At 71.6% G+C, this 56,498-nt stretch carries 56 protein-coding genes and 3 tRNA genes (1 of these 59 running past the window's edge); 24 read left to right on the forward strand and 35 right to left on the reverse strand.

Annotation, left to right across the window (positions count from 1 at the left end; all coding sequences use genetic code 11):
• Positions 1-173: 173 nt before the first annotated feature.
• Entirely contained in the window at positions 174-641 is a 468-nt protein-coding gene (locus tag E0H26_RS18885; protein ID WP_131305360.1) for a GNAT family N-acetyltransferase, read from the reverse strand.
• A 52-nt stretch (positions 642-693) separates the two neighbouring features.
• Positions 694-1,632 carry a thiamine-phosphate kinase gene (locus tag E0H26_RS18890; protein WP_131305362.1) on the reverse strand — a complete coding sequence of 313 codons (939 nt, stop codon included), beginning with the start codon at positions 1,630-1,632 and terminating at the stop codon, positions 694-696.
• Positions 1,633-1,755: 123 nt separating this feature from the next.
• On the opposite strand from E0H26_RS18890, the gene E0H26_RS18895 reads away from it, so the two are divergent.
• Both E0H26_RS18895 and E0H26_RS18900 read left to right on the forward strand, forming a co-directional pair.
• Positions 1,756-1,989, forward strand: a complete 234-nt coding sequence (locus tag E0H26_RS18895) for an Lrp/AsnC ligand binding domain-containing protein (protein ID WP_088646044.1) — start codon at positions 1,756-1,758, stop codon at positions 1,987-1,989.
• Positions 1,990-2,613 (forward strand): DUF3515 family protein, encoded by a 624-nt coding sequence (locus E0H26_RS18900; RefSeq protein ID WP_131305364.1) that lies wholly within the window; start codon positions 1,990-1,992, stop codon positions 2,611-2,613. It abuts the gene before it with no gap.
• A gap of 33 nt (positions 2,614-2,646) precedes the next feature.
• On the opposite strand, the gene E0H26_RS18905 is transcribed toward E0H26_RS18900, so the two are convergent.
• Together E0H26_RS18905 and E0H26_RS18910 are read right to left on the reverse strand one after the other, a co-directional pair.
• On the reverse strand, positions 2,647-3,753 hold the full coding sequence (locus tag E0H26_RS18905; protein ID WP_131305366.1) for a D-alanine--D-alanine ligase family protein: 1,107 nt from the start codon (positions 3,751-3,753) through the stop codon (positions 2,647-2,649).
• A gap of 149 nt (positions 3,754-3,902) precedes the next feature.
• Positions 3,903-4,139, reverse strand: coding sequence for a hypothetical protein (locus E0H26_RS18910; protein ID WP_131305368.1), 237 nt, complete (start codon positions 4,137-4,139; stop codon positions 3,903-3,905).
• 290 nt (positions 4,140-4,429) lie between these two features.
• Here E0H26_RS18910 and E0H26_RS18915 point away from each other — a divergent pair, with 290 nt between their 5' ends.
• From E0H26_RS18915 to E0H26_RS18925, 3 genes are all read left to right on the forward strand, one after another.
• Positions 4,430-5,275 (forward strand): helix-turn-helix domain-containing protein, encoded by an 846-nt coding sequence (locus E0H26_RS18915; protein WP_131305370.1) that lies wholly within the window; start codon positions 4,430-4,432, stop codon positions 5,273-5,275.
• Positions 5,276-5,280: 5 nt separating this feature from the next.
• On the forward strand, positions 5,281-5,481 hold the full coding sequence (locus E0H26_RS18920) for a DUF397 domain-containing protein (RefSeq protein ID WP_131305371.1): 201 nt from the start codon (positions 5,281-5,283) through the stop codon (positions 5,479-5,481).
• Positions 5,482-5,661: 180 nt separating this feature from the next.
• Positions 5,662-6,243 (forward strand): hypothetical protein, encoded by a 582-nt coding sequence (locus E0H26_RS18925; RefSeq protein WP_131305373.1) that lies wholly within the window; start codon positions 5,662-5,664, stop codon positions 6,241-6,243.
• 13 nt (positions 6,244-6,256) lie between these two features.
• On the opposite strand, the gene E0H26_RS18930 is transcribed toward E0H26_RS18925, so the two are convergent.
• The 5 genes from E0H26_RS18930 to E0H26_RS18950 all read right to left on the reverse strand — a co-directional run bounded on the left by E0H26_RS18930 (position 6,257) and on the right by E0H26_RS18950 (position 11,144).
• Positions 6,257-7,309: an ROK family protein gene (locus tag E0H26_RS18930; protein ID WP_131305375.1), complete on the reverse strand. Its 1,053-nt coding sequence runs from the start codon at positions 7,307-7,309 to the stop codon at positions 6,257-6,259.
• Between the two features lie 40 nt (positions 7,310-7,349).
• A complete protein-coding gene (locus E0H26_RS18935) occupies positions 7,350-8,168 on the reverse strand; it encodes a putative protein N(5)-glutamine methyltransferase (RefSeq protein WP_131305377.1) in 819 nt (272 codons plus the stop codon).
• Positions 8,168-9,325 (reverse strand): cystathionine gamma-lyase, encoded by a 1,158-nt coding sequence (locus tag E0H26_RS18940; RefSeq protein WP_131305379.1) that lies wholly within the window; start codon positions 9,323-9,325, stop codon positions 8,168-8,170. Before E0H26_RS18940 ends, E0H26_RS18935 begins: the two co-directional genes overlap by 1 nt.
• 6 nt (positions 9,326-9,331) lie before the next feature.
• The gene (locus E0H26_RS18945; protein ID WP_131305381.1) at positions 9,332-10,330 is read right to left on the reverse strand and encodes an NAD(P)H-dependent glycerol-3-phosphate dehydrogenase; all 999 of its coding nucleotides are present in this window, start codon (positions 10,328-10,330) and stop codon (positions 9,332-9,334) included.
• A gap of 76 nt (positions 10,331-10,406) precedes the next feature.
• Positions 10,407-11,144, reverse strand: a complete 738-nt coding sequence (locus E0H26_RS18950) for a lysophospholipid acyltransferase family protein (protein ID WP_131305383.1) — start codon at positions 11,142-11,144, stop codon at positions 10,407-10,409.
• Positions 11,145-11,267: 123 nt separating this feature from the next.
• On the opposite strand from E0H26_RS18950, the gene cofC reads away from it, so the two are divergent.
• Genes cofC through E0H26_RS18970 form a run of 4 tightly spaced genes read left to right on the forward strand, consistent with a single transcriptional unit; the run spans position 11,268 to position 15,427 of the window.
• Positions 11,268-11,897, forward strand: coding sequence for a 2-phospho-L-lactate guanylyltransferase (cofC, locus tag E0H26_RS18955; protein WP_131305385.1), 630 nt, complete (start codon positions 11,268-11,270; stop codon positions 11,895-11,897).
• Between the two features lie 24 nt (positions 11,898-11,921).
• Entirely contained in the window at positions 11,922-12,119 is a 198-nt protein-coding gene (locus tag E0H26_RS18960; protein ID WP_206025228.1) for a cold-shock protein, read from the forward strand.
• A 53-nt stretch (positions 12,120-12,172) separates the two neighbouring features.
• Positions 12,173-14,470, forward strand: coding sequence for an RNA degradosome polyphosphate kinase (locus tag E0H26_RS18965; protein WP_131305389.1), 2,298 nt, complete (start codon positions 12,173-12,175; stop codon positions 14,468-14,470).
• Positions 14,471-14,494: 24 nt separating this feature from the next.
• The gene (locus E0H26_RS18970; protein ID WP_131305391.1) at positions 14,495-15,427 is read left to right on the forward strand and encodes an NUDIX hydrolase; all 933 of its coding nucleotides are present in this window, start codon (positions 14,495-14,497) and stop codon (positions 15,425-15,427) included.
• 28 nt (positions 15,428-15,455) lie between these two features.
• On the opposite strand, the gene E0H26_RS18975 is transcribed toward E0H26_RS18970, so the two are convergent.
• From E0H26_RS18975 to leuC, 4 genes are all read right to left on the reverse strand, one after another.
• The gene (locus E0H26_RS18975) at positions 15,456-17,405 is read right to left on the reverse strand and encodes an endonuclease/exonuclease/phosphatase family protein (protein WP_240742263.1); all 1,950 of its coding nucleotides are present in this window, start codon (positions 17,403-17,405) and stop codon (positions 15,456-15,458) included.
• A 141-nt stretch (positions 17,406-17,546) separates the two neighbouring features.
• Positions 17,547-18,182, reverse strand: coding sequence for an HU family DNA-binding protein (locus E0H26_RS18980; protein WP_131305393.1), 636 nt, complete (start codon positions 18,180-18,182; stop codon positions 17,547-17,549).
• A gap of 172 nt (positions 18,183-18,354) precedes the next feature.
• Complete coding sequence (leuD, locus tag E0H26_RS18985; RefSeq protein ID WP_131305395.1) at positions 18,355-18,942, reverse strand: 3-isopropylmalate dehydratase small subunit; 588 nt, start codon at positions 18,940-18,942, stop codon at positions 18,355-18,357.
• Positions 18,943-18,956: 14 nt separating this feature from the next.
• Positions 18,957-20,402: a 3-isopropylmalate dehydratase large subunit gene (gene leuC, locus E0H26_RS18990; RefSeq protein WP_131305396.1), complete on the reverse strand. Its 1,446-nt coding sequence runs from the start codon at positions 20,400-20,402 to the stop codon at positions 18,957-18,959.
• A 49-nt stretch (positions 20,403-20,451) separates the two neighbouring features.
• Between leuC and E0H26_RS18995 the strand changes: the two genes are divergently transcribed.
• Positions 20,452-21,138, forward strand: coding sequence for an IclR family transcriptional regulator (locus E0H26_RS18995; protein ID WP_013284529.1), 687 nt, complete (start codon positions 20,452-20,454; stop codon positions 21,136-21,138).
• A gap of 197 nt (positions 21,139-21,335) precedes the next feature.
• Here the strand turns inward: E0H26_RS18995 and E0H26_RS19000 are convergent.
• The 4 genes from E0H26_RS19000 to E0H26_RS19015 all read right to left on the reverse strand — a co-directional run bounded on the left by E0H26_RS19000 (position 21,336) and on the right by E0H26_RS19015 (position 22,786).
• Positions 21,336-21,411: transfer RNA gene (locus tag E0H26_RS19000), tRNA-Glu, on the reverse strand.
• A gap of 195 nt (positions 21,412-21,606) precedes the next feature.
• Positions 21,607-21,679: transfer RNA gene (locus E0H26_RS19005), tRNA-Glu, on the reverse strand.
• 136 nt (positions 21,680-21,815) lie between these two features.
• Positions 21,816-21,887, reverse strand: a tRNA-Gln gene (locus tag E0H26_RS19010).
• Between the two features lie 95 nt (positions 21,888-21,982).
• Positions 21,983-22,786 (reverse strand): fumarylacetoacetate hydrolase family protein, encoded by an 804-nt coding sequence (locus tag E0H26_RS19015; protein WP_131305398.1) that lies wholly within the window; start codon positions 22,784-22,786, stop codon positions 21,983-21,985.
• Between the two features lie 134 nt (positions 22,787-22,920).
• Here E0H26_RS19015 and E0H26_RS19020 point away from each other — a divergent pair, with 134 nt between their 5' ends.
• On the forward strand, positions 22,921-24,207 hold the full coding sequence (locus E0H26_RS19020; RefSeq protein ID WP_131305400.1) for a hypothetical protein: 1,287 nt from the start codon (positions 22,921-22,923) through the stop codon (positions 24,205-24,207).
• Positions 24,208-24,240: 33 nt separating this feature from the next.
• On the forward strand, positions 24,241-25,134 hold the full coding sequence (locus tag E0H26_RS19025) for a 3-methyladenine DNA glycosylase (protein WP_131305402.1): 894 nt from the start codon (positions 24,241-24,243) through the stop codon (positions 25,132-25,134).
• Between the two features lie 45 nt (positions 25,135-25,179).
• Here the strand turns inward: E0H26_RS19025 and E0H26_RS19030 are convergent, their stop codons facing one another.
• The 8 genes from E0H26_RS19030 to E0H26_RS19065 all read right to left on the reverse strand — a co-directional run bounded on the left by E0H26_RS19030 (position 25,180) and on the right by E0H26_RS19065 (position 31,885).
• Positions 25,180-26,325 carry a cellulose binding domain-containing protein gene (locus E0H26_RS19030; protein ID WP_131305404.1) on the reverse strand — a complete coding sequence of 382 codons (1,146 nt, stop codon included), beginning with the start codon at positions 26,323-26,325 and terminating at the stop codon, positions 25,180-25,182.
• Between the two features lie 99 nt (positions 26,326-26,424).
• The gene (gene arfB, locus E0H26_RS19035) at positions 26,425-26,850 is read right to left on the reverse strand and encodes an alternative ribosome rescue aminoacyl-tRNA hydrolase ArfB (protein ID WP_131305406.1); all 426 of its coding nucleotides are present in this window, start codon (positions 26,848-26,850) and stop codon (positions 26,425-26,427) included.
• Between the two features lie 9 nt (positions 26,851-26,859).
• Positions 26,860-27,156, reverse strand: coding sequence for a hypothetical protein (locus E0H26_RS19040; protein WP_131305408.1), 297 nt, complete (start codon positions 27,154-27,156; stop codon positions 26,860-26,862).
• Between the two features lie 111 nt (positions 27,157-27,267).
• A complete protein-coding gene (locus E0H26_RS19045; RefSeq protein WP_131305410.1) occupies positions 27,268-28,128 on the reverse strand; it encodes a S1C family serine protease in 861 nt (286 codons plus the stop codon).
• A gap of 77 nt (positions 28,129-28,205) precedes the next feature.
• On the reverse strand, positions 28,206-29,165 hold the full coding sequence (locus tag E0H26_RS19050) for a VWA domain-containing protein (protein ID WP_131305412.1): 960 nt from the start codon (positions 29,163-29,165) through the stop codon (positions 28,206-28,208).
• Positions 29,162-30,178, reverse strand: a complete 1,017-nt coding sequence (locus tag E0H26_RS19055; RefSeq protein ID WP_131305414.1) for a DUF58 domain-containing protein — start codon at positions 30,176-30,178, stop codon at positions 29,162-29,164. Before E0H26_RS19055 ends, E0H26_RS19050 begins: the two co-directional genes overlap by 4 nt.
• Positions 30,178-31,227 carry an AAA family ATPase gene (locus E0H26_RS19060; RefSeq protein WP_131305416.1) on the reverse strand — a complete coding sequence of 350 codons (1,050 nt, stop codon included), beginning with the start codon at positions 31,225-31,227 and terminating at the stop codon, positions 30,178-30,180. The genes E0H26_RS19055 and E0H26_RS19060 overlap by 1 nt, the downstream gene beginning before the upstream one ends.
• 199 nt (positions 31,228-31,426) lie before the next feature.
• Positions 31,427-31,885 carry a hypothetical protein gene (locus E0H26_RS19065; protein ID WP_240742264.1) on the reverse strand — a complete coding sequence of 153 codons (459 nt, stop codon included), beginning with the start codon at positions 31,883-31,885 and terminating at the stop codon, positions 31,427-31,429.
• A 402-nt stretch (positions 31,886-32,287) separates the two neighbouring features.
• Here E0H26_RS19065 and E0H26_RS19070 point away from each other — a divergent pair, with 402 nt between their 5' ends.
• Entirely contained in the window at positions 32,288-33,280 is a 993-nt protein-coding gene (locus tag E0H26_RS19070; RefSeq protein ID WP_131305420.1) for an endonuclease/exonuclease/phosphatase family protein, read from the forward strand.
• 73 nt (positions 33,281-33,353) lie between these two features.
• On the opposite strand, the gene cimA is transcribed toward E0H26_RS19070, so the two are convergent.
• Positions 33,354-34,931 carry a citramalate synthase gene (cimA, locus tag E0H26_RS19075; RefSeq protein WP_131305422.1) on the reverse strand — a complete coding sequence of 526 codons (1,578 nt, stop codon included), beginning with the start codon at positions 34,929-34,931 and terminating at the stop codon, positions 33,354-33,356.
• Between the two features lie 370 nt (positions 34,932-35,301).
• On the opposite strand from cimA, the gene E0H26_RS19080 reads away from it, so the two are divergent.
• The gene (locus E0H26_RS19080; RefSeq protein ID WP_131305425.1) at positions 35,302-35,760 is read left to right on the forward strand and encodes a PRC-barrel domain-containing protein; all 459 of its coding nucleotides are present in this window, start codon (positions 35,302-35,304) and stop codon (positions 35,758-35,760) included.
• Between the two features lie 72 nt (positions 35,761-35,832).
• Positions 35,833-36,573: a tyrosine-protein phosphatase gene (locus E0H26_RS19085; RefSeq protein ID WP_131305427.1), complete on the forward strand. Its 741-nt coding sequence runs from the start codon at positions 35,833-35,835 to the stop codon at positions 36,571-36,573.
• 76 nt (positions 36,574-36,649) lie between these two features.
• Here the strand turns inward: E0H26_RS19085 and E0H26_RS19090 are convergent, their stop codons facing one another.
• Positions 36,650-37,747, reverse strand: a complete 1,098-nt coding sequence (locus tag E0H26_RS19090) for a branched-chain amino acid aminotransferase (RefSeq protein WP_131305429.1) — start codon at positions 37,745-37,747, stop codon at positions 36,650-36,652.
• A 223-nt stretch (positions 37,748-37,970) separates the two neighbouring features.
• Positions 37,971-39,002, reverse strand: coding sequence for a 3-isopropylmalate dehydrogenase (locus E0H26_RS19095; protein ID WP_131305431.1), 1,032 nt, complete (start codon positions 39,000-39,002; stop codon positions 37,971-37,973).
• 218 nt (positions 39,003-39,220) lie between these two features.
• Here E0H26_RS19095 and E0H26_RS19100 point away from each other — a divergent pair, with 218 nt between their 5' ends.
• Positions 39,221-40,066 carry an FAD:protein FMN transferase gene (locus E0H26_RS19100; RefSeq protein ID WP_131305433.1) on the forward strand — a complete coding sequence of 282 codons (846 nt, stop codon included), beginning with the start codon at positions 39,221-39,223 and terminating at the stop codon, positions 40,064-40,066.
• A gap of 408 nt (positions 40,067-40,474) precedes the next feature.
• Complete coding sequence (locus E0H26_RS19105) at positions 40,475-40,834, forward strand: hypothetical protein (protein WP_131305435.1); 360 nt, start codon at positions 40,475-40,477, stop codon at positions 40,832-40,834.
• A gap of 81 nt (positions 40,835-40,915) precedes the next feature.
• Here E0H26_RS19105 and serA read toward each other — a convergent pair whose 3' ends face one another.
• The 5 genes from serA to E0H26_RS19130 form a co-directional block, all read right to left on the reverse strand.
• Positions 40,916-42,514 (reverse strand): phosphoglycerate dehydrogenase, encoded by a 1,599-nt coding sequence (gene serA, locus E0H26_RS19110; protein ID WP_131305437.1) that lies wholly within the window; start codon positions 42,512-42,514, stop codon positions 40,916-40,918.
• 298 nt (positions 42,515-42,812) lie between these two features.
• Positions 42,813-43,826, reverse strand: a complete 1,014-nt coding sequence (gene ilvC / locus E0H26_RS19115; protein WP_131305439.1) for a ketol-acid reductoisomerase — start codon at positions 43,824-43,826, stop codon at positions 42,813-42,815.
• An 83-nt stretch (positions 43,827-43,909) separates the two neighbouring features.
• The gene (gene ilvN / locus E0H26_RS19120) at positions 43,910-44,425 is read right to left on the reverse strand and encodes an acetolactate synthase small subunit (protein WP_131305441.1); all 516 of its coding nucleotides are present in this window, start codon (positions 44,423-44,425) and stop codon (positions 43,910-43,912) included.
• Entirely contained in the window at positions 44,425-46,290 is a 1,866-nt protein-coding gene (locus tag E0H26_RS19125) for an acetolactate synthase large subunit (RefSeq protein ID WP_131305443.1), read from the reverse strand. Before E0H26_RS19125 ends, ilvN begins: the two co-directional genes overlap by 1 nt.
• 182 nt (positions 46,291-46,472) lie before the next feature.
• Entirely contained in the window at positions 46,473-48,851 is a 2,379-nt protein-coding gene (locus E0H26_RS19130; RefSeq protein WP_420812859.1) for a putative bifunctional diguanylate cyclase/phosphodiesterase, read from the reverse strand.
• A gap of 128 nt (positions 48,852-48,979) precedes the next feature.
• On the opposite strand from E0H26_RS19130, the gene ilvD reads away from it, so the two are divergent.
• Entirely contained in the window at positions 48,980-50,827 is a 1,848-nt protein-coding gene (gene ilvD / locus E0H26_RS19135; protein WP_131305447.1) for a dihydroxy-acid dehydratase, read from the forward strand.
• Positions 50,828-50,943: 116 nt separating this feature from the next.
• Here the strand turns inward: ilvD and E0H26_RS19140 are convergent, their stop codons facing one another.
• Positions 50,944-52,515: a right-handed parallel beta-helix repeat-containing protein gene (locus E0H26_RS19140; protein WP_131305449.1), complete on the reverse strand. Its 1,572-nt coding sequence runs from the start codon at positions 52,513-52,515 to the stop codon at positions 50,944-50,946.
• Between the two features lie 460 nt (positions 52,516-52,975).
• On the opposite strand from E0H26_RS19140, the gene E0H26_RS19145 reads away from it, so the two are divergent.
• From E0H26_RS19145 to E0H26_RS19160, 4 genes are read left to right on the forward strand one after another with little or no spacing between them, the layout of a single operon-like run.
• A complete protein-coding gene (locus tag E0H26_RS19145) occupies positions 52,976-53,239 on the forward strand; it encodes a hypothetical protein (protein WP_131305451.1) in 264 nt (87 codons plus the stop codon).
• A gap of 11 nt (positions 53,240-53,250) precedes the next feature.
• A complete protein-coding gene (locus E0H26_RS19150) occupies positions 53,251-53,511 on the forward strand; it encodes a hypothetical protein (protein ID WP_131305453.1) in 261 nt (86 codons plus the stop codon).
• Entirely contained in the window at positions 53,508-54,164 is a 657-nt protein-coding gene (locus E0H26_RS19155; RefSeq protein WP_131305455.1) for a hypothetical protein, read from the forward strand. The genes E0H26_RS19150 and E0H26_RS19155 overlap by 4 nt, the downstream gene beginning before the upstream one ends.
• Positions 54,151-54,582, forward strand: a complete 432-nt coding sequence (locus E0H26_RS19160; RefSeq protein WP_131305457.1) for a hypothetical protein — start codon at positions 54,151-54,153, stop codon at positions 54,580-54,582. The genes E0H26_RS19155 and E0H26_RS19160 overlap by 14 nt, the downstream gene beginning before the upstream one ends.
• Before the next feature lie 26 nt (positions 54,583-54,608).
• Here the strand turns inward: E0H26_RS19160 and E0H26_RS19165 are convergent, their stop codons facing one another.
• Complete coding sequence (locus E0H26_RS19165) at positions 54,609-55,445, reverse strand: SMP-30/gluconolactonase/LRE family protein (RefSeq protein ID WP_131305459.1); 837 nt, start codon at positions 55,443-55,445, stop codon at positions 54,609-54,611.
• 135 nt (positions 55,446-55,580) lie between these two features.
• Between E0H26_RS19165 and E0H26_RS19170 the strand changes: the two genes are divergently transcribed.
• Together E0H26_RS19170 and E0H26_RS19175 are read left to right on the forward strand one after the other, a co-directional pair.
• On the forward strand, positions 55,581-56,192 hold the full coding sequence (locus E0H26_RS19170) for a hypothetical protein (protein ID WP_131305461.1): 612 nt from the start codon (positions 55,581-55,583) through the stop codon (positions 56,190-56,192).
• Between the two features lie 68 nt (positions 56,193-56,260).
• Positions 56,261-56,498, forward strand: partial view of a hypothetical protein gene (locus E0H26_RS19175; RefSeq protein ID WP_131305463.1) — the 5' end (the start) only. Its footprint extends 479 nt past the window's final position; the window shows 238 of its 717 coding nt (coding positions 1-238); it begins with the start codon at positions 56,261-56,263; its stop codon lies off the right edge, out of view.

Consider the following 56,498-nt stretch of genomic DNA (forward strand, 5'->3'; position numbering starts at 1 on the left):
CTTGACCGCCGCGACCGCCCGACGACGCAGATCCTCTTGTGCCTGCGGGGAAAGCCGCCGTGCATCCCGTACCGTAACACCCATACAAGGACAACGATCACAACCTGTTTGAATTACGGCTCAATAATAGGGGGCCCTTCCTATACCGGAGGCGTTAAGAAGGTGCCCTTCCTTCAGAGGGTGTGGGCGAAGGAGAGGCAGCCGGGCGCGTCGGCGTAGTAGCCGAAGTTGGGGATCGGCTCGTAGCCGGCCGCGGTGTACATGGCGACCGCCTCGGGCTGCCGGTCACCGCACTCCAGGATGATCCGCTTGCGGCCGTGTTCACGGGCCGAGCGTTCGATGGCGGCCAGCACGGTGCGGGCCACCCCGCGTCCGCGCGCCTGCGGTGCGGTGTACATCCGCTTCAACTCGGCCGTGTCGCCCGCGCTGCCGTGGCTGCGCCAGCCACCGCAGCCGACCGGCTGCCCGTCGAGGTGGGCGACCAGGAAGGCGCCGTGCGGCGGCGTGAACTCGCTGGCAGCTACCGGTGTCTCGTCGCCGTTGCCGCCGTACCGGGCGCCCAGGTCGGCCAGCGCGGCGGTGATCAACCGCTGCGCCACCGGCGAGTCGAACGGCACCAGGTGGATCTCGATTCCCTGCACAGGTAAAGGGTACGACCGGGTCGACCCCTTACCGTGAGCGACCCGGTACGACTCAGCGGAAGTGGTCCCAACCGGCCGGGCCGTCGAACGGCTGGCCGTCCACCGTCACCCCGTGCCCCTCGGCGACCCGGCCGATCGTCCGCCAGCCGTCGGGCAGCACCGTCGCCGGTGCGAAGGTCGCGGCCAGCGCGTGGTCGTCGCCACCGGCCAGCAGCCAGGCGTACGGGTCCACGCCGAGCGCCTGGGCCGCGTCGCGCATCTGCGGCGGCACCTCGAAGGCGTCCCGGCTGATGTCGACGGCCACCCCGCTGGCCTTCGCCACGTGTCCGAGGTCGGCGAGCAGCCCGTCCGAGACGTCGATCATGGCGGTGGCGCCGAGCCGGGCGGCCAGCGGGCCGGCCGGGTAGGGCACCTCCGGCCGCCGGTACGCCTCGACCAGCAGCCGGGGAGTGCGGAATCCCCGGGAGAGCACGGTGAATCCGGCCGCCGCGTAGCCGGTGCGACCGGCGAGGGCCACCAGGTCACCCGGTCGGGCGCCGGCTCGGGTGACCGGCGCCCGGCCAGCCAGGTCACCCAGGGCGGTGACCGCGATGGTCAGGGTGGGGCTGGCCGACATGTCCCCACCGACCACGCTGGCCCCGACGCCGGCCGACTCGGCGCCGAGCCCGTCGGCCAACTGCTCGACCCAGCCGGTCTCGACGTCGGCCGGCACGCAGAGCGCCACCAGCAGGGCGGTCGGGTCGGCGCCCATCGCCACCACGTCGGCGAGGTTGGCCGCCGCCGCCCGGCGGCCGATGTCGTACGCCCCGGACCAGTCCCGGCGGAAGTGCCGCCCGTCCACCAGTACGTCGGTCGAGGCCACCACCCGGGCGTCCGGCGCGGCGACCACCGCCGCGTCGTCGCCGGGGCCGAGCAGCACCGTGGATCCGTACGACAGTCGGGCGGTCACCCGGTCGATCAGGCCGAACTCCCCCACACCCGCGACGCTCACGCCCCCGCTCCGCTTCGTTCGCTCACTGCTTCTCCTTGACCACCGATAGGGATCACGCCTGGTCCGTAAGGTACTTTCTCCCTTCGGGCCGCCTGGCAGGCGGCGACGGAGGGAGGTCGAGTCGTGGTACAGGCGTACATCCTCATCCAGACAGAGGTCGGCCGGGCGCGTGACGTGGCCGGTCTCATCGCGGACCTCGCCGGTGTGGTCCGGGTCGACGCGGTGACCGGGCCCTACGACGTGGTCGTGCTCACCGAGGCGAACACCGTAGACGAGCTTGGCAAACTCATCGTCAGCAACGTGCAGATGGTGCCCGGCATCACCCGTACCCTGACGTGTTCGGTGGTGCGGCTGTAGATGGGCAAGATCTCCGAGTCCGCTGCCGTCGAGACCGAGCGAGAGCAGGCCGCGCCGGCACCTGATCGGACCAACCGCAGCGCGGCGCTGGTCGCCACGGCGGTGGCCCTGCCGGTGGCCCTGCTGGCGGGCTTCCTGGCCTTCGTCCAGCTCGCCCCGGACAATTCGACCGCCGCGCCGGATTCCTCACCGACCTCGGTGCAGCCGCAGTCCACCGCGCCGGTCGAGATGGCCGCCCCGGCGCTGGCCCAGCGACCGGCGACCGTCTGCCGCGCCCTGCTGTCGCAGTTGCCCACCTCGATCCGCGACCTGTCGCAGCGGCCGGTGACCGCCGGGCCGGAACAGAACGCCGCGTACGGCGATCCGGCAGTGACGGTGGCCTGCGGCGGCGACGAGCCCGAGGTGCAGCCCACCGCCCACCTCACCCTGGTCAATTCGGTCTGCTGGTACGCCGAGGAGCGGGCCGACGTCACGGAGTTGACCACGGTCGACCGGGAGACGGCGGTGACCCTCCGGGTGCCGCACTTCTACGGCGAGGCGTTGCAGTGGGCGTCCCCGATCTCCAGCACCATCGTGGCCTCGGTCCCCCGGGCCGAGACCGCTCCGTCCGGCTGCACCGCCTGACCCGGGCCGGTCGGGCCCACCGGCCGGGCCGGGTCAGTACTGCCCCGGGCCTCGGGTCAGGGCGGTACGGATGAGCCGGTCGACCAGCTTCGGGTAGTCCAGTCCGGCGGCCGCCCACATCTGGGGGAACATCGACGTCGGGGTGAAACCGGGCATCGTGTTGATCTCGTTGAGATAGACGTCCAGTTCCGGGGTGACGAAGAAGTCGGCCCGGGCCAGCCCGGCGCAGTCCAGCGCGGTGAAGGCCCGCACGGCGTAGTCGCGTACCTGCCGGGTGACCCGGTCGGGCAGGTCGGCCGGAATGTCGTACTCGCAGGCCGACTCCGCGTCGATGTACTTGGCCTCGAAGTCGTAGAACTCGTAGTCGCCGACCAGCCGCACCTCGGCGACCACGGACGCCTCGGGCACGCCACCGGCCTCGCCCTCCAGCACGCCGCACTCGACCTCCCGGCCGACGATGGCGCCCTCGACCAGCACCTTGCTGTCGATCTCCCGGGCGGTGGCGATCGCCGCCTCCAGGTCCGCCCAGTCGTTGACCTTGCTGACGCCGAAGGAGGACCCGGCCCGCGAGGGCTTGACGAAGACCGGCAGGCCGAGCCGCTGCTTGTCCGCCTCGCTCAGCGTCATCCCGCTGCGCAGCACCGCGTACGGGCCGACCGGAATGCCCTCGGCGGCGCAGAGCTTCTTGGTGAACTCCTTGTCCATCGCGGCGGCGGAGGCGAACACCTTCGCCCCCACGTACGGGATGCCGGCCATCTCCAGCATCCCCTGGATGGTGCCGTCCTCGCCGTAGGCGCCGTGCAGCACCGGGAACACCACGTCCACATCGGCCAGTGCGCGGGGCCCCTCGGCCGGGTCGAGGACCAGCAGACCCTTGCCGGTCGGGTCGGCCCGCAACACGATGTCCATGCCGGACTCGGCGGTGATCTCCGGCAGCTGGCGCGAATTGATCGCCAGTTGGTCCGGGTCGCCGCTGGTGAGTACCCACTGCCCGGCGCGGGTGATACCGACCGGCACCACCTCGAACTCGTCCGGGTCGAGGGCGCCGAGCACGCTGCCGGCGCTCACACAGGAGATGCCGTGTTCCGGGCTACGGCCGCCGAAGACGATCGCCACGCGGGTCTTGCCTGGGGTGGTCACTGCGGTCACCTTTCCGGGACGCACTGCTGGCGCTCTCCCAGATGACCTTACTGTGCGTGGCGGGAGCAGGTAGCCGATACCCTGCGAGAACGCGCCTCAGCCGCATTCGGTCAACAAGCCCTATACGGTGTGTAATCAGGCGTGCTGAGCTAGCCCGCCAGCTCCCGTTCCCCGAATGCGTGTCGGCGCCCGATCGCGATCACCTTGACCCGCTGCCGCCCGGCCCGCACCATGCCCAACGCCATGAAGGCGCCGGCGATCCGCTCGGCCGCCTCCCGGCTGCTCGCGCCCACCACCTGACGACGCCGTTCGGGCGCGATGCGTTCGTTGCGACCGCCACCCTCGCACGGGCGGACGTCGGTCAGCACGACCAGGAAACGGGTCATCGCCGCGCGCCACCGGTCACCGGCCGGGCCCGCCGCGAGGTTTCCCGACAGTCTCTGCGCACGTCGTTTCCCTTCCGGTGCCCGACAAATGGCGTGGCACGCGGCGGCCGGGTACGGGGGAATAACCCGACCGCCGCGCGCCCCATCCCCTCCGGTCGCTCACCACCACCGTCGCCACGACAACCGGCGGTGAGGACGCGCTAACAGATTGACAGCTTCACGGGCATGAATGCAACTCTCACCGACGTTTTCTCATGTACAGAGTCCCAAATACGTGCGACCATCGATGCATGGCTCCGAAGACCGCCCGCGCCCGACGGCTGGGCATCGCCCTGCGCCACCACCGTGAGGCCGCCGGCCTCACCCTCGAAGTCGCGGCCGACGAGATCAACAGCACCCGCAGCACGCTGTCCCGCTACGAGAACGCGCAGACGCTGGTCAATCCGGCCACCGTCCGCGCGCTGCTCACCCTCTACGGGGTCGGCACGGACGAGGTCGCGGCGGCCGTCGCACTGGCCAAGGACGCCCGCAAGCCCGGCTGGTGGGTGTCCTACTCGTACCTGCTCGACCGGCGCACCATCGACTTCATCGCCCTTGAGGCCGAGGCCACCGGCATCGCCAACTTCGAGCCGTCGGTGGTGCCGGGACTGTTGCAGACCGCCGACTACGTCCGGGGCGTGATGCGCGGTGGCCCGCACACCCTCAGCGACAACGACGTCGAGGAGCGCGTCCACCTGCGACTGGACCGGCAGCAACGGCTCACCGGCGACGATCCACCGATCTTCGACGCGATCCTCGACGAGGCCGCGTTGCTGCGCCCGGTCGGCGACGAGTCGGCGATGCAGGGGCAGCTACGGCACCTGCTCAAGATGAGCGAACTGCCCAACATCACCGTCCAGTTGATCCCGTTGGTGGCCGGTTACCACCGGGGCACCCGGGGCTCACTGCACATTCTCGAGTTCGCCGACCCGGAGGACCCGATCATCGCCTCGGTGGAGACGGTCGCCGGGCAGATGGTCCTCGACCGGCCCGGCGACCTGCGTACCTGCACCAAGATCATGGAACACCTGCGGACCGTCGCGCTCAGCCCGGCGGCCAGCCGCGACGAACTCGTCAAGATCCTGAAGGGACGGTAGTTGACATGACACCGACGATCAACGGCACCCGGGCCGGGGCCGGATGGCGCAAGAGCAGCCACAGCGGCGACGAGGGTGCCTGCGTGGAGATGGCGGTCGTGCCCGGCACGGTGGCCGTACGCGACTCCAAGGACCCGGACGGCCCGCTGCTGCTCTTCGCGCCGACCGCCTGGACCGCCTTCGCCGCGGCACCCCCGACCCGCTGAACCACCCAGGTCCCCCACGCCCCTGGAGCCGCACCACCGCGAGGTAGCCCACCCAGAACCGCTGACCGGGCCGGTAAGGGCACCGCCGGCCCGGTCAGCCCTCGCTCGCCGGCGCCGACCGGCTTTCCCCCCGGTGCTACCTTCACGGCCGACGTTGCCGCCCAGCAGCCGGGAGTCCGTGTGCAGAGAAGGTACGGCGTCCTGATCGCCGTCGTCGTGTCGACGGCCGGTCTCGCCCTCGTCGGCTCCCTCGCCGGCTACTACCTGGCCGCTCGGGACGGATCACCGTCCACTCAGGCGCGGACGGACCGCAGCCCGGAGACCGGGGCGGACACCAGTCCCGTCAGTGGCGGGGACGACGCCCAGCAGACCCCGTCGAGCACCGAGCGGCAGACCTACCGACTCGACCGGCAGATCTACCAGCAGTCGTCGTTCAACCTCACGCTGACCAGCGCCGAGACCGCCGACGGCGCGGTACGGCTCACCTTCAGGTACCGCAACGACTCGCCGCTGCCGTGGCCGTTGGCCTGCCCGACCCGCGAGGACGACCTGGCCCTCTCCGCGCTGACCCTGGCCGACGGCCGCACCGTGCGCCCGACGGACACCTGGTGTGCCGCGGAACGGCCCGGCGAGACCGTCAGCGTCGCCCCGGGACAGTCGATCGACACGTGGGGCGTCTTCCCGGCGTCCCCGGCCCCCACCGAGCCCTTCTCGGTGAGCTGGTACGACTTCCCCGTCCTGGAGGATGTCCAGCTGCGCTGACCGCCGGCCGCCGTCAGTCGCCGACCAGCGGCGGCGGGGTCGGCAGCGCGCGTACCCGCTCCAGCGCGGCGAGCGCGACGCCCCGCGCGCCGGCCATGTCGCGGTCCGGGACCAGCGCGAAGGTGGCCAGGGCGGCCTGCTCCGCGCGGAGCGCGCTGTGCTCGCGTACCGCCGCCAGGAACCAGTCGCGGAACTCCGGGGCCGTCTCCACCACCCCACCGCCGATGAAGTACGCGTGCGGGTCGGTGAAGTTCGCCGCGATGGTGAACAGTGCGCCGAGCGCCCTCGCCTGCTGGGCGAAGATCTCCCGGGCCAGTTCGTCGCCCCGCTCGCCGTAGCCCCGCACCAGCTTCGCCGCCCGCGCCGATGGCTCACCGGCCAGCGGGTGCTCCGGAAACCGGGTGAGCCAGTACGGCAGCAGGTTGCGTTCGATCGCGGTCAGCGAGGCGACGCTCTCCACGTCACCGGCGAAGCCACAGGCGCAGGTCGGCACCGGCTGCCCCGGCGCCAGCACGTTCGCCAGCGGGATGTGTACGTGTCCCAGCTCGCCGGCCATGCCCGCCGCACCGGCGATCACCCGGCCGTTCTCGACCACGCCGCCACCCAGCCCGGTGCCGACGATCGCGGACACCGACGAGCGCCGCATCGCGTCGGCGCCGAAGTGGACGTGGTGGGCGTAGAGCGCGGCGGCGTTGCCGTCGTTGTGGTAGACCACCGGCAGCCCGAGCCGGTGTTCCAGGGCGCCCCGGATGTCGTGACCGCGCCAGGCCGGTTGCGAGAAGTTCGTCGACCCCTTCGACGAGATCACCCCGGTGGCGCTGGCCGGCCCCGGGGTGTCCAGCCCGACCGCGCGGACCTGGTCACGGGGCACCCCGGTCAGGGCCAGCACGCCGTCGAAGGAGCGGGCCATCGCCTCGACGGCGGCCTGCGGCCCGGCGCGCACCTCGCTGGGGGTCTCCACGAGCTGATCGACCAGGAATCGTCCGTCGATCGTGAGCACGGTGGCGTTGTTGCTCGTACCGCCGTTGTCGATCCCCACGACCACCGGCACCGTTGTGCTACCCACCCGTCAACCGCCTCCCACCATCCCTGAACTTGACGTGAGGCTAGTTCTCGTTCCCCCGGCCCGCCATGCCGACCGGCCGCTGGGCGGTCATCGCCGTGGCCCCCAGGGACCCGTCGCGGACCGTCGTCGGCACCAGCCCGGCCTCCGTCAACGCCGCGCCAAGCAGGTCGACCTGCGTCTCGCCGACCTCCACCACCAGGTGTCCGCCCGGGGCGAGCCAGCTCGTCGCGTCCACGGCGAGCCGGCGCAACACCGCCAACCCGTCCGGCCCACCGTCGAGCGCCACCGGCGCCTCGTACCGGCGCGACTCGGGCGGCAGCAGGCCCAACGCCGCCGTCGGCACGTACGGCGCGTTCGCCACCACCAGGTCCAGACCGCCGCGCCAGGCCGCCGGCAGCGCGTCGAACAGGTCACCGGCGAAGACCGGCACACCCAGCGCGGCGAGGTTGCCGCGGGCACAGGCCACCGCGGTCGGGTCCAGGTCCACCGCGGCCAGCAGCCGCGGCGCGCGGAGTCGACGCGCCAGGGCGCGGGTGAGCGCACCGGAGCCGCAACACAGCTCGACCACCGTCGCCGCCGGCCCGGTCACCGCCGCAGCCGCCGCCACCAGCAGAGCGGTCCGCGTCCGGGGCACGAACACCCCGGGTACGACGCTGATCCGCTCGCCGCAGAACTCCGCCCAGCCGAGCAGGTACTCCAGTGGCTCCCCGGCGACCCGCCGGTCTACCAGACCGGCCAGCGAATCCGGGCCATCGGCCGCCTCGACGAGCAGTCTGCCCTCGTCCTCGGCCCAGACACAGCCGGCCCGTCGCAACCGGTCGACCGTGGCGGCCCGAAGCGCCGGGGAGACGGCCACCATCAAGCCGTGGCGTCCAGCGCGGCCGTGACGTCGGCAACCAGGTCGACGGTGTCCTCCACGCCGCAGGAGAGCCGGACGAAGCCGGCAGCGGTGTCGTCGCCCCACTGCGCCCGCCGGTCGGCGGTGGTGTGCAACCCACCGAAGGAGGTGGCCGCCGCGACCAGCCGGGCCGCGTCGAGGAACCGGGCCACCCGCTCGGCGCTGCCGAGGTCGAAGGAGAGCACGCCCGGCATCCGGCGCAGTTGCCGCGACGCCACCGGGTAGGCCGGGTCGTCCGGCAGGCCCGGCCAGCGCACCCCGGACACGTCTGCTCGTGCCGCGAGCAGCCGGGCGAGCGCCTCGGCGTTCGCCGTCTGCCGGGCCAGGCGCAGGTCGAGGGTGGCCAGCGAGCGGTGGGCCAGCCAGGCGTCGAACGCCCCGGGCACCGCCCCGGTGGCGGTGCGCCAGGCGGTCAGCCGGTCCAGCAGTTCCGGTGACCGGGTGGCGAGATAGCCCAGCAGCAGGTCGGAGTGGCCGGTCAACGCCTTGGTGCCGGAGGCGACCACCAGGTCCGCGCCGAGATCCAAGGGACGCTGCCCGAGCGGGGTGGCGGTGGTGTTGTCCACCGCCAGCAGGGCGCCGGCCGCGTGCACCCGCTCCGCGAGCGCCCGCAGGTCGACCACGTCCAGCCCTGGGTTGGCCGGCGTCTCGACCAGCACCAGGCGCACCCCGTCGAAGGACGGGTACGGCCCGGCGGTCGGCGCGAACAGCACCCGTACGCCGTTGCCGGCGAGCGTGTCGGTGGCGAACGCGCGTACCGGGAAGTAGCCGTCGGCGGGCAGCAGCACGGTGTCGCCGGCCCGCAGCACCGCCAGCAACAGCCCGGTGATGGCCGCCTGCCCGCTCGCGAAGACCCGGCAGTCGCCGCCCTCCAGCTCGCCGATCGCCGCCTCCAACAGCCGGCGGGTCGGGTTGTCCGGGCGCCCGTACCCGTTCGGCGCCGTCGCCGGCCCCTGCCACGGATCCAGGTGGTACGGCGCGGCGAAGACCGGCCCGGGCAGGAACGGCGCGCCCGGTACGGGTGCCGGCAGGCCGGCGTGCACGCACCGGGTGCCGTCACCACCCGTCGGGTGCAGCTGGTCGTACTGCTCCGGGGAGCGGAACCGGTACTCGTCCATCCCCGCTCACTCCGGCTTCGTCGTACGGCTCATCAGGGCGCGTACCGCGAACCGTGGGTCGACGCCCTCGTGGCAGACCAGCTCGACCTGCTCGGTGATCGGCATCTCCACCCCGTGCGCGCGGGCCAGGTCACGGATGGCCAACGCGCTCTTGACGCCCTCGGCGGTCTGCCGGGTCGCCACCCGCGCCTCCTCCAGCGTGGCGCCCCGACCCAGGTGCTCGCCGAAGGTGCGGTTGCGCGCCGACGGCGACGAGCAGGAGGCGACCAGGTCACCCATGCCGGCGAGGCCGGCGAAGGTGAGCGGGTCCGCGCCGAGGGCCACCCCGAGTCGGGCGGTCTCGGCGAGCCCCCGGGTGACCAGCATCGCCCGGGTGTTGTGGCCGAAGCCCATCGCGGTGGCGATCCCGTACGCCAGGGCGATCACGTTCTTCACCGCGCCGCCCAGCTCACAGCCGATCACGTCGTCATTGGTGTACGGCCGGAAGTACGGCGTGGTGATCGACCGCTGCACCAGCGTGGCCCGGTCGGAGTCGGTGCAGGCGACCACCGTGGCGGCCGGCTGCTCGGCGGCGATCTCCGGCGCCAGGTTGGGCCCGGAGACGATCACCACCCGATCCGCCGCCACCTGGGCGGTCTCCACGATCACCTCGCTCATCCGCTTGGTGGTGCCGAGTTCGATGCCCTTCATCAGCGAGACCAACGTGGCATCAGGGTGCAGGTGCCCGGTCCACTCGGCGAGGTTGCCGCGCAGCGTCTGCGACGGCACCGCGAGCACCACCATCTCGGCACCCTTGATCGCCTCGGCGGCGTCACCGGTGCCGGTCACCCGCTCCGGCAGCACCACGTCGGGCAGGTACTCCGGGTTGCGCCGCTCGGTGCGGATGAGGTCGGCGATCGGCTGGCGCCGAGCCCAGATGGTCACGTCCCGCCCGGCGTCGGCCAGGATCTTCGCGAACGCCGTACCCCAGGAGCCGGCGCCCAGCACCGCCACGTGCCCACTCACGCCGTCGCCTCCCCGGGCGCGGCGGCGCCGTGAGCCGCCACCGCACCGCATCGCTGATTCGCTCGCCGCCGTCCGCTCATGCCGTCGCCTCCGGGCGCGGCCGTTCGGCGTTGGTACGACCGCCGCGCTGCCACAGCGGTGGCGGTGTGCCGCCCCGGATCTCGGCGAGCATGTCCCGCAGCCGCAGCATGATCACTTCGGTCATCTCCTCGAGCACCTGCCGGCTCGGGGCGGCGCCGGCCCACCGGCTCAGGTCGATCGGCGGCCCCGCCACCACGGTCACCGGGATCCGGGGCCGGGGGTTGAGCCGGGCCCGGCGCGGGTCGAAGATGCGTTCCGGTCCCCACATCGCCAGCGGCACCACCGGGGCGCCGGTCGCCAACGCCAGACGGGCGGCCCCGGTCTTGCCCTTCATCGGCCACAGGTCGGGTTCACGGCTGGTGGTGCCCTCCGGGTAGATCACCACGGCGCCGCCCTCGTCGAGGGCCTTGACCAGGGCGTCCAGCGACTTGACCGCGTCGACCGACCCCCGCTCGACGGGGATCTGCTTGCACCGGTGCAGGATCCAGCCGACCACCGGCACCTTGAACACGCTCGCCTTGCCGAGAAACTGCGGCCACCGCCCGGCGTCGTAGATGAAATGTGCCGAGACCAGCGGGTCGGCGTGTGAGATGTGGTTCGCCACGATGATCAGCGGGCCGTCGTGACCAAGGTGTTCCAGGCCCCGCCAGGTACGCCGAGTCCAGACCGTCATCACCGGCTTGACCAGCACCACGGCCAACCATTGCCAGAACCCCAGCCTGCGCTGACCCACCGTGCCTCCTCGTGCCCGCCCCGTCCACCGGAGAAACCGGTGACGCCCGCAGCCGAAATCATGCCTGCTCGCCCCTGGTACGGCCAGTGAGGGTACCGGTGCCGGGCTGGCAGGATGGCAGATGTGAGTCAGCCATGGACCGTGGTGGTGCCGGTCAAGCGCCTGACCGCCGCGAAGTCCCGGCTGCGCGGCGGGGTGCCGGGCGTACCGCATGAGGAGCTGGCGTTGGCGCTGGCCGCCGACACCCTGGACGCGGTGCGCGCCTGTCCCGGGGTGGCCGAGGTCCGGGTGGTCACCGACGACCCCCGGGTTCGCGCGATGGCCCGGTTGGCCGGCGCCCGGGTGCTGCCCGACCCGCCGCAGGCCGGGCTGAACGCCGCGTTCCGGCAGGGTGCGGCCGGTGCCGGCGGATGGGTGGCGGGACTCACCGCCGACCTGCCCGCCCTGCGGGTGGCCGAGCTGGCCGCCGCGCTGGACGCGGTCCGGGCCGGCCCGGCGGGCGTACGCCGATTCGTCAGCGACGCCCCGGGTACCGGCACGGTGCTGCTGGCGGCGCCGCCCGGCGTACCGCTGGACCCTCGGTTCGGGCCCGACTCGGCCGTGGCGCACGCGGCGAGCGGCGCGCGACCGTTGGCCGGTGACTGGCCCAGCCTGCGTCGGGATGTCGACACCGCCGACGACCTGGTGGCGGCCGCCCGGCTGGGGCTCGGCCCGCGCACCGCGGCGCTGGCCGCCGGCTGTCTGACCGGGTGAGCCACCCGGTGTACGGTGCTGGGCATGCAGGGCACGGTGGCGACCTTCGACGCGGCGACCCGCAGCGGACTGCTGCTGCTCGACGACGGCACCGAGCTGCCCTTTCCCGCCCGGGCCTTCGACGCTTCCGGGCTGCGGCTGCTCCGCCTCGGTCAGCGGGTCCGGGTGGAAACCGACGCCGCGGGTGGCGTCGTCCGGGTGACACTGCCGACGATGTCCTGACGTCCCAGCTCAAGTTCATTTTGCGTTAACCCGAATCGGGTGATTATGAGCGGGTGAGCACCCCTCGCGAACACCCGGACAGTCCCGCTGGTACCGACGACCCGACCAGCCGCAACGGAGGCCGCCCACGGGGGGCCGACGGACGGTTCCGTACCACCCGACCCACGCCCGACGACGTGGCCGGCACCGACCCGGCCGCCTCCTCCGCCGGCCTGGAGGAGGTGCTGGACCCGGTCGCCGGGCCGGGCCTGCCGGACCGCCCCGGGCCGGTCTCCGCGACCGACCGCCCGTTGCCGGAGGACCGCTTTCTCAACCGGGAGCTGTCCTGGCTCGATTTCAACGCCCGGGTGCTCGCGCTGGCCGAGGACCAGCGCACGCCACTGCTGGAACGGGCCAAGTTCCTGGCCATCTTCGCCAGCAACCTGGACGAGTTCTACATGGTGCGGGTCGCCGGGCTCAAGCGGCGCCTCTCCGCCGGCCTGCCGGTACGCGGCGGCGACGGGTTGCCGCTGCGCACCCAACTGGAGCTGGTCGCCGGTAAGGCCGCCACCCTGGTCGCCCGGCACGCCGCCTGCTTCGTCGACGACGTGCTGCCCGGGCTGGCCGCCGAGGGCATCCGGCTGCTGCGCTGGTCCGACCTCGGCGACGCCGAGCGGGAGCGGCTGCGCGCCTACTTCCGTGAACAGATCTTCCCGGTGCTCACCCCGCTCGCTGTCGACCCGGCCCACCCCTTCCCGTACATTTCGGGCCGATCGCTCAACCTGGCCGTGTCGGTACGCGACCCGGACGGCGGGCCGGAGCTGTTCGCCCGGGTCAAGGTGCCCAACAACGTGCCCCGCTTCGTCCGCGTCGACCGGGACCAGCCGGGGGTACGGATGCTGCCGGTGGAGGACCTCATCTCGGTCCACCTCGGCCAACTCTTCTCCGGCATGCAGGTGGTGGAGTGCCACCTGTTCCGGGTCACCCGCAACGCCGAGGTGGAGGTCGACGAGGACCGCGACGAGGACCTGCTCCAGGCCCTCGAACGGGAGTTGGCCCGGCGCCGGTTCGGGCCGCCGGTCCGGCTGGAGGTCGCCGCCTCCATCTCCGACCACATGTTGGAACTGCTGATCCGCGAGTTGGACATGGACACCCAGGACGTGCTGCGGGTCCGGGGTCTGCTCGACCTCTCCGCGCTCTGGCAGCTCTACGGCGAGGCGGACCGCCCCGACCTGAAGGACCCGCCGTTCGTCCCGGCCACCCACCCCCGGCTCACCGAGGGCGAGGTGCCGCGCAGCGTCTTCGCCACCCTGCGCGACGGGGACGTGCTGGTACATCACCCGTACCACTCGTTCGCCACCAGCGTGCAACGCTTCGTCGAGCAGGCCGCCGCCGACCCGAACGTGCTGGCCATCAAGCAGACCCTCTACCGCACCAGCGGCGACTCCCCGATCGTGGACGCCCTGGTCGACGCGGCCGCCGCCGGCAAGCAGGTGGTGGTGCTGGTCGAGTTGAAGGCGCGCTTCGACGAGGTGGCCAACATCGGCTGGGCCCGCACCCTGGAGCGGGCCGGCTGCCACGTGGTCTACGGCCTGGTCGGGCTCAAGACCCACTGCAAGACCGCCCTGGTGGTACGCCAGGAGGGCAACCAGATCCGCCGCTACTGCCACATCGGCACCGGCAACTACCACCCGAAGACCGCGCGGCTCTACGAGGACTTCGGCATGCTCACCGCCGACCCGGAGATCGGTGCCGACCTGACCGACCTGTTCAACGTGCTCACCGGCTACAGCCGGCAGACCGCGTACCGGCGGCTGCTGGTGGCGCCGCAGGGCATCCGCAGCGGCCTGATCGAGCGGATCGAACGCGAGATCACCCACGTCCGGCTCGGCATGCCCGGGCTGGTGCAGTTCAAGGTGAACGCGCTGGTGGACGAGGAGATCACCGATGCGCTGTACCGGGCCTCCCAGGCCGGCGTGCACGTCGACCTGATCATCCGAGGGATGTGCACGCTGCGGCCGGGGGCACCCGGGTTCTCGGAGAACATCCGGGTCCGCTCGATCCTCGGCCGCTTCCTGGAACACTCCCGAGTGTTCCGGTTCGGCAACAATGGCGACGCCGAGTTCTGGATCGGCTCGGCCGACCTGATGCACCGCAACCTCGATCGCCGGGTCGAGGCGCTGGTCCAGGTCAGCGACCCGGTGGCCCGAGCCGAGCTGGACCACGTGCTGCAAGCGGCGATGAGCCCCGACGTCGACGCCTTCGAGCTGGGCGCCGACGGCAGTTGGACCCGACGCAGCGGCACCCCCGGGGCACCGCTGGTCCATCTCCAGGATCTGTTGCTGCGTCGCGTCGGCAGCACCGCCGGGTGACGCGCGCGGGCATAGGCTGAGCAGATGGTCGAGGAGGAGGACCTGGCGGTCGCTGGCCGCCGGCCAGCCCCGTACCCGGACGTCGACGTCGCGGTGATCCGGGCGGCCGGTGGCGTGGTGTGGCGGCCGGCACCCGACGGCGGCGTCCAGGTCTGCCTGGTGCACCGCCCTCGGTACGGGGACTGGACGTTGCCGAAGGGCAAACTGGAACCGGGCGAGCATCCACTGCTCGCCGCCGCCCGGGAGGTCGCCGAGGAGGCCGACGCCCAGGCCGTGCCGCAGGTGCGCCTGCCCAGCGTGCAGTACCGCAGCGAGGGCCTGCTCAAGACCGTCGACTACTGGTCCATGCGGGCGGTGGGCACCGGCGGGTTCCAGCCCGGCACCGAGGTCGACGAGGTGCGTTGGCTGGGGGTGGACGACGCGATCCCGATGGTCAGCTACCCGCACGACGCGGAGGTGCTCGCCGCGTTCGCCGCGCTGCCCCCGGTCACCGCGGCGATGCTGCTGGTCCGGCACGGCCACGCCGGTAAGCGGCTGAGCTGGTCCGGCCCGGACGCGGGCCGGCCGCTGGACGCCCGTGGCTGGTCGGAGGCGCACGCGTTGGCGCCGCTGATCGCGCTGGTCCGTCCCACCCGACTGCTCTCCGCCTCGCCCCGGCGCTGTGTGCAGACCCTCGATCCGGCCGCCGCGTTGCTCGATCTGCCGATCGAGGTCAGTGGTGACCTGGACGAGCCGCTCGCCGGCCAACAGCCCGACGAGTGCGTGCTGGCCGCTGCGGGGGCGCTGAGCGCGCTGGCAACGGCCGGCGAGCCGGTGGCGGTGTGCAGTCAGGGCAAGGTGATCCCCGGCGCGCTGGAACGGCTCACCGGGCAGGGCGGCGACTACGCCACCGGCAAGGGCGTCGGCTGGCTGCTCGCCTTCACCGGCGACCGGCTGCTCGCCGCCGACCGGCTCTGAGGTCCCCGCCCGCGCGGGTCGGGTGCGGTCACTGGGGCGCGGCGGGCGGCAACCTGAGGGTCACGGCGACCGGCAGGTGGTCGCTGGCCGTGCTCGGGACCGCGACCGGATCGGTGGCCACCAGGTCCGGCGAAACGAAGATGTGGTCGATCTGCTCGCGCGGATCGTCGGCCGGGCTGGTGGGCAGCGGACGTACGGCCGCGAACGCGTCGAGCAGCCCGGCCCCGGTGAGGGCCGCGAACGCCGGATCGCCCGGCTCGGTGTTGAAGTCACCGGCGACCACCAGCGGCCCGCCGTCGGCGTATCCGGTGGCGAACTCGGCGACGGCACGGGCCTGCACCACCGGATCCGTACCGGGTGGGGGTTGCAGGTGGGTGCTCACCACGGCCAGCCGCACGCCCTCGCTGAAGTCGACGGTGACGCCGAGGGCTTGGGCCCCGGTGGGCGCACCCACGGCGGGTAGCGCACGGGTCTGCACCTGCCGGACCGGCCAGCGGCTGAGCACCGCGTCGCCCCAGAGCGCCCCGGCGGCCGGCGCGAAGACGTACGGCATCTCCAGTCGGGTCGCCAACAGGTGCAGCGTGTCGTGGCCGCCGTTGAGCAACCAGCCCCGGTCGACCTCGCTGAGCACCACCACGTCGGCCGGCCCGATCGCGCGGTCGAGGGCGGCCAGGTCGAGCCGCCCGTCCAGGCCGAAGCCCATCCGGATGTTGTACGCCACCAGCCGTACCTGCTCAGGTGGCCCGTCCCGATTGGTCGCCACCAGCCACGGCCCGTGCACCCAGGCGGCGCCGAAGGCGACCAGGGCGGCCAAGGCCGCCGCCAACCACGCCGGCCGACCGTCAGCGGTGGACCCGGCGGTGGTTGATCCGGCGGCGGCCGGGGAGGGCACCGTGCCGGCCGCTGCGGGCCGCAGACGTCCACCGAGCGCGACGAGGCCCACCAGGACCGCGACCCCGGCGGGCAACGAGCCGTTGGGATAGCCGATGTCGTAGGCGGCGTAGTAGAGCACCGCCGCGACGGCGAAGACCAGCATGCCGCCGACCGCCGCGTACCCGCGCCGGGCGGCAGTCGACGGGCCCTGCTCGACGGTGGTCAGGGCGAGGCAGCCGCCCAGACCCGCCGCGCCGAGCAGCATCGCGGGACTGAGCGCCGTTGGCGGCCCGTACCCGAACAGCAGCGCCCCCGCCGACAGCAGCACCGGGGGCAGCGGACGCCATCGGCCAGCCGGCGGGGTCAGCGTGCAGAACACGAACAGCGCCACCGCGCCACCGAGGGGCGCCAGCGCGAACAGCGGCGGTAGGGCGGTGCCGGCCGCGCCGTACCAGAACGACATCGCGGTGCTCGCGACCGCCGGTGACAGGGCGACCATGCCACCCAGCAGCAGTGCCGGCCCGGCGAGCAACCAGCTTCGGGCGGGTGGCGCGACGGGCTGCTCACTGACGGCCGGGGAGGCGTCCGCCGGTCGGGCGGACGCGACCGCCGCGCCGAGCAACAACGCCACCAGCGCGACGCTGAGCAGCCACGACTCCCACCGCCCCCACCACACCAGGTCGTGCGTGCCGAGCAGCGCGTGGCCGAGCGTCCCGGCGGTCAGCCCGAACGCCAGGCCGGGCACCGGATGCGTGACCTGGGCCGCGGTCGCGGCCAGCCACACCAGCCCGGCCAGCAGGCCCGCGCTGGCCAACCAGAGCTGCGTACGGCCGCCGGGCGCGGCGGTGAGGGCCAGTCGGGTGGCGCCCAGCACCAGCACCGCCGCGAGGCCGACAGGGCGGGCACCGACCCGTACGACGAGGGCCGGTGCGGCGAGAGCGAGCACGAACCAGCCGAGCGCGAACGCCCCGAGCAACTCGGCCGGCGTCGACGCGGCCTGCCCGAAGATGGTGATGACCGACGGCAGGAAGACCCGGAGCACGTCGGTCAGCACGACGAGACCCAGCGCCAGGGTGGCGGTACCGAGATGACGGTGACGCAGCACGGTTCTCATTTCGCCGAGGGGTGTGCGGCGATTCTGGTGCCGTGCGGCGCTTCGGTCAACGTCGTGGCGGCGGCCCGCGTACCGCCCGGACACGGCGAGGGCGCCCACCACCATGGCGGGCGCCCTCGTCGTACGACCGGCTCAGCGCCGGGTCGCTGCCTTCCTGGCCGGCGCCTTCTTCGCCGGTGCCTTCTTGGCGGCCGCCGTCTTCTTGGCCGTGGTGGCCTTGGTCGCGGCGGTCTTCTTCGCCGGGGCGGCCTTCTTCGTGGTGGTCTTCTTGGCCGCCGCGGTCTTGGCCGTGGTGGTCTTCTTGGCCGCCGCCGTCTTCGTGGCGGTGGTCTTCTTGGCCGCCGCGGTCTTCGTGGCGGTCGCCTTCGCGGCGGTCGTCTTCTTCGCGGTGGTCGCCTTCGCGCCAGTCGCCTTCGTACCGGTCGCCTTCGCGCCAGTGGTCTTGGCGGTGGCCGCGGCGACCTTCTTCGCCGCCGCCGTGGCCTTCGGCACCTTGCCGCTGGCCACCATCTCCTTGAACCCGGCGCCCGGGCGGAACGTCGGCACGGAGGTCTTCTTGACCTTCACCGCCTCCCCCGTACGCGGGTTGCGGGCTGTTCGAGCGCCCCGAACACGCTTTTCGAACGCTCCGAATCCGGTGATCGCCACCTTCTCGCCCTTGGTAACCGCCGCCTGGACCTCAGCGAGGACCGCGTCGAGCGCGGCCGTCGCCGTCTTCCGGTCCCCCAGGCGAACGGCGAGCGCCTCGATGAGCTCGGCCTTGTTCACGACTTCCTCCTGATTGTGCAACTGACTCGACGCGAGCCATTCTGCGCGCACGGTATGCCCTGTGCTGCCGGGACACAAACATTCGGTGGAAAAAAGCCCTTGTGTCGTAACGGATTCGCCCCCACCGGTGGCACCGGTGGGGGCGAAATCGGCGGCGCGATGCGGCGAACGGCTACGCGACCCGGGGCAGGAAGGGGGGTCGGGTGGCCTCGAAGGCGCCGATCTGCGCCTCGTGCCGAAGGGTGAGTCCAATGTCGTCCAAGCCCTCCAGCAGCCGCCAGCGGCTGAAATCGTCGAGCGGGAACGACCAGGTGGAGGTGCCGGCCTGGACCTGGCGGGCGGTCAGGTCGACGGTGATCGGGGTGGCCGGGTCGGACTCGACCAGACCCCAGATCTCCTCGACCGCTGTCAATTCCAGCTCCACCGGAAGCAACCCTTCCTTGAGGGCGTTGCCCCGGAAGATGTCACCGAAGCGAGGAGAGATCACGACTCGGAAGCCGTAGTCACGCAACGCCCACACGGCATGCTCGCGAGACGACCCGGTGCCGAACTCCGGCCCGGCCACGAGAATCGACGCCCCGGAATATGATTGATCGTTGAGTACGAATCCAGGGTCCTCACGCCACGCGCTGAACAACCCGTCGGCGAAACCGGTACGGGTCACCCGCTTCAGGTAGACGGCCGGAATGATCTGGTCCGTGTCCACGTCGGACCGACGCAGCGGCACGGCGGTGCCGGTGTGCACGGTGAACTTGTCCATCTGTCGCAGCCCTTCTACAGATCGGCGGGGGCGGCCAGCCGGCCGGTCACGGCGGTCGCGGCGGCGACCGGCGGGCTCACCAGGTGGGTACGTCCACCCCGGCCCTGGCGACCCTCGAAGTTCCGGTTGGAGGTCGAGGCGGAGCGCTGCCCCGGCGAGAGCGTGTCCGGGTTCATGCCCAGACACATCGAGCAGCCGGCGAAGCGCCACTCCGCACCGGCGTCGGTGAAGACCTTGTCCAGCCCTTCGGCCTCGGCCGCCTCCCGAACGGCGGCGGAACCGGGCACCACCAGCATGCGTACGCCGTCGGCGACCCGATGGCCGCGCAGCACGTCGGCGGCGGCCCGCAGGTCCTCCAGCCGGCCGTTGGTGCAGGAACCGACGAAGACCACGTCGACCGCGAGGTCCCGCAGCGGCGTGCCCGCCCGCAGGTCCATGTACTCCAACGCGCGGCGCGCGGCGGCCCGCTCCGGTTCGGTGCCGAAGGAGTCCGGGTCCGGCACGCTGGCGGCCAGCGGGGCGCCCTGCCCGGGGTTGGTGCCCCAGGTGACGAACGGCGTGATCTCGGCGGCGTCCAGGGTCACCTCGGCGTCGAAGGTCGCGCCCTCGTCGGTGGGCAGCGTCCGCCAGTAGGCGACCGCCGCGTCCCAGTCGGCGCCGGCCGGCGCGTTGGGCCGCCCCTTCAGGTACGCGAAGGTGGTCTCGTCCGGCGCGATCATGCCGGCCTTGGCGCCCCACTCGATCGACATGTTGGCGATGGTCATCCGGCCTTCCATGGACAGCGCCCGGATCGCCTCGCCGCGATACTCGACGATGTGCCCGCGCCCGCCACCGGTGCCGACCTTGGCGATCAGCGCGAGCACCAGGTCCTTCGCGGTGACGCCGGGGCCAAGCTCGCCGTCGACGGTGACCGCCATGGTCTTCGGCCGGGCCTGCGGCAGCGTCTGGGTGGCCAGCACGTGCTCGACCTCGCTGGTGCCGATACCGAAGGCCAGGGCACCGAACGCGCCGTGGGTGGCGGTGTGCGAGTCGCCGCAGACGATGGTCATGCCGGGCTGGGTGAGCCCGAGTTGCGGGCCGATGACGTGCACGATGCCCTGGTTCTCGTCGCCCAGCGGGTGCAGCTTCACGCCGAACTCGGCACAGTTGCGGCGCAGCGTCTCGATCTGCGTACGCGAGGTGGGGTCGGCGATGGTGAGCAGGTCACCACGGCGCAGCCGGAACGAGGGATCCGCGTACCCGGTCGGGGTGTTGTGATCCTCGGTCGCGAGCGTGAGGTCGGTACGGCGCACCGGGCGGCCGGCCAGGCGCAGCCCGTCGAAGGCCTGCGGGCTGGTCACCTCGTGCAGCAGGTGCAGGTCGATGAAGAGCAGATCGGGCTCTCCCTCGGCGGACCGGACGACGTGTGCGTCCCAGACCTTCTCGGCCAGGGTCCTCGGCTCAGGAGTGACTCCCACCATCTGGACATCCTAAATTCTGGGAGGTAAATTTCGGCTTGTGGGACACAGTATGAGCGGTGTCGGCGTTCTCGACAAGGCGGTGGTCATCCTGGCCGCCTGCGTCGACGGCGCCAGCCTGGCCGAACTCGTTGAACGCACCAAGCTGCCCCGGGCCACCGCGCACCGGCTGGCACAGGCGCTGGAGATCCACCGGATGCTGGTCCGGGACACGCAGGGCCGCTGGCGCCCCGGCCCCCGGCTGGGCGAGCTGGCCAACGCCGCGCCGGACGTACTGCTGACCGCGGCCGAGCCACTGCTGGCCGCGCTACGCGACGCCACCGGCGAAAGCGCCCAGCTCTACCTGCGCCGGGCCGACGAACGGATCTGCGTGGCCGCCGCCGAACGGGCCAGCGGCCTGCGGGACACCGTCCCGGTCGGCTCGGTGCTGCCAATGACCGCCGGCTCGGCGGCGCAGATCCTGCTCGCCTGGGAACCGCCCGAGGCGGTGATGCCACTGCTGCCCCGGTCCAAGTTCACCGGCCGCACCCTCGCCGAGGTACGCCGACGCGGCTGGGCGCAGAGCGTCGCCGAACGCGAAGCCGGTGTGGCCAGCGTCTCCGCCCCCATCCGCGACCGCACCGGCCGCGTCATCGCCGCCATCAGCATCTCCGGCCCCATCGAACGCCTCGGCCGCCGCCCCGGCGAACGCCACGCCATGGCCGTAGTAAGAGCCGGCCAACGCCTCTCCGGCCTCTAACCCACCCCCACCCCCACCCCCCACCCCCCTCTCCCCCTCCGACCCGGCTCGGCCCGGTTGATCAAGAGGTTTTGGTCTCCACCAGGCCAGACCCCGACGCAAACCTCTTGATCAACTCGCGCACAGGCGGGTGGGGTGGGCGGTTGCGGGGTGGGATGGGAGAAGCCCGTCTCGCGAGGGCGAGACGGGCTTCGGTGTGGTAGCCCCGACCGGATTCGAACCGGCGCTACCGCCTTGAGAGGGCGGCGTCCTGGGCCGCTAGACGACGGGGCCAGAACTTTCCTGGTTCACCGCCCCTGCGGGCGGTGCGGCAGTAGTCTAGCGGCGTCTTTCGCGACTGCGATATCTGGGGTCGGCCGGTACCGTTCGTCCAGGCCGGAGCGGTTTCACCCGATCGGGTGTCGCACCGGCCAGCCGTAAACGAAACGGCTCGTCCCGCCGAGCGGAACGAGCCGTGCACTGAAACTGTAGCCCCGACCGGATTCGAACCGGCGCTACCGCCTTGAGAGGGCGGCGTCCTGGGCCGCTAGACGACGGGGCCAGAACAACAATGCGACACCACCTCTACGGTGGTGCCGCCGAACTCTACCAGACCTCTTGACCGAGCCCCTTGCGGAGCATCGGTGCTGAACTCCACCAGAATCCAGCGACCTCGGTTCTTTCGAACCTCGGCTGCGCTGGGGTACCAGGACTCGAACCTAGACTAACTGAACCAGAATCAGTCGGGCTGCCAATTACCCCATACCCCATCGGCCCCTTGCGGCGCCGGGATCAAACTCTACCCTCCCGGCACCGACAGGCCAAATCGACTTCCCCAAACCGGCCCTGAGCTGCCGAAACAGGGTCAGGACGCGGACATCACCGGATTGCTCAGGTCGCCGATCCCCTCGATCCGGACGGTCACCGTATCCCCGTCCGTGAGCGGGCTAACCCCCTCCGGGGTACCGGTCAGCACGACGTCGCCCGGCAACAGCGTCATCACGTGCGAGATGTACGACACCAGGGCGGGCACGTCGAAGACCATGTCCCGGGTCCGGCCCAGTTGGCGGACCTCCATCTCCTCCGGGTCGCGCCCCACCTCGCACCGGACTTCCAGGTCCCTGACGTCGAGGCCGGTGGTGATCCAGGGCCCGATCGGGCAGAACGAGTCGAACCCCTTGGCCCGGGTCCACTGGCTGTCGGAGCGCTGGAGGTCCCGGGCGGTGACGTCGTTGGCGCAGGTGTACCCGAAGATGGCCCGCTGCGCCGCGGCCCGGTCGGCCCGGCGTGCGCCGGGGGCACCGATCACCACCGCCAGCTCCGCCTCGTGCTCGACCTGCTTGCTGAGCTCGGGCAGCCGGATCGCGTCCCGGGGGCCGATGACGGAGGTGGAGGGCTTGAGGAACAGCAGCGGCTCGCTCGGCACCTCGTTCCCGTGCTCGGCGGCGTGCTCGGCGTAGTTGCGGCCGACGCAGACCACCTTGCTGGGCAGGATCGGCGAGAGCAGCCGGACGTCGGACAGCGCCCAACGGACGCCACTGAACGTTATCTGGCCGAACGGGTGACCCGAGATCTCGGCGATGGTGAGCCCTTGCGGGCCCGCCTCCGGCTCTCCCTCGACGACTCCGAACGACATTCCCTTGGCATGAGCGAAACGAGCGATACGCACCAGGCCAATCTAGTCCCGCCCGCCGAGCAGGTGCGGCACTTTACCCCGGACGATCATCCTCGGCGCCGGATTCACCGCTTCGTACCCGCGCGATGTCACCGCCCACCTAGCGTCGGCTGCGGAGGTTCGTTCGTATGCCTGCATCGACACGACACCACAGGGCCCTCGCGGCGCTCGTGCACTGCGTCGGGTTTCTCACCGCCGCCCTGCCGGCGCTGCCGGCGCTCGCCACCGCGGACGCCGCAGCGGCCGGTCGGCCGTACCCGGCGGCCGCGACGGCCGAGCCCACGATGCCCGCAGCGCCACCGGCGGTGCCCACCCCGACGAGGGTCGCCTCGCCGGCCCCCGCGCCCAAGGTCAGCGTGGCGGTCGCACCGTCGAGCACCGCCCAGCCGGGCTACCGCATCGAGGTCCGCAACGCGGGCAACGCCCCGGTGGACACGACGGTGCGCCAGGAACTGCCCCAGGGTGTCTCGGCGACCGCGATCAGTGCCGGCGGCCGGGAGGTACGCCCCGGCGGGTCGACGGCGACGGAGGTGACCTGGCGGCTGAAGTTGCCACCGCGCAGCACCACCAAACTGGACACCACGCTGACCGTCGGCGCGGCGCAGCAGCCGGTGACCGCTCCGGCGTGCGCCTTCGCCGTCGATGGCCGCCAGCCGTACGACTGCGCGACCGCCACCTGGACGGCCCCGGATGCCGCCGCGGCGCAGCCGGAGCCCTCGGGGTGGCGTTCCCAGGCGCCCGCCCTGCTGGCCGGTGCGGCCGTGCTGCTGGTGCTCGGTCTGGTGGCGTTCGTCACCTGGCGGCGGCGACGGCCGCCGGTCGCGGCGGCGCTGGCCTCGGACGGGCCGGGGCGGGTCTACCCCCGACCGGCCGCACCTCGGCCACCTGCGCGCCGCCGTACCCCGCCGGTCTGGTTGGTCGTGCCGGTGGCCGCGACAGTGCTGGCGGCCACGGTCGGCACCGCCGCCTGGACCGCGACCCGGCGGGTCGCCGCGATCGACACCGACAGCCAGCCGACCAACGGAGCCTGGAAGGGCACCGGGGTCAGCGGTGGACTGGGCGTACCGCTGCGGGAGGACGCGTTCGAGTTCACCGTCTATCGGATGGTCTGCGATCCGGGCCGGGGCGCCCGGCAGTGCCAGGCCACCGTCGGGGTCCGGAACCTGACCCCGGAACACCAGAACTGGCACGGCAAGCTGCAACGGGCGTACCTGGCCGACGGCAACTGGGTGACCACCGACGAGCAGGCCACCCGGCGGGCGAACCAGGGCCGGGACGTCTTCGCCGAGCCGATGGCCGCGGGCAGCCGCCTGGTGCTGCCGTTGGTCTTCACCGTCAACGGCGGCGAGGCACCGCAGCGGCTGGAGTTGCGCAGCGGGGTCTTCTCCGCCGGGGTGCGGGTGGACGTGCCCTGACCAGCGGGCAGGCGACGGTCGTACCCTTGGACGGTGACCAGCCTGCCGGCTACCGCCTGGCTGCCCCGGGTGCGGGCGCACGAGGAGCGTGCCGACTCCCTCACCGCCGGGCACCGCAGCCGCAAGGCGGCGAAGCAACGCCATGCGATCGACGATTTTCTCTACGACTACTACGGCACCAGGCCGGCGGTGTTACGACGCTGGCACCCCGGGGTGGGGGTCCGGCTGGAGCCGGGACCGCACGGCCCGGCGCCCCATGGCCGGTGGCGTTGGTACGCCAGCGATCCCGACGGCACGGTCGGCTTCGACGCGGCGGCGTTCCTGGTCGACCGCGCCGACTCGGTACGCTTCATCCGGCGGCTGCTGTCCTCGATCTCGACGCGACCGGCCTTCACCGGCTGCTTCGGTCTGCACGAGTGGGCGATGGTGTACCGCCAACGTGAGCACCGGCATCCCCTCCCGCTGCGGCTTGGCCAGCAGGGCACCGACGCGGTCGTCGAGGCACACCAGATCCGCTGCTCGCACTTTGACGCGTTCCGGTTCTTCACTCCCGACGCCGTCGACCTCAACCGCCTGCGCCCCACCCGGGCCAGCCAGGTCGACCTCGACCAGCCGGGCTGCCTGCACGCCGCGATGGACTGCCACAAGTGGGCGACCAAGCTCGGCCCGGCGGTCCCCGGTGAACTGGCTCTCGACTGTTTCGAGCTGGCCCGGGACATCCGGCTGCTCGACATGCAGGCGTCGCCGTACGACCTCTCCGCGTACGGGGAACCGGCGGTGGCCATCGAGACGCCCGAGGGCAAGGCCGAGTACGTGGCGCGGCAACGCGAGTTCTCGCAGCGCTCCGGTCACCTTCGGGCTCGGCTGATCGACGTCTGCACGGCGCTGCTCGACGCCGCTGAGCCACCCGCGATGGCGCGGGTGTGACCGAGGTCCGGGGCCGCCCACCCTGGCGCGGCCCCGGTCCGGGGGTCACGCCCGGGAGCAGCGTGCTGTCGGGGCGGTGTTGGTGGCGCCGGCGGAGGCCAGGAACCCGAAGGTGGTCTGCGCACCGGGCGACAGCGCACCGTTCCAACTGGCGTTACGGGCAGTGACCGTTGGACCGCTTTGTGCTACCTCGGCGCTCCATGCCTGAGTGACCCGCTGACCGTCGGCGAAGTCGAGGCGGACCACCCAGCCGGCGAGCGACGTGCCACCGTCGTTACGTACGGTCACTTCCGCCTGGAACCCGCCCTGCCACTGACCGGCCAGCCGATAAACCGCGACACACTCGCCGGGCGCCGGCGTGGGCGTCGGGGTTGGGGTGGGCGTCGGGGTTGGGGTGGGCGTCGGGGTGGGCGTGGGAACGCCGGTCAGGGCCGCCACCAGGGGCGGATACCACCGGTCGGACATCTTGCGGTCGCCGGCGGCGTTGGGGTGCACCCCGTCGTAGGTGTCGGTGGTGGTGCTGAAGCCGGTCCACTGGTCCACCACGACGATCGGCGACTGCGCGGTGGTCTTGCCGGCCGCCCAGCCGTCGATGGCGCCGTTGAGCGCGACGACCCGCTGAGCGCAGTCCGGGCAGCTGCTCGGCGCCATCGGGATGATCTTCGCCACCAGGATGCGCATGGCGGGGTTGCTGGCCCGCATCTGGTCCACCAGCCGGCCGTACGCGGCGAGGATCGTGGCCGGCGCGATGTTGCTCCACACGTCGTTGGTGCCGAAGTGCATGAGCACGATGTCCGGCCGGGTCGCCGACAGCCAGCCCGGCAGCAGGTTCTGGTTGGCCACATTGGTGACCAGGTAGCCGCCGTGGCCCTCGTTGTCCCCGTCGTACGGCTGCCCGCAACCCTGCGGGCCGAGCGTCCCGACGAAATCGACGGCGGTGTGGCCGGTGGACTGGAGGCGGTTCCAGAGCAGGGCACGCCAACAACCCGGCGACCCGGTGATGGAGTCACCGAGCGGCATGATCCGTACCGGATCGGCCAGCGGTGCCGAGACGGCGGCCAGCGCCGGGCGGACCGACGTGGCGGGATTGGTGGGATCGGCGAGCGAGGTTGCCGGCACCGACCAGGCGGCGAGGGCGAGGAGGACGGCCGCGACCGGTGCGGCAGCGTTGCGGAATGGCCTACGGAGCATGGTGGAGGGACTCCTGTCACGTGTCGAGATGCGGTGTGACGGCCCTGACGCTCCCGCCGGAATTCAACCAAGGAGAACGAGAATCATCAATGGTTCGGGCTACTCGCCGTCCGCTCGACGATCGCGCTTGCGTTGGGACCGACGCTTCTTGTCGGCCAACCGGCGCTCTTTGGCCGCCCGGGACGGCCGGGTCGGCCGGCGCGGCGGCGGTGGCGGGGCGACCGCCTCGCGGAGCAGCGCGACCAGCCGCTCCCGGGCTGCCTCCCGGTTGGCCAACTGTGCCCGGTGCTCGCTGGCGGCGATGGTCAGCACACCGTCGACCAGCCGCCCGGCGAGCCGGTCCAGCGCCCGCGCCCGCAACGACTCCGGCAGGCTGGGCGAGCCGGCCAGGTCGAAGCTCAGCTCCACCCGGGAGTCGGCGGTGTTGACGCCCTGCCCGCCCGGCCCGGATGACCGGGAGAAGCGTTCCCGCAGCTCGGCGGCGGGAACGACCCACCTATCGGTCACCCGCAGTCCGTCGTCCACGCCCTGAGGCTAGCGCTCCGGGCGCTCGTCGGGAGTACTGCTCGGGTTCGGCGCCGAGGGCTCCGACCCGTCACTCCCACCGGCGGCGGCGTACGCGACCGCTCCGATCAACAACAACACGATCACCCCGATCTTGGTGGTGACCACCTTGATCATCAACCAGGCGGCGCGACGAGCGCCCGGCACGGTCTTCTTGGCGGCCTGGTAGTCGTTCCAGCCCCGCCGCGCACGGGCGTACGACGACCCGACGCCACTTCCGATGATGAGCCCCACCAGCAGGAGGGCCGCGATGAGAGGACGCTCCACCCACGCCAGTATCCATACTCAGCGTAATATTTCCATTCTCCGATCATCCAGCGCCAGTAATCCGACAGTTCGCCCGTTCTCTACGTAATCGGACAGTCACTCTCCGCTACATCAGCCGCCCTTGCCGATGATCGTGTCGGCGGTCTGCTGCACCTGCTCGATGGGAATGGCGAACCCGATGCCGATCGAACCGTTGCCGTCGATGGTGGCGATCGCGGTGTTCACCCCGACCACCTCGCCCCGGGCGTTGACCAGTGGTCCGCCCGAGTTACCCGGGTTGATCGAGGCGTCGGTCTGCACCGCACGGTGCTGGTTCCCACCGAGACGCACCTGACGGTCGAGCGCGCTGACGATGCCGGCGGTGACCGTGCCGGACAGCCCCAGCGGCGACCCGACGGCCAGCACCGGTTCACCGACCCGGGTCGACCCCGGCTTGGCCAGCGGCAGCGACGTCAGCCCGGCGGCGGCCGGCACCCTCAACACCGCGAGATCACTACCGGGTTCCCGGCCGACCACCTCCGCGGCGAACCGCCGGCCGTCCGGCAGTTCCACCGTCACCGGGCCACCACGCCCCTTGGCCAGGATGTGGTCGTTGGTGATGATGTGCTGCTCGGAGTCGACGGCGAAGCCGGAACCGCTGGCCGCCGCTCCGCCGGCCCCACCCACCAGCACCGAGACCACGCCGGGCACGGTCTTCTCGGCCGCGGTGACCAGTTCCGCCGGCACCGGCGCGGCCGACGCGGCGGCCGGACCGGGAGCACCGCGACTGGCCACCCAGCCGCCGGCCACCGCGCCCGAGCCGGTCGACAGCGCCATCACCGCCAACCCGGCCAGCAGTCGGCGGCGCCAACTCCACCCCGCCCCGTCGCGCGCCCCCACGGCTGCGCCCGCCCCGCCCCGCCCATCCGGGTCGAGATCCGGCGAGACGAACCAGGGCCCACGGGGCTCACCCAGTCCGGTCTGCACTGCCATCCGTACGCTCCTCCCATGTGCGGCCGCTGCTGCTGCGGGTCGGACCAGGCCTGGGCTGAGCCAGGCCGGTAGCGGGGTCAGGGCAGGCGGGAGAACCAGCGCATCGAGCCGAACGCCGCGCCCATCGCGAACACCAACCCGAGCCCGATGAACCGGGCCGAGACGTCCTGCCGTACGTTGCGCCAGCCCACCGAACTGCCGATGTCGTCGTAGACGGCGCGCAGCTCGTCGCTCGTACCGGCCTGGTGGAAGCCGCCCCCGGTCTCCTCGGCCACCGCCTGCAACGTCTCCCCGTCCACCGGCACCTGGATCGGCCGCCCGCCCCGGTCCACGAAGCCGTTCGGCGTACCGAACGAGATCGTGTGCACCGGCACCTCGAAGGCGACCGCGTCCGCGGCGGCCTCCATCGGGTCCATGCCCGAGGTGTTCGCCCCGTCGGAGAGCACGATGATCCGGGCCGGCGGCGGTTGCGTGCTGGCCTGCGCGTCCAACGCCTTCACCGCACCCAGTGAGGTACTGATCGCCTCGCCGATCGCCGTGCCCTGCACCCCGGTGACCCCCTCCGCGAGGCGCTGGATCCCGTCGTGCAGCGCCTCCCGGTCGGTGCTCGGTGGCACCAGCACCGCCGCGCTACCGGCGAAGGCCACCAGCCCGACGTTGAACTCCCCGGGCAGGCCGTCGACGAACTGCCGGGCGGCGTGCTTGGCCGCACTGAGCCGATCCGGGTCGACGTCGGTGGCGAGCATCGAGGTGGACACGTCCACGGCGACCATCACGGTGGCCCGTTCCCGTGGCACCCGGACCTCCGCCGTGGGCCGGGCGAAACCGACCACGAGCAGCGCCAGCATGGCCAGGAAGAGGCCGGCCGGCAGGTGCCGGCGCCAGGTCGGACGCTTGGGCGCCACCCGGTCGAGCAGCCGCAGATTGGTGAACCGGACGGCGTACCGGCTGCGCCGTCGCTGCGCCACCAGGTAGGCCACGGCCAGCGCGGCCACCCCGAGCAACAGCCAGAGCCGGACGGGCGACTGCCAGATCATGCGGCACCTCCCCGCTGCGCGGCGGCCGGCGCCAGGGCCAGCCGACGCTGGGCGTGCACGTGCCGCACGATGTCGGTCGCCCAGTCCCGGTCGGTACGCAACGCCAGGTGGGTGGCGCCGGCTCGGCGCAGCGCCTGCCGAAGCTGGTCACGCTGGGCGGCGGCAGCCGCCGCGTACCGCTCGCGCAGGCCCGGGTCGCCGGTCCAGACCTCGCGGTGCTCGCCGGTCTCGGGATCGGCGAGCGTGATCAGCCCGACGTCCGGCAGCTCCAGTTCACGCGGATCGACGACCTCCACCGCGAGCAGCTGATGCCGGGCGGCCAGCCGCCGCAGCGGACGTTCCCAGGCAGCCGGTGACCGTGAATCGTCGGGCAGTCCGTCCAGGAAGTCCGAGACGACCATCACCAGACCTCGCCGGTTCGCCATCCGATGTACCGCCCCCAACGCCTCGGACAGGTCCACCTCGGCGGGCTTCGGCCCGACGCCCGGGTCGTGGCCACCCAGTCGGGGCGCCGCCAGCAACCCGCGCAGCAACCCGATCAGATGGCTCCGCCCGCCCCGGGCCGGCACCCGGTGCAGCCCGTACGGCGTGAGCACCTGCGCGCCGAGGCGGTTGCCCGGCCCGGCGGTGAGGAAGCCGATGGTGGCCACCGCCGCCACGGCCAGCTCGCGCTTGTCCAGCGCGGCGGTGCCGTACTCCATGCTGGGGCTGGCGTCGACCAGCAGCCAGGTGGTCAGCTCCCGGTCGGCGTCCACCTCACGAATGTGCGGAACGGTGGTACGTGCGGTCACCGACCAGTCCATCCGGCGTACCTCGTCCTCGCCGGGCCGGTATTCGCGGCTGCCGGCGGGTTCACTGCCCGGACCGGGCAGCAGACCGCGACGCTCGCCGTGCAGCAGTCCGTCCAGGCGCCGGGTGACGGTGAGTTCGAGCCGGCGCAGCCGCTGGTCGGGAGTGAGGTCGGTGAGCACCGGGTCCGCCGGTCCGGGCACCGGGACGCGACCGCGTCCCATCACGCGGCCGCCAGATCGGCGGCGTACTCCGGTTGACCGGTGGCCACCATCGGCGGCGGCACCACCTCGACCAGTCGGCGTACCACCGCCTCCGCGCTCACCCCGTCGGCGACCGCGTCGAAGGAGAGCACCAGCCGGTGTGCCAGCACACTCACGGCCAACTCCCGGACGTCGTCCGGCAGTACGTACTCCCGACCACGGAGCAGGGCCTGGGCCCGTGCGGCGGCGACCATCCCGAGCGTGGCACGCGGGCTGGCACCGTACGCGAGCAGTGGCGCGACCTCCGGCAGGCCGAACAGTGCCGGATCGCGGGTGGCCAGGATGAGTCGGACCACGTACTCGGCGATGGCGTGGTGGACGAAGACCTGCGTGGCGCGGAGCTGGAGTTGCCGCAACCGGTCCGGCCGCAGCACCTGGTGGGCCCGGGGACGGTCGGCGCTCATCCGGTAGAGGATGGCCAGTTCGTCGGCGCCGTCCGGATAGTCGACGACGATCTTCATCAGGAAGCGGTCCCGCTGCGCCTCGGGCAGCTGGTAGACCCCTTCCGACTCGATGGGGTTCTGGGTGGCCAGCACGAGAAAGGGTTCCGGCACCGGATAGCTGCGCCCGCCGATCGAGACCTGCCGCTCGGCCATCGCCTCCAGCAGCGCCGACTGCACCTTCGCGGGCGCCCGGTTGATCTCGTCGGCCAACACCAGGTTGGCCATGATCGGACCGAGTTCGACGTCGAAGCTCTCCTTGGACGCCCGGTAGATGCGGGTACCGACGATGTCGGAGGGCACCAGGTCGGGGGTGAACTGGATCCGCGAGAAGGTGCCGCCCACCACCGTCGCGAGGGTCTGCGCGGCCAGCGTCTTGGCCACCCCGGGAACGCCTTCCAGCAGGCAGTGACCGTCCGCGAGCAGCGCGGTGAGCAGTCGTTCGACGAGCCGATCCTGCCCGACGATCACCCGTCTGACCTCGTTGAGCGTCTGGTCCAACTCCGCCGCCGTCGCGTCCGGATCGGCCGGGCTGGGCAGGCTGGCCATGGTGTCCGAGATGTCCGTCACGGTGCTTGCTTCCCGAGGCGGCCATCGGACAAACGTCGGAATTTCCGGCCCTCCGGCACCCAGACGGTACGGCGAGACCCGTTACGACCCGGACCGTACGCGAATACGCAGAGCCCGCCGGGCGGCGCCGGCGGGGGCATAACCGGGCAGGCGACCGTCGCCGGCCCTCAGTCGTGCAGGGCCGGCGACGGTGGCGGGGTCAGCGGTGCACGACGAGATGGAATGGCCGATCGGCAGGACTGCCGGTGGAGTTGCGGGTCTGGATGAAGACCCCGTTCGAGGTCAACAGCCGAGGTGCCACCGAGATCTCGCCACCCGGCGGGATGCAGCACGAGTCCGGTCGACCGATCGTCGCGACCACGATGGCGCTGGTCACGTTGGAACCGAACTGCACCTCGTACTGCCCGACCCCGTACTTGATGACCAGGCCGTCACCCCGCGACTTGGTGCCGTTGGCGTTCACCACCGTGGCGTAGAAGCCCACCGCCTGGGTGCCGAGCGAATCACCCTTGGCCAGTGCGGCCCGGGCACTCTTCAACGAGGCGGCGGTGACCGCCGGCTGCTGGCCGCTGGCTGCGGTCTCGGCGACCCCGCCCGTGGGCTTGGCCGCAGCGATTCCACCGCCGGCGAGCGCCAGCGCTAGGGCTGCGATCGACACCGCAGCTGCCTTACGTCGGAAAAAACCGGTCATAACAGATCTCCCTTGTGACCGTGGGAATGCGGCCGACCCCGCCCTGCGGGGGTCGGATGCTGCTTATTCAAGGCGGGCGACAATGGGCGGCAGAACTCGATTGGGATCGCACCGCCAGGCGGCCACCATCGGTGGCTCACATAGGCCCTGAGCTGGGATTTCCGACTCCATATACGCCACCCGGCCAGCAGAAACGTAACACCGGAAAACGCCACAGGTCAACAGCAGAATTGACCTGTCGAGCAGGACAATAATTGTGAAAAGTGAAGCGCGAACCATTCACGAAAACAACAGCCGAAGTTCGGTGGTCGCGTTTCCGCCGACCTGCCGAGCCGCTGCACACGCCAGCCGACCGCTAGCCTCCAGGCTGTGCAGATCACCGTTGCCGGACGCTGTCGGGCCTCCCTCGTAGGCACCGCGGTCGGCTGGCTCGCCGTGGCACCAGGTGCTGCCTGGGCGCTCGCCCGGCTGGTGGGCCTGGACCGCGGGCCGCTGGTGCAGGCGCTCGCGTTCACGCCGTACGCGGCGGTCGCAAGCCTGGTGCCGCTGCTGCTCGCGCTCGCCCTGCGGCGCCGGTGGCCGGCGGTGGTGGCGGCGGTGACCACCGCGACGCTGCTCGCGGTGGTGGCGCCCCGCGCGCTGCCCACGGCACAACCGGCGGTCGCCGGGCCGACGGTACGGTTGCTCACCGCCAACCTGCTGGCCGGCGCCGCCGACGCGGCGACGGTGGTCGAGGTGGTCCGCACCGAGGGTGTCGACGTGCTCGTCGTGCAGGAGTTCACCCCGACGGCCGAGGCCGAACTCGACCGGCTCGGTCTCGACCAGCTGATGCCGTACCGGCAGCTCAACCCGGTGGTCGGCACGCCCGGTTCGGGGCTGTACGCCCGGCATCCGATCAGTGCCGGCGGCATCCGGTCGCTGCGCGGCGCCTGGGGCTTCACCCAGGCGTACGCGACGGTGCGGGTGCCGGGCGCACCCGAGGTACGCGTCGAGTCGGCGCACCCGGCGGCACCGTACGCGGTGAACCAGGTGGGCTACTGGCGCGACGACCTGGCGGCCCAGCCACCGGCCACCCCCGACGGGCCCCTGAGCATCCTCGCCGGTGACTTCAACGCCACCCTCGACCACGGGCCACTGCGCGCCCTACTGCGCACCGGCTACGTCGACGCCGCGGCGGCGGTCGGCGCGGGGCTCGCCGGCACCTGGGGACCGTACGACGGTGACCTCATCCCGCCGGTCGTGATCGACCATGTGCTGGTCGACCGCCGCATCGCGGTACGCGACCTGACCGTACGCCCGCTGCCCGGCAGCGACCACCGGATGCTCCTGGCCGAACTGCGGCTCCCCGCAACCGACAGCTAGGCCCCGCTCCCCCGTGATTGGCCGTTAACAAGGGGCCCTTCCGCTACCGCAGGCGTTAACAAGGTGCCCTTCCTTACCGCCGGCCGAGGCCGTAGGTGAGGGCGTCGACCAGGGCGTGCCAGCTCGCCTCGACCACGTTGGGGTGCACGCCGACGGTGGTCCAGCCGTCACCACGACCGTTGGCGGTCTCGACCAGCACCCGGGTCACCGCGCCGGTGCCGTGGCTGCCCTCCAGGATGCGCACCTTGTAGTCGGCCAGCTCGAAGTCGCGCAGCTCCGGGTAGTGCCGGCCGAGGCCGACCCGCAGCGCCTCGTCGAGCGCGTTGACCGGGCCGTTGCCCTCCGCCGTGGCGATCACCCGCTCGCCGCCTACCCAGATCTTCACCGTCGCCTCGGAGATCACCGCCCCGTCCTCCCGGTGCTCGACCAGTACCCGGTACGACTCCAGGGTGAACGGCCGCACCGGCGCCGCGTCCGGCAGCTCGGAGCGGACCAGCAGCTCGAACGAGGCGTCGGCGGCCTCGAACGACCAGCCGCCGGCCTCCAGTTCCTTGACCCGGTTGGTGACCCGGGACAGCGTCTCCGGATGGCCGGCCAGATCCAGCCCCAGCTCGCGGCTCTTGAGCTCGATGCTGGCCCGGCCGGCCATCTCGGTGACCAGGATCCGCATGTCGTTGCCCACCACCTCGGGTTCGACGTGGTTGTAGAGCAGCGGATCCACCTTGATCGCGCTCGCGTGCAGCCCCGCCTTGTGGGCGAAGGCGGCGGCCCCGGCGTACGCCTGGTGGGTGTCGGGGGCGATGTTGGCGATCTCGGCGATGGCGTGGGAGACCCGCACCATCTGCTCCAGGCAGCCCTCCGGTAGGACCGGCAGCCCGAGCTTGAGCTGGAGGTTCGCGACGACCGCGAAGATGTCGGCGTTGCCCGGCCGCTCGCCGTACCCGTTGGCGGTGCCCTGCACGTGACGGACGCCGGCCTCCACGGCGGCGATGGTGTTGGCCACCGCGCAGGCGGTGTCGTTCTGCGCGTGCATGCCGAGCAGGTCCGCCGCGACGCCGATCCGGTCGGTGAGGTCGGCGATGGCGGCGGTCACCTGCGACGGCAGCATGCCGCCGTTGGTGTCGCAGAGCACGAACCGTTCGGCGCCGCCGGCCAGGGCGGTCTCCACCACCGACGCGGTGTACGCCGGGTCGTGGCGGTAGCCGTCGTAGAAGTGCTCGCCGTCGACGAAGACCCGACGCCCCTCGGCGACCAGGTGGGTCACCGTGTCGTGGATCATCGCCAGGTTCTCCTTGGCGGTGGTGCGCAGCGCCCGCTCGACGTGTCGCAGGTCGGCCTTGGCGACCAGGGCGATCGCCGGGGTCTGCGCGTCCAGCAGCCCCCGCACCTGCGGGTCGTCGGCGGCCACCGCGCCCGCCCGGCGGGTCGCGCCGAAGGCGACCAGCACCGCGTGCCGCAGGTCGAGTTCGGTACGCGCCCGGCGGAAGAACTCCGTGTCCTTGGGCACCGCGCCCGGCCACCCACCCTCGATGAACCCGACGCCGAACTCGTCGAGCAGCCGGGCCACGGCGAGCTTGTCGACCACCGAGTAGCTGAGCCCTTCGCGCTGGGCGCCGTCGCGCAGCGTGGTGTCGTAGACCTGGAACGTCATGGTGATCCCTTCATCAGGCACCGGCCGGCGCAACAAAAAGACCCCCCGCGGCTGCGGGAGGTCTGCGCGCTCGGCGGAGGGGAGGCCGGCGCGCTAGTTGCCAATAATGCGGGCGGTGCTGGTCACGCTCAGCACTCTGCCACTCGACAGCGGTGTCTGGGAGGCGGAATCCACATATCGGGACGGTGGCGTCGCTGGCCCGGCCTGCGGTGACGCGCCCCAGTTCGTGATCCCAGCAGCCTGGCAACCCACGAGGGTCGGGCGTGGTGGTGCCTCGTGGGTGTAGGGCGCAGCGCACGGGGTAGGAGTTTTCGGGACAACGAACCACGTACCTCCGAGACGACTATCCAGTCGAGGCAGGAGAGATCCCATGGACAGGCTCGACCAGAACGCCACCCATGCCACGCCGGATCCGGCGCTGCGCGCCGTCGATCAGGACGTTGTCGTCGGCGGCAGCCCCGCCGGTGCCTTCAACCCGTGGAGCTACCGCGACGACGCCGGGGTCGCCGGCACCAACCTGATCGGCTACAAGGTCGAGGCCAGTGACGGCTCGATCGGCAAGATCGACGGCGACAGCAGCGAGGTCAACGCCAGTTACCTGGTCGTCGACACCGGCCCGTGGATCTTCGGCAAGAAGGTCATGCTGCCGGCCGGCACCGTCAATCACGTCGACCACGACGAGCAGAAGGTCTACGTCGACCGCAGCAAGGACCAGATCAAGGCGGCACCGGAGTACGACGAGACGGCCAGCGACCCGGCGTACCGGGACAAGCTCGGCGGGTACTACAACGACACCTACGCCGCGACCCCGCCCGGCGGTCTCCGGTAAAGGCACCCTGACACACGGCCTCGGTGTGAACGGCCGGTGGGAGTCCGTCCCGCCGGCCGTTACCGTGTCCGAATGGACGCGATCGAGGACAAGCGCAGGATTCCCTTCACCGCGATGTTCAACTTCCGGGACGTCGGCGGCTACCGCGGCCTGGACGGGCGAACCGTCCGCTCCAGCCGGCTGTACCGCTCCGACTCGCTGCACCGGATGGACGCCGCGGACCAGGACGCGTTCCGGGCGCTCGGCGTACGCACCGTCATCGATCTGCGCCGTCCGCAGGAGGTCGAACGGTACGGCCGCGTCCCCGAGTTCCCCGGCCTCGCCTACCGGCACATCCACCCGGAACACGCGGCGTGGGAGGAGCAGCCGTACCAGCAGGGCCGCGATCTGGCCCGCTACCTCGCCGACCGGTACGCCGACCTGGCCCGCACCGGCACCGCCGGGCTCGCCGAGGCGATCGGCCTGATCGCCGACAGCGCCAACGCGCCGGTGGTGGTGCACTGCGTCGCGGGCAAGGACCGCACCGGCATCGTCTGCGGCCTCACCCTCGCGGTGCTCGGCGTGGACGATGCCGAGATCGCCGCGGACTACGCGTTGAGCACCGAGGCGTCGCAACGGTTCGCCGCCTGGGTCGCCACCGCCCATCCCGAGGTGCCGGAGCTGCCCGCCCCGTACCTGTCCTCACCGGCCGAGACGATGCGGCTGTTCCTGGCCGAGATCCGCGAGGGGCACGGCTCGGTCGACGACTACCTGCGGCACGCCGGGGTCACCGACGACCAACTCGCCGCCCTGCGCACCCACCTGCTCGACTAGGTTCTATCTCGCGGATCTTGGTGCGAAACGACCCCCATGAAGGCCGTTTCGTACCAAGATCCGCGGCTACGACATCTCAGAGCACGCGGTGGACCCAGTTGTGGGGGTCGGCGGCCTTGCCGCGTTGCAGGTCGGCCAACTGCTGGCGCAACGCCATCGTGACCGTGCCGGGTGCGCCGCCGCCGATGGTGAACTCGCCCTCGGGGAACCGCACCCGACCGATGGGGGTGATCACCGCGGCGGTGCCGCAGGCGAAGACCTCCCGCAGCCGGCCGCTGGCGGCGTCCGCCTGCCAGTCGGCGAAACTCACCGGCCGCTCCTGCACCGCGTGCCCGGCCGCCGCGGCCAGGGTGAGCACCGACTCCCGGGTGATGCCGGGCAGGATCGTGCCGGTCAGCGGCGGGGTCGCCACCGAGCCGTCGTCGTAGACGAAGAAGACGTTCATGCCGCCCAACTCGTCGACGTACCGGCGCTCCACGGCGTCGAGGAAGACCACCTGCTCGCAGCCGTGCTCGGCGGCCTCGGCCTGCGCGGCCAGCGAGGCCGCGTAGTTACCGCCGCACTTCGCCGCGCCGGTGCCCCCGGGCGCGGCCCGGGTGTAGTCGGGCGAGACCCAGACCGTCACCGGCTTGACCCCACCGGCGAAGTACGCGCCCACCGGCGAGGCGATCACCACGTAGAGGTACTCGTTGGCCGGCCGGACGCCGAGGAAGACCTCGCTGGCGAACATGAACGGCCGCAGGTAGAGGCTGCCCTCCGCACCCTCCGGAATCCACTCACGGTCGATCTCGATCAGCCGCTGCAACGAGTCGACGAAGGTCTGCTCGGGCAGCGCCGGCATGGCCATCCGGGCCGCCGAGGTGTTGAACCGGGCCGCGTTGGCGTACGGCCGGAACATCGTCACCCCGCCGTCGGCCGTGCGGTACGCCTTCATCCCCTCGAAGATCTCCTGCGCGTAGTGCAGCACCGCGCTGGCCGGGTCCATCGGGATCGGCCCACGGGCCTCGACCCGGGCGTCGTACCAGCCCTTGCCGTCGGCGTAGCGGATGGTGACCATGTGGTCGGTGAACACCCGGCCGAACCCGGGGTTGGCCAGCAGCGCGGCCCGGTCGGCGGCGGATACCGGCGCGGGATTCGGACGGGTCTCGAAGTCGAGCTTGTCACCACCGCTCATCGCGCTGACCTCCCTGAGGGATGACGGCATGCGCCGACCGCACGCCGGAAACAGTTTTGTGCCAGAAAACTTACCCCGAACGCCCGTTCAGCGGGTAGGTCGACCGGTGGGTGGCGCTGGACGACGCCGGGGTCGGGGCCGGCTGGTCAACGTGGGTCGCCGCGACCGGGACCCGTGGGCTCCCGGTACGCCGTCTTGCCCCCGATGGCCTGCGGCGATCGACTCAGGCGGCTACCTGGGCCGCGATCCGGTCGCCCACCTCGGCGGTGCGTACGGCTCCGCCCGGCGTACGGCTGGCCAGTTCCGCGCCGACCGCGGCGGTGATCCGGGCCGCCGCGTCGGCGTGCCCGAGCTGGTCGAGCAGCAGCGCGCCGGAGAGCACGGCGGCGACCGGGTCGGCCACCCCACGCCCGGCGATGTCCGGTGCGGAGCCGTGCACCGGCTCGAACATCGACGGGTACGTCCCGTCGGGGTTGATGCTGCCGCTGGCGGCCAGGCCGATTCCGCCGGTCACCGCGGCGGCGATGTCGGTGAGGATGTCACCGAAGAGGTTGTCGGTGACCACCACGTCGTAGCGCTGGGGCTGGGTGACCAGGAACATCGCGGCGGCGTCGACGTGCTGGTACTCGGTGGTCACGTCCGGGTGTTCGGCGGCGACCGCCGCGAAGGTGCGGGCCCACAGCGAGCCGGCGTGGGTGAGCACATTGGTCTTGTGCACCAGGGTCACCTTGCGCCGCTCCCGACGCCGGGCCCGGGCGAAGGCGTCACGGACCACCCGTTCCACGCCGTGCCGGGTGTTCAGGCTCTCCTCGGTGGCGACCTCGGCCGGGGTGTCGCGGTGCAGCGTGCCACCGGCGCCGGCGTACAGCCCCTCGGTGCCCTCGCGGACGACCACCAGGTCCACCTCGCCGGGCTTCACCGTGGCCAGCGGACTGGTCACCGCGGGCCAGAGCCGCGACGGGCGCAGGTTGACGTACTGGTCGAAGGAGAAACGCAGCTTGAGCAGCAGGCCCCGCTCCAGCACACCGGGCGGGACGGTGGGATCGCCGACCGCGCCGAGCAGGATGGCGTCGTGCCCGGCCAGCTCGGTCAAAACCGAGTCGGGCAGCACCTCGCCGGTGCGGTGGTAACGTGCCGCGCCGAGGTCGTACTCGGTCGCCTCGACCCCGGGCAGCACCGCATCGATGACCTTGCGGGCCTCCGCGACCACCTCGGGTCCGATCCCGTCCCCGGCCACCACCGCGATCCGTGCCACGTCCGTCAGCTCCTTCGCTCGTATCGGCTCGACGGTACGCCGCCGTCTCGCCCCCCGGTACGAGTGTTCCACTTTTCGGGAATTGGAACGCACAGCAGCTTCTCAGCCTCCGCTCATGCTGCCGTCATCTGCACTGCTTAACGTGAGCGCCGACGGGCCGGCCAGGCCCGGACGACCAGCACCAGGGCGCGGCTGGACGTCGAGGAAGGGCGGACGCGATGTGGGCCGACGAGCAGCCACGTACCCGCTGGGTCGACCCGGCGACCTTCCGCTACCGCCGGCCAGACCTGCGGTTGGGCACCCGCGATCCGCGTCCTGACCGGGCCGGCCTGGTGGCCGGCGACCGGCTCGCCGTGCGGCACACCGTACGCACCTCGACCGCCGAGTACACCCTGCTGCTGAACGCGCCGCCCTGGCTCGGCCGACGCGGCGCCGGCGAGGCCCTGCGGGACGCGGTGGCCGAACTCCGGGCGATCGACCTCACCTACGGTCCGAACCGCCCGGAGAGCCTGGTGTCCCGGCTACGCCGGGGCGAGATCAGCCCGGAGTTCTATCCGCCACTGGCGGATCTGGTGGACCGGTGCAGCGCGATGCGGGCCGCCACCGACGGCTGGTTCGACGCCTGGGCGGTGCCCGGCGGGTTCGATCCCGGTGGCCTGCTCGGCGGGTGGGCGGTCGAGCGGGCGGCGGCCCGGCTGCGCGCCGCCGGCATCCACGACTACGCCGTGCTCACCGGCGCCGACCTGGTGGTACGCGGTCACGCCGGGCACGGTGGCCCGTGGCGGGTCGCCGTGCACCACCCGACCGACCGGCGCCGGCCGCCCCTGGTGCTGGAGATGACGGCGGGCGCGATCGGCACGTCGGGGGTCACCGGGCGGCGGGGACACGTGGTGGACCCGAAAACCGGTGAACCGGCCGAGCAGATGGTCGCCGCCACTGTGGTGGGACCGGACCTCGCCATCGCCGACGCCTACGCCACCGCGCTGTACGCCGCGGGCCCGACCGGGCTGAGCTGGTTCCGTTCCGGATCGGACTACCGCGCCCTCATCGCCACCGACCGCTGAACCCGCCCACGCACCCGAGGCGAGCCTGTTCGGTCGCGGGCGGCGCTCCACCGTCGGGATCGCCGCGACGCGACGACCGGCCGCCGTCAGAGTGGAATCTCCATCGTGGAGGGACAGCGATCGGCCTCCACAGTCGCGGCAACGACCGTGGAGGCCGGTCGACGACGAGTGCGCATGGCTCGCGCAATCGAGGGGTGCGGGCCGGTCGGTCGGACGTCGACCTCGTCACCCGAAGACGGGCCGGCGTCACAGGCTCGGCCAGAAACCGCATACGTACGCTATCGAATCGACGCGATTCGCGGCAAGGGTTCCACAGAGGACCATCCGTCCCGGTCCGGCCGACTCACCGGCTGCCCTGTGGTAGGGCCATTTTCGACAAGGTGAACCGCAGATGGCACGCTGTCGGCCGTGAGTTTCGATCTGAGCGTGTGGGCCCTGGCGGACGGGGCGACGCCTGAGGACGTGCGAGCGGCGGTGCTGCGGTGCCGGGAGGGCCAGCACGGCAAGCGCCAACCGGATCCACGGGTGGTGGCCTTCTACCGGGCGATCACCGCCAGCTATCCCGACCGGCCGGCGGTCCCCGGGACGCCCTGGGCAGTGACGCCGCTGCACGCGGCAGCCGACCACGTCGAGCTGAACCTGGATCCTGGCTGCGCCGACCAGGTGCTGCTCGACATCGAACGGCTGGCCGGAGAGCACCGGCTGATGCTCTTCGACGCCCAGGACGGCTCGGTCTACCCGCCGCCGGCAGCTCGGCTGCCCGGCTGACCCACCGGCCTCGGCACAACTGAAACGGGACGACGAGGGGCCCGGCCAAAGGCCGGGCCCCGTCGCCGTGTGCCTGGACTACTACTCGTCGCGCAGGTCCGCCGCGCTGGCCGCGGTCGCGCCGATCGAGTCGGCCGCCGAGGTGAGCAGGTCGGCGCCGAGCGCCTGGTCGACGGTGAGGGTCATCAGCGTCTCGCCGCCGGCCTCCCGGCGGGCCACCTGCATCGCCGCGATGTTGATGCCGGCCTCGCCGAGCAGCGTACCGACGGTGCCGACCACGCCCGGCCGGTCGACGTAGCGGAGGAAGAGCAGGATGCCCTCCGCCCCGATCTCCACGTCGAAGCCGTCCACCTCGGTCAGCTTGAGGATGTCCCGGGTGCCGGCCTGGGTCACGGTGCCGGAGACGCTGACGGTACGACCGTCGGGCAGCGCCCCCCGTACGGTGACCAGGACCGGGTGCTCCACGGTCTCGGTCTGGGTGGTCAGCGACACCTCGACACCACGCTGGGCGGCCAGGTGCGGCGCGTTGACGTAGGTCACCTGCTCCTCCACCACCGAGCTGAACAGGCCCTTGGTGGCGGCGAGCTTGAGCACCGAGACGTCGTGGTCGACGATCTCGCCGCGTACCTCGACGGTGACGCTGGCCGCGACGCCGCCGGCGACGGCGGTGAAGGCCCGGCCGAGCTTCTCGGCCAGCGGCAGCAACGGCCGCACGTCCTCGGCGACCACGCCGCCGGCCTGCACGTTGACCGCGTCCGGCACGAACTCGCCCTGCAACGCCAGCTTGACGCTCTTGGCCACGGCCAGGCCGGCCTTGTCCTGCGCCTCGGCGGTGGAGGCGCCCAGGTGCGGGGTGGCCACCACGTTGTCGAAGGCGAACAGCGGCGAGGAGGTGCACGGCTCCTTGGCGTAGACGTCCACCCCGGCGCCGCCGACCCGGCCCTCGGCCAGCGCGTCGGCCAGCGCCTGCTCGTCGATCAGCCCGCCCCGGGCGGCGTTGACGATCCGTACGCCCGGCTTGACGATGGACAGTTCCTTCTCACCGATCAGGCCCACGGTCTCCGGGGTCTTCGGCAGGTGGATGGAGATGAAGTCGCTCTCCCGCAGCAACTCCTCCAGGCCGACCAGCCGCACCCCGAGCTGCGCGGCGCGGGCCGGCTGGATGTACGGGTCGTACGCGATCAACCGGGTGCCGAAGGCGGCGATGCGGGACGCGAACAGGACACCGATGCGACCGAGGCCGACCACGCCGACGGTCTTGCCCTGGATCTCCACACCGGTGTACTTCGACCGCTTCCACTCCCCCGCCTTGAGCGCGGCGCTGGCGCTGGCGGTGTTGCGGGCGACCGCGAGCAACAGCGCCACGGCCTGCTCGGCCGCGGAGACGATGTTGGAGGTCGGAGCGTTGACGACCATGACGCCCCGCGCGGTGGCGGCCGGCACCTCGACGTTGTCCAGACCCACACCCGCCCGGGCCACGACCTTGAGCCGGGGTGCGGCGGCGATCGCCTCGGCGTCGATCTGGGTGGCGCTGCGGACGATGACGGCGTTGGCCTCGGCGAGTGCGGAGAGCAGAGCCGGGCGGTCGGTGCCGTCGACGTGCCGGACGTCGAAGTCGTGGGCGAGCACCTCGATGGCGGCAGGGGCGAGTTCTTCGGCGATCAGTACGACAGGAGTCATTGGTCCTCGTAGATGTCGTCAGAGCAGTCGGCCGGTGCGGTGGACGCTGCGCTGCGCCCGGCGCGTGCATGGGCCATGGCCGTCAGGTGCCGCCTGGAGCACCTACCCGCGATCGTAGGGGCCTGGCCGCCCGACGTGCCCCGGAGTACGGGGTGAGTGCCCTCACAAACCGGACGTGACGTGCGTGTTAACGATCGGTTAGCCAGCCCCGGACAGCACGGCACCCGCACCCGACGTCGGGGAGAACGTCGGGTGCGGGTGCCGTTGGTGAAACTGCTCTCAGGCCGCCGAGGAAACCTCAGGCGGTCTCGGTGATCGGGCGGTCCACCCAGCTCATCATGCCGCGCAGCTTGGCGCCGGTCTCCTCGATCGGGTGCGCCGCGCCCTCGGCCTGCCACTTGCTGAAGTTGGGACGGCCGGCCTCGTCCTCGGCCACCCACTCGCGGGCGAACTCACCGTTCTGGATCTCGCCGAGGATCTTGCGCATCTCCTCCTTGACCCGGCCGTCGATGACGCGCGGGCCGCGCGACAGGTCGCCGTACTCGGCCGTGTCGGAGACGCTGTAGCGCATCCGGGCGATGCCGCCCTCGTACATCAGGTCCACGATCAGCTTCAGCTCGTGCAGGCACTCGAAGTACGCCACCTCGGGGGCGTAGCCGGCCTCGGTGAGCACCTCGAAACCGGTCTGCACCAGTGCCGCCGCGCCGCCGCAGAGCACCGCCTGCTCACCGAAGAGGTCGGTCTCGGTCTCCTCGGTGAAGGTGGTCTTGATCGCGCCGGCCCGGGTGCCGCCGATGCCCTTGGCGTACGACAGGGCCAGCGCGAGGGCGGTGCCGCTGGCGTCCTGCTCGACGGCGACCAGGCAGGGCACGCCCTTGCCGTCGACGTACTGCCGGCGGACCAGGTGACCGGGGCCCTTCGGGGCGACCATCGCCACGTCCACGTCGGCTGGCGGCTTGATCAGGCCGTAGCGGATGTTGAAGCCGTGGCCGAAGAACAGCGCCTTGCCCGCGCTGAGGTTCGGTGCGATCGACTCGGCGTAGATGTGCCGCTGCGCGGTGTCCGGGGCGAGGATCATGATCACGTCGGCCTCGGCCGCCGCGTCGGCCGGGGTGAGCACCCGCAGCCCCTGCTCCTCGGCCTTCGGCCGGCTCTTCGAACCCTCCGGCAGACCGATCACCACGTCGACGCCCGAGTCGCGCAGCGACAGCGCGTGGGCGTGGCCCTGGCTGCCGTACCCGATCACGGCGACCTTCTTCGCCTGGATCACGCCCAGGTCGGCGTCGTCGTCGTAGTACACCTCAACGCTCATGACTTCCCTTTCGTACGGCGGCCGTTGCGGTCCGTCGTGGCTGTGGTCTCACCCGGCCCGCAGGCCGGCCGGGGCGGTGTGGGTCAGGCGGCCCGCAGGGCCGGACCGGCGGTGATCGCACGCGGACCGCGTCCGATCGCCACCAGGCCCGACTGGACCATTTCCTTGATGCCGAAGGGCTCAAGGTCGCGCAGCAGCGCGTCGAGCTTGTCGGGGGTGCCGGTGGCCTCGACGGTGAGGGTGTCCGGGGCCACGTCCACCACCCGGGCGCGGAACAGGCTGACCGTCTCCAGGACCTGGCCCCGGGCGTTGCGGTCGGCACGGACCTTCACCAGCAGCAACTCCCGGGCGACCGAGGTCGACGGGTCCAGTTCGACGATCTTTAGCACGTTGACCAACTTGTTGAGCTGCTTGGTGACCTGCTCCAGCGGGGAGGACTCGGCGTTGACCACGATCGTGATCCGGGAGACGTCCGGATTCTCGGTCTCGCCGACGGCGAGACTGTCGATGTTGAAGCCGCGCCGGGAGAACAGCCCGGAGACCCGGGCCAGCACACCCGGCTTGTTCTCCACCAACACCGAAAGCGTATGCATCGTCATTAAATATCGTCCTCGTCGAAGACCGGGCGGACGCCGCGGGCGAACATGATCTCGTCGTTGCTGGTGCCGGCGGCGACCATCGGCCAGACCATCGCGTCCTTGCCGACCACGAAGTCGATGACCACCGGCGCGTCGTTGATGGACATCGCCGCCTCGATCGTCTTGTCCACGTCCTCGGCGTTCTCGCAGCGCAGCCCGACGCAGCCGAGCGCCTCGGCCAGCTTGACGAAGTCCGGAATGCGGTGCTTGTGGGTACCGAGATCGGTGTTGGAGTAGCGCTCGCCGTAGAACAGGGTCTGCCACTGGCGGACCATCCCGAGGTTGCCGTTGTTGATCACGGCGATCTTGACCGGGATCCCTTCCAGCGCGCAGGTGGCCAGCTCCTGGTTGGTCATCTGGAAGCAGCCGTCGCCGTCGATCGCCCAGACCACCGTGTCGGGCTTGCCGACCTTGGCGCCCATCGCCGCCGGCACCGCGTAGCCCATGGTGCCGAGACCGCCGGAGTTGAGCCAGGTCTGCGGCTTCTCGTACGAGATGAACTGGGAGGCCCACATCTGGTGCTGGCCGACACCGGCGACGTAGATCGCGTCCGGCCCGGCGATCTCGCCCAGCCGCTTGATCACGTACTGCGGGGAGAGGGTGCCGTCGGAGGGCTCCTCGTAGCCCAGCGGATAGCGCTCGCGCAGGTCGTCGAGCTGCGTCCACCAGTCGGCGAGGTCGGCGACCCGCCCGGCCGCCCGCTCGGCGGTGACCGCCGCGAGCAACTCGTCGATGACGTGCCGGGCGTCACCGACGATCGGCACGTCCGCGTGCCGGTTCTTGCCGATCTCGGCCGGGTCGATGTCGGCGTGCACCACCGTGGCGTCCGGCGCGAACGAGTCCAGCTTGCCGGTGACCCGGTCGTCGAAGCGAGCGCCGAGCGCCACGATCAGGTCGGCCTTCTGCAACCCGTACACCGCGGCGACCGTGCCGTGCATGCCGGGCATGCCCAGGTGCTGCTGGTGCGAGTCGGGGAAGGCGCCCAGGGCCATCAGCGTGGTCACCACCGGGATGCCGGTCAGCTCGGCCAGCCGGCGCAGCCCCTCGGTGGCACCGGCCTTGAGCACGCCACCGCCGACGTAGAGCACCGGCCGGCGGGCGTTGGTCATCAGCCGGGCCGCCTCGCGGATCTGCTTGCCGTGCGGGTGCATCGTCGGCCGGTAGCCGGGCAGGTCCAGGGTGGGCGGCCAGGCGAAGGTGGTCGGCGCCTGGAGAACGTCCTTGGGAATGTCCACCAGGACCGGGCCGGGTCGACCGGTCGAGGCCAGGTGGAACGCCTCGGCCAGCACGCGGGGAATCTCGCTGGCGTTCTGCACCAGGAAGTTGTGCTTGGTGATCGGCAGCGTGATGCCCTGGATGTCCGCCTCCTGGAAGGCGTCGGTGCCGATCGCGGGACGGGCCACCTGGCCGGTGATCGCCACCAGCGGCACCGAGTCCATGTACGCGTCGGCGATCGGCGTCACCAGGTTGGTCGCGCCCGGGCCGGAGGTGGCGATGCAGACCCCGACCCGGCCGGTGGCCTGGGCGTAGCCGGTGGCCGCGTGCCCGGCGCCCTGCTCGTGGCGAACCAGGATGTGCCGGACGGTCGAGTCGTACAGCGGGTCGTACGCCGGCAGGATCGCCCCGCCGGGAATGCCGAAGACGACGTCGACGCCGAGCGCCTCCAGGGAGCGCACCAGCGAGCCGGCTCCGGAGACCTGAGCGGGGCGTACCGCCAGGGCCGGCGTGGCGGCGGCGCGGGCGTGGTCGGCGTCGCCCGTGGTCTCGGCGGCGTTACGGGCTCGCCGGACGGAGTGGGCGAGCGTCTCGGGCGTGGGTCTCGTCATGGCGGTTGGCCTTCGGCTGGAGTGGGTTGGGCTGCTCACACTGTGTACGCGGGCGAGCCGCGTCCGATGGGTTCGACGGCAAGAAAAAAGCCCTCGTGCCAGATGCACGGGGCCAGCGCACTCTCAGTCAGGGAGAGTGCGCTCAGATAAGTACTCGCAGCGACCGGTACGACGACATGGGCTCAAGCCTGACGCATCTCACGCGATGAGTCAACTGATCCCACATTTTGGTTAACGGAACCCGGCGTGGCGCCTCCGGGCAGCCCGGCAGCACCAGGCGTGACGTGCTCGGGAGCGCCATTTCCGGCCCTCGGAGCGGGCGGCGGCGCGGCCGGCCTGGGCGGGTCCACCGGGCGCGCCGGCCGGGCTCCCGGCGAGGTGGCCGCCTCCAGCATCGCCTCCAGGTGCTCGGCAGGTACGCCCCAACCGAACAGCGCGCCCTGACCGAAGCGGCAGCCGGCGGCCACCACGGCGGCCAGCTCGGTGGGCGTGGTGACCCCCTCGGCGATGACCTCCAGACCGAACTGGTGGCCCAGCCGCATGACGATGTCGACCATCGGCGCGAAGGCCGGACCGTCCCGCCCGACCGGACGGACCGGCTCGTGCTCGGCCACCAGGCCATGGTCGATCTTGAGGATGTCGATCGGGAGCCGGCGCAGCTGCCCCAACGAGGAGTAGCCGGCGCCGAAGTCGTCCAGGGCGATCCGCACCCCGGTCAGCCGCAGCGCGGTCAGCCGCCGGATCAGCTCGTCCAGGTCCGTGGCGACGGCGTGCTCGGTGACCTCCAGCACCAACCGCTGCGGCGGGACGTGGTGGGCGCGCAGCGCCTCGGCCACCTGGACGACGTACTCGGGGGCGTGCAGCTCACGGGGTGAGACGTTCACCGACACCCAGACGTCGTGCCCCTCGGCCAGCCAGCGGGACAGCTGACGACAAGCCTGGTGCAGCACCCAGGCACCGAGTTCGGCGATCATCCCGCACTCCTCGGCCAGCGGGATGAACTCGTCCGGACGGACGCTGCCCAGCTCGGGGTGGGTCCAGCGGAGCAGCGCCTCCGCGCCGACCGGACGCACCGACGGCAACGAGGCCACCGGCTGGAAGACCAGCCGCAGTTCGTCGCGCCCGATCGCGCCACGCAGTTCGTGCTCCAGCGTGGTCCGCCGGCGCAGCAGCCGGTCGTACGCGCCGTCGTACCGCTCGATCCGGTTCTTGCCACGCTGTTTGGCGTAGCGCAGCGCGAGATCCGCGTGCCGCAGCAGCAGTTCGACGTCCGGGGTGTCGGCCCAGGTCGCCAGACCGATGCTGACCGAGAGGAAAACCGGCCCCTCGGGCTGCTGGTAGGCCCCGCCGAGCACCCCCAGCAGCCGCTCGGCGACCACCCCCGCCTCGGCCGGACCACCGTGCATGAGCACCGCGAACTCGTCCCCGCCGAGGCGGGCGGCGAGATCACCGGGGCGAAGGTTGCCGCGCAGCCGCTGACCCACCTCGGCCAGCACCGCGTCACCGACGTCGTGGCCGCGCATGTCGTTGACGTTCTTGAACCCGTCCAGGTCCAGGCTGAGCAGGATGCACGGGTTGCCCGCCTCGGCGCACCGGTGCAGCGCTCGCAGCAGCCCGCGCCGGTTGGCCAGGCCGGTGAGCGCGTCGGTGTGGGCGAGTTGCCGGAAGTGCGCCTCCCGATCCGCGAGCCGCCGGGCGTAGGCCCGCACCTGGTGCAGGGTGAGGTACTGCCGGGCGACCAGGGCGAAGCCCTCCACGCTGCCCGCGATGATGCCGAGCGCGTCGAACCGGCCGTCCTGGAGGAGGTGGTACATCGCCGAGCCGGCCATCGCGGCCATCGGGATGAAGGCGTACTCGCCGTCGTGGTGGATCACGTCGGTGGTGAGCTGCCCCGGCGGGTCGATGCGGTGCGCCGCCACGGCTGTGGTCAGCAGGCCCACGGCGAGCACGACGACGCTGACCGAGGTCACGGTCGGACCGGCCTGGCAGAGCCCGGCGGCGACGCCGAGGCCGCCACAGGTCGCCATGGTGATGCCGGCACCCAACCCGGCGAGCCCACGACGCGGCGGCGTGGCCCGCAGCACCAGGATGACGGCGAGGCCGCAGCACAGCGCCGCGCTGACGGAGGCGAGCAGGATCGCCGGGCAGGCCGTCGGGGTGGCGTCGCCGAGCAGCCGGGTCGGTTCGGAGAGCAGCACCCAGCCGACGAACCACAGCGCGGCGCCCACGACCACGCCGTCCAGGGCGAGCCGCGCGGCCGGGCCCACCGAACCGGCCACCCCGGGCATCCGGAGCAGGCCGGCACAGAAGAGCAGTCCACTCACCGCGGTACCGATCGCGACCGCACTCGCCCAGTTGCTGCCCGGTTCGTACGCCGCCTGCTCGCTGGCGCTCAGCGCCCCGGCCACGGCGAACAGTCCGGTGACCAGGGACACCGCCGCGGCGACGGTGAGCAGCACGTACGCCGGCCGGTGCGGGGCGGCACGGCGCCGGGCGGCGGCGGCCAGCAGCACGCCGGCCGCGAGGGCAGCCAGCGCGCTCAGCACCGCGGCGACGATCATGCCCGGGGGTGTGTGCACGGCGTCAACTCTGCCGGATGGCCGCTCGGCGTGGGGATCGGGTGTGCATCTGTTGGGACACGTCCCGCTCGCCTGTCCGTTGCCGCCTTGGCGGTGCCAGACTGGTGGGCATGCCTGAGCTGCGGTCGAAGACCTCCACGCACGGTCGGACGATGGCCGGTGCCCGGGCCCTGTGGCGGGCCACCGGGATGACCGACGACGATTTCGGCAAGCCGATCGTCGCCATCGCGAACAGTTTCACCCAGTTCGTCCCGGGCCACGTACACCTCAAGGACATGGGTGGCCTGGTCGCCGACGCGGTGGCCGAGGCCGGCGGGGTGGGCCGGGAGTTCAACACGATCGCGGTCGACGACGGCATCGCCATGGGGCACGGTGGCATGCTCTACTCCCTGCCCAGCCGCGAGTTGATCGCCGACGCGGTGGAGTACATGGTCAACGCGCACTGCGCCGACGCCCTGGTCTGCATCTCCAACTGCGACAAGATCACCCCAGGCATGCTGCTGGCCGCGCTGCGGCTGAACATCCCGACCGTCTTCGTCTCCGGCGGCCCGATGGAGGCCGGCAAGACGGTGGCGATCGAGGGCATCGTCCACTCGAAGATCGACCTGATCGACGCGATGATCGCCTCCTCGAACGAGGCGGTCACCGACGACCAGCTCGGCGCCATCGAGCGCTCCGCCTGCCCGACCTGCGGCTCCTGCTCCGGCATGTTCACCGCCAACTCGATGAACTGCCTCACCGAGGCGATCGGGCTGGCGCTGCCGGGCAACGGCTCGACGCTGGCCACCCACGCCGCGCGCCGGTCGCTCTTCGTCGAGGCCGGCCGCACCGTCGTGGAGATCGCCAAGCGGTGGTACAACCACGACGACGCCTCGGTGCTGCCCCGGACGGTGGCCTCCCGGGCCGCCTTCGAGAACGCCGTCGCGCTGGACGTGGCGATGGGCGGCTCGACCAACACGATCCTGCACCTGCTGGCCGCCGCCCGCGAGGCCGAGCTGGACTTCACCGTCGCCGACATCGACGCGATCTCCCGCCGGGTGCCCTGCCTGGCCAAGGTCGCCCCGAACTCGCCGCAGTACCACATGGAGGACGTGCACCGGGCCGGCGGCATCCCGGCCATCCTCGGCGAACTGGACCGCGCCGGCCTGCTGCACCGGGACGTGCACGCGGTGCACTCCCCCACGCTGGCGGGCTGGCTGGCCGACTGGGACGTGCGCGGCGGCTCGGCCACTCCCGAGGCGATCGAGCTGTTCCACGCCGCGCCGGGCGGGGTACGCACCACCGAACCGTTCTCCACCACCAACCGCTGGTCGAGCCTGGACACCGACGCCGCCAACGGCTGCATTCACGACCGGGAGCACGCGTACTCCGCCGACGGCGGGCTGGCCATCCTCTCCGGCAACCTCGCCCCGGACGGCTGCGTGGTGAAGACCGCCGGGGTGCCCGAGGAGTGCCTGACCTTCCGTGGCCCGGCAAAGGTCTACGAGTCGCAGGACGACGCGGTCACCGCCATCCTCGCCAAGGAAGTGGTCGCCGGCGACGTGGTGGTGATCCGCTACGAGGGCCCCAAGGGCGGCCCCGGCATGCAGGAGATGCTCTACCCCACCTCGTTCCTCAAGGGCCGAGGGCTGGGCCGGGCCTGCGCGCTGCTGACCGACGGCCGGTTCTCCGGTGGCACCTCCGGGCTCTCCATCGGGCACGTCTCCCCCGAGGCCGCCTCGGGCGGGCTGATCGCGCTGGTCGAGCCGGGCGACGAGATCGTCATCGACATTCCGGCGCGCACGATCGAGCTGAACGTGCCGGCCGACGTGTTGGACGCCCGCCGCGTCGCCCAGGAGAAGCGCGACCGCCCGTACACCCCCGTCGACCGGCAACGCCCGGTCTCCGCCGCCCTGCGCGCGTACGCCTCGATGGCCACCTCCGCCAGCGACGGCGCCTACCGCCGCGTACCCGAATGAAAGGAAGGGCACCTTGTTAACGCCTCGTGCATAGCAAGGGCCCCCTGTTAACGCCGGACCCGAGAGCACGGGTGTGTGTCGAGGTCCTCGGTCGAGCCGAGGACCTCGACACGCAGCTAGAAGCGGGCTCCGACGTTGGCACCGTTGGACGGGCGCAGGAAGTCCGAGGACGGGATCGAGCCGTCCGCCCGGCGGGCACCGGTGATCGTGCTCGGGTTGGTGCTGGCCAGCGGCCAACTGCCACCGAGATCCCAGGAGTTGCCGCTGCCGCTGGAGTTCGTACCGAGCGACACGTTCGCGCCGTTGGCGACGGCGAGGTTCCCGGTCAGGGTGCTGGCGGAGCGGTTGACGTTGAATCCGGTACCCGGGTTGCGCCAGGCGGTGCTCCGCTCGATCCGGTGCTGCCCCGGGTTGTTGTTGTCGATGAACCCGCCGACCGCGTTGTCCCAGGTCATGCTGTTGCGCACGGTGTGGTTGGCGGACACCCCGTTGCCGCCCAGCTTGAATCCGTTGCCGTCGCCGGTGTAGTCCGGCAGGTTCCAGCGGTTGAACCCGTTGCCCCAGGCCAGGCTGTTCTCGGTGAGGATGGGTGAGCTGAACATCCAGTAGTCCAGCCCGTCGTCGGAGTTGTTCCACAACCGGGCGCCGCGTACCACGTTGCCGCTGCCCGCGCCCTCCTTGATGGCCAGGCCGTCGGCGCTCTCCCCGTTCTTGCGCGGGTCCCGGTTGCCGTACGCGTCCAGGTTGACGATCTGGTTGTTGCTCGACGCCCCCTGAAGGTGGAAGCCCGACTCGTAGTTGTCCCTGGTCACCAGGCGCTCGAAGACACCGTTGTTGACGTCCAGCCCGAACACCCCGTACGGCCCGTTGATGATCTCCAAGCCGATCAGCCGCCACCAGTCGCCCTCGATGTGGATGGCGCCCCGCTCGGCCCGGGGGATACTGCCACCCACCGGGGCCGGTGTGTGCGGCATGTTCTCGCCGTCGATCACGACCCGCTCGTTGGCGTAGTTGCGCAACGTTATCGGCCGACTCGACGTGCCGTCCTTGAGTAGCTGGATGTTGCTGCTGGGCGCGTACGTCCCGCCGCGGAGGAAGATGGTGTGGCCGGGCTGGGCGAGGTCGACGGCCCGCTGGATGCTCGCCAACGGGGCGCTCAGGGTCCCGGGGTTGCTGTCGTTCCCGCTGGTGGCGACGTAGAGCAGGTCCGACGGTTCACCGCCGGCTTCGAGTTCGATGTAGTCGACATTGGGCAGGCCGTCGGCGACTGTCGGGGTGAGCCGGATGGTGTTGCCGCCGGAACGCAGGCTCACCGGCAGCACCTTCGTCACCCAGGCGTCCCAGGTGCCGGTGCTCTCGAACGGCACGTTCCGCACCGTCGCGCCGTTGACGATCAGATCCGCCGGGCGGGAGCCGCTCGTACCGTTGGCGAACCGGACCCGCAGTTCGGCCGGTGCGGCGCTCGCGGCGGTAACGGTGAACTCGGCGTACGCACCGACGGCGTTGTTGCCGTTGCAGAACCCGGTGCCGGAGTAACCGGACCAGTTGGCGTCGATGGTGCCGGTGCACCTCGCCGGGCTGTTCTCGGCCTCGTACCTGGTCGGTGCGGCCGAGGCCGGTCCGACCGTCGACACCGTGACGGCGCCGGCCGCGAGCAGGATCGCGGCGCCGAAGGACTTCCATCTCATGACGCTTCTCCAGGGTGAGCTGAGGATCGACGTTGGCGGCCATCCGTACGACCGACGTCTGCGCCCGGCCCGCCGAACCGCGTACGGCGATGTCGTCTCCGGCCATGCCCGCAGCACGCCCCTGCCCAGGGGGCCACGCAGTCACGACCTCCACCCGACATCGGGAAAGCGCTTTCCAGCCAACTCGAATGATAGCCATAGAGTAGAAAGTGGTCAATGTTCGGCGGTGCTGCGGCAAAGGGCAAACAGGTCTGCGACCTCGGCGAGATTCCCGGGGCCACGGACCGGACCGACACCCAGTCCGCGACGACCACAGCAGCGGCGCAGCTTCCGGAGTTCATCGCCGCGTCCACAACCGACCACCTGAAGCCGCCGGACTGCGGGCCACGCCCATCTCCGATAGTGTCCGCCCGACTACGTAAACATGATCCTCGTTCACGGACGGTAGACGGAGGACCCAATGGCCAGCATCGAAGAGGTCAAGGCGGCATTGATGCAGGCGGCAGAACAGGGAAATGTCACGATCAATCAGATTCGGGCCGCCGCCGAGAACAACGAGCGGATGCTGACCCGCCTGCGTGCCATCGCCGCCGGCACCGGCCATCCGGCGATCGCCGAGGCCATCGCCCGAGGCGAGCAGAGCAAGCAGCGCCTGGCCGAGGCGATGACGCTCGTACAGGGCAGCTCGGAGGCCGCCCGCCGTTACGTCGGCATCCTCGGCTGAGCGCACCGACGGTGAGTATCGGCGAGGTAAAAGCCGCGCTGAGCGCGGCTGTCAACGCTGCCCGTGCGGGCCAGGGCGTATTCGACCGAGCCGTGGCAAAAGCCGAGGCGGCTACCACCGCAGCCGAGGCGGTCTTCCACGGCAGTCGACACGAGGAAGTTGCGGCCACCCGGCAGGCTCTTGTGGCAGCGAGAGCCGAGGTCGAACCGACCCGACGACGCTTTGACGCCACCATGCACCGGACAGCCGAGTACCTCACCCGGCTCGGATGACAGCCAACATCGGCGACCTGGTCGCGCGACTCCTAGCGATACGCGCAGAGCTGGATGCCGCTGCCGTCACCGCACTTCGCGCACAGGCAGATGCCGAGCAGGCGGCTGCGCACCTGGACGGCGTAAGGCAGGGCAGCAACGACTACGGCCTACGTTCCGCTGCGGAGGATGCCAAAGTTGCCCGCGACAAGGCCGGTCGCTATGCCCGCCTCCTGGCCCAAGCGGCCCGTCACATCACCCGCTACATCAATACGATCGCCCCGAGCGCCGCGTCCACAGAGCCTGCCGCAGAGGATGCCTCGCCATCCGGCGAACGTGTCCTGACCGAGGCTGAGCGACGCGGACGGCGCGCCGACGTCGCCTGGCGTAAGCAGGTCAAGAAAGCCGACGACATCGAGGACGGCCTGAAGAACGCCGAGACCAGCGCTCGCGAAATATTCAAGTTCTTCAAGCAGCAGGGTGACGGGAACGGAGGTTCCACAAGCGGTACGACGAACCCCGAACCCGTGCCCGTGCAGGAGCGACCGCACGTCGACAACCCGGTGACCGCCGCAGTGATGGCAGCTGGCGCATTGGCGGTGACCGTGAAGGCGATATGGAACCATGGCAAAACGCGACGAGCACGAGAGCGGGACGAGAGTGATCAAGCCTGAGCTACCCGAGTACATCCGGACGATGGTTCGTGGCGACTACGCGGCGAACGACGCGGTCGAAGCCAAGCTTGACGCCGAGGGCTGGGACGGTCTCCCCCGTTACCTCGCGGCAGTCTTCTTCCTCGCCGTCGATCGCCGCTTCGGCGAAACGGGCAGCCACGCCGAGATCATCGCGTTCGTCGGCGAACTACGCGCCGGGCTCGCCGACGGCGGGCCGGAGATCAACGCCGAGGCGGCCGAGCAGCTCATCTCGTCGATCATCGACCCGTCGCTCGACTACTCGATGAGCCAGGAGATGATCGGCCGCATCCAGGCGGCCACCGTGCAAAAGATCCTCACCGAGGAGAACCTGTCCGACAGCGAGTTGGACTCCCTACTCGCCGAAGCCGCCAACCTGTCTTCCCGCCCTGATCGCTGAGGTTTCCTGATCGAGGCTCATCGCTGTCAGGGGTGGCCGGCTCCGGGGGCTGGTGCGGGGAAGGCGACCACCTGGCCGCTGGGTTGTGCGGGCTCCGGTCCGCCCCACGCCTGACCGACGACGAACAGGCGCGGATCCGGCTCGCGGCTGAGCACGCAGGCGAAAGCGCCCCGGTCGAGGTTGACGGTGGCCAGCACCGCACCGCCCTCGCGTACCCGGACACAGCGCTGGTTGCCGACGTCGGCGTACCAGACGGCACCCTCGGCATCCAGGCAGATGCCGTCGGGATGGTCGCCCGGGGTTTCCGCCCACACTCGCCGGCCGCCGAGGGCACCGTCGCTGCGGATGTCGTAGGCGGTGAGCCGGTTGGCGTACGACTCGGCGACGATCAGGGTCGCGCCGTCCGGGCTGATCGCCATTCCGTTGGGAAAGGCAAGGTCGTCGGCGGCCCGCTCGACGGTGCCGTCCGGGGTGACCAACGCGATCAGGCCGGGGGTGAAGTCACCGCCGGGAAAATCAAAGTTGATGTTGTTGACGTAGGCGTTGCCATGGTCGTCGACCACGATGTCGTTCCACGGCTTGTCCGACATCGTGGCGAGGTCGGCGTGCGGGACCAGTGTCCCGTCGGGTTCGCGGCGCAGCAGTCGGCGTCCGGCCGAGTCCACGATGAGCAGCCGCCCGTCGGGCAGGAAGTCGATGCACATCGGAAACGAGGGGACGGTGGCCACCACCTCGTGGCTGCCGTCGGCGGCCAGTGAGATCACCTGGTTGGCGCCCCAGTCGGAGAACCAGAGCCGCCCGTCATGCCAGCGCGGCGACTCGCCGAACACGACACCCTCCATCAGGATCTCAGGTTCACTCATCACACGTTCCTCCGTTCGCCGTCATCGCAGTAGACAGGACCGGACGCCGGATTCGGCGGCGTTCGCGCAGAGACGGGGCGTGGCGAGCCCTACGCGGGGCAGCGCCCGGTGGTCTCGGCTTGACATCATCGGCGGGTGAATTTCAACAGCCAGAGTTATCGACTGTCGTCCGGCTTCCGGCAGACCCGGGCCGGCCGGTTGACGGTACTGGTACTCCTCGGCGTACTCGGCATCGGCGCCGCCGGCTGCCTCGGCGCCATCCTCGGCATGTTCGTGCTCTGGGCGCTCAGTTCGAGCGGGGCAGACAGTCGGACGCTGTTCAACGTGGTGATGTTCGGCCTTCCGGTGCTGCTCGCCACGACCATGACCGGCTGGATGGTGCGTAACGTGCTCGTGGTGCTGCGGTCGGCCGCCTGGCTGGACGGGACGCGGCTGACCGTCCAGCGGATTCGACCCCGGACGGTGGACCTGGCCACCGCGCACAGCGTGGTGCTGCGGCCGAGCAGCCGGCGGTTCACGATGAGCGCTCCGGGCGTGACCAGGGTCAACGACGAACGGATCCCGGAGTTGCTGGTGGTCGGCCCGGAAGGCACGGTACGCCTCATGCTGGCCGTCGACACCGGTGCGCCGCTGCCCCAGGCCGACCTGTTCGCGCTGGCCAACGTGTTGTCCACGGTACGGCGGCCCGGTGCGGCCGAGGTGGCCCAGGAACTCCACGCCCTGGCCGCCCGGGCCCCGCAGAGCTGAACCCTGCGGGGCATCGCGATCACGCGAGTTCTGTTACTTTCGGCCGGCGACGAGACACGGGGGATCCAATGGTCGTCGAACGAAATCTGCTCGCCATGCGTGCTGCCGCGCAGCAGACGGCATGGCAACTGGACGGGTCGGACATCGTCGGTGAGGGCCGCGACGATGCCCGAGCGGTGCGTGCCCAGGTCGACCACGCCGACCAGGTGACCCACCTGGAGATCGCGCCACGCTGGTCGGCCATGGTGGGCGCGGGCGGCCTCCCCGCGGCGGTGCAAGACGCCATCGAGGCAGCCGTCGAGAGCC

It is taken from the genome of Micromonospora zingiberis (assembly GCF_004331455.1).
GTDB lineage: Bacteria > Actinomycetota > Actinomycetes > Mycobacteriales > Micromonosporaceae > Micromonospora > Micromonospora zingiberis.

Coding starts and splice junctions, on each gene's coding strand:
- E0H26_RS19020 (WP_131305400.1), top strand. CDS start 22,921: ATGCCTGCATCGACACGACACCACAGGGCCCTCGCGGCGCTCGTGCAC.
- E0H26_RS18995 (WP_013284529.1), top strand. CDS start 20,452: ATGAGCGGTGTCGGCGTTCTCGACAAGGCGGTGGTCATCCTGGCCGCC.
- E0H26_RS19050 (WP_131305412.1), bottom strand. CDS start 29,165: ATGATCTGGCAGTCGCCCGTCCGGCTCTGGCTGTTGCTCGGGGTGGCC.
- serA (WP_131305437.1), bottom strand. CDS start 42,514: ATGACTCCTGTCGTACTGATCGCCGAAGAACTCGCCCCTGCCGCCATC.
- ilvN (WP_131305441.1), bottom strand. CDS start 44,425: ATGACGATGCATACGCTTTCGGTGTTGGTGGAGAACAAGCCGGGTGTG.
- ilvD (WP_131305447.1), top strand. CDS start 48,980: ATGCCTGAGCTGCGGTCGAAGACCTCCACGCACGGTCGGACGATGGCC.
- leuD (WP_131305395.1), bottom strand. CDS start 18,942: ATGGACAAGTTCACCGTGCACACCGGCACCGCCGTGCCGCTGCGTCGG.
- leuC (WP_131305396.1), bottom strand. CDS start 20,402: ATGGTGGGAGTCACTCCTGAGCCGAGGACCCTGGCCGAGAAGGTCTGG.
- E0H26_RS18910 (WP_131305368.1), bottom strand. CDS start 4,139: ATGACCCGTTTCCTGGTCGTGCTGACCGACGTCCGCCCGTGCGAGGGT.
- E0H26_RS19085 (WP_131305427.1), top strand. CDS start 35,833: ATGGACGCGATCGAGGACAAGCGCAGGATTCCCTTCACCGCGATGTTC.
- E0H26_RS19155 (WP_131305455.1), top strand. CDS start 53,508: ATGACAGCCAACATCGGCGACCTGGTCGCGCGACTCCTAGCGATACGC.
- E0H26_RS19055 (WP_131305414.1), bottom strand. CDS start 30,178: ATGGGACGCGGTCGCGTCCCGGTGCCCGGACCGGCGGACCCGGTGCTC.
- E0H26_RS18935 (WP_131305377.1), bottom strand. CDS start 8,168: ATGGTGGCCGTCTCCCCGGCGCTTCGGGCCGCCACGGTCGACCGGTTG.
- E0H26_RS18900 (WP_131305364.1), top strand. CDS start 1,990: ATGGGCAAGATCTCCGAGTCCGCTGCCGTCGAGACCGAGCGAGAGCAG.
- E0H26_RS18940 (WP_131305379.1), bottom strand. CDS start 9,325: ATGGACGAGTACCGGTTCCGCTCCCCGGAGCAGTACGACCAGCTGCAC.
- E0H26_RS18915 (WP_131305370.1), top strand. CDS start 4,430: ATGGCTCCGAAGACCGCCCGCGCCCGACGGCTGGGCATCGCCCTGCGC.
- E0H26_RS19080 (WP_131305425.1), top strand. CDS start 35,302: ATGGACAGGCTCGACCAGAACGCCACCCATGCCACGCCGGATCCGGCG.
- E0H26_RS18970 (WP_131305391.1), top strand. CDS start 14,495: ATGGTCGAGGAGGAGGACCTGGCGGTCGCTGGCCGCCGGCCAGCCCCG.
- E0H26_RS19130 (WP_420812859.1), bottom strand. CDS start 48,851: ATGATCGTCGCCGCGGTGCTGAGCGCGCTGGCTGCCCTCGCGGCCGGC.
- E0H26_RS19165 (WP_131305459.1), bottom strand. CDS start 55,445: ATGAGTGAACCTGAGATCCTGATGGAGGGTGTCGTGTTCGGCGAGTCG.
- ilvC (WP_131305439.1), bottom strand. CDS start 43,826: ATGAGCGTTGAGGTGTACTACGACGACGACGCCGACCTGGGCGTGATC.
- E0H26_RS19125 (WP_131305443.1), bottom strand. CDS start 46,290: ATGACGAGACCCACGCCCGAGACGCTCGCCCACTCCGTCCGGCGAGCC.
- E0H26_RS19140 (WP_131305449.1), bottom strand. CDS start 52,515: ATGAGATGGAAGTCCTTCGGCGCCGCGATCCTGCTCGCGGCCGGCGCC.
- E0H26_RS19045 (WP_131305410.1), bottom strand. CDS start 28,128: ATGGCAGTGCAGACCGGACTGGGTGAGCCCCGTGGGCCCTGGTTCGTC.
- E0H26_RS19030 (WP_131305404.1), bottom strand. CDS start 26,325: ATGCTCCGTAGGCCATTCCGCAACGCTGCCGCACCGGTCGCGGCCGTC.
- cimA (WP_131305422.1), bottom strand. CDS start 34,931: ATGACGTTCCAGGTCTACGACACCACGCTGCGCGACGGCGCCCAGCGC.
- E0H26_RS18920 (WP_131305371.1), top strand. CDS start 5,281: ATGACACCGACGATCAACGGCACCCGGGCCGGGGCCGGATGGCGCAAG.
- E0H26_RS19145 (WP_131305451.1), top strand. CDS start 52,976: ATGGCCAGCATCGAAGAGGTCAAGGCGGCATTGATGCAGGCGGCAGAA.
- E0H26_RS19090 (WP_131305429.1), bottom strand. CDS start 37,747: ATGAGCGGTGGTGACAAGCTCGACTTCGAGACCCGTCCGAATCCCGCG.
- E0H26_RS19100 (WP_131305433.1), top strand. CDS start 39,221: ATGTGGGCCGACGAGCAGCCACGTACCCGCTGGGTCGACCCGGCGACC.
- E0H26_RS18960 (WP_206025228.1), top strand. CDS start 11,922: ATGCAGGGCACGGTGGCGACCTTCGACGCGGCGACCCGCAGCGGACTG.